Here is a 55,993-nt window from a genome sequence, read left to right as displayed (position 1 = left end):
TCGTCGCGCCGCAACTGGCCGCCCGCGCCGCCATCCGCTGCACGCCGGAAAAGGGCCAGGCCCTGCAGACCCTGACGACCCGGCTCGGCCGCGCCCTCGTCAACCGCGACGGCGCCCTGACGGCGCAGATCTTCCTGTCCTTCTCCGGCATTCTCGCCGACCTCGCCGGCAATCCCTATTTCGTCCTGCTGATCCGCGAGATCGCCGCCAGCGACCAGTTGCCGACCACCCTCGGCGAGCTCGACCAGCCCCATATCGATGCGTTCTTTCCGCTACATGTCGGGCTCCTGCAGGCCGTCCAGAGCCATGACGCAGAGCGCGCCCGCGTGCTCGCCGCCCATTGCCTGGAAGCCTTTGCGGACCTGCTCGGCTTTCCGGCGAAGGACGCCGTCCCGGCAAGGAGCCAGGACCAATGAACCGCCGTGAATTCCTGTTCGGCCTCAATCGCCTCAACGCCGGTCACGCAGCCGCGCCGGAGCCGATGCGGATCGCCGCGCCCGTCGATGCGGCGCGCGACCGCCTGTTCCGGGCGGCGATGGCCGCGGGCCTCGACCCGGCAACGATCGACCCCGCGCAGCTTGAGACGCTGCTCGGCGAGGAGGAAAGGGAGAGTTTTTAAAACCGGAGAGAGAGGGTGCGGGGGCCGTACCGGCAAGTCGTCCCCCCACACCTGACTGTCCACATCGAAGGAGGGTTGATCCATGCAAGTGGACAATCAAGCGGTAAGTTACCTTGAAAGCCGCAAACTCGTCAAACGGTGGAGCGGGCCCTGGCCGGCCATCGTCAACACCCTGCTGATTGCTGGGTTCTTCTACGCCACCTGGTGGATCTTCCAGGATCCCCGCGGCATCATGCGCATGTACACCCCCTATGTGGGCTACATGGTCTGCCGCTGGCTGCTGATCCTGTTCATCTGGCTGGCCTACATCTTCGATTTCTGGCCGTTCAAGCGCACCTGGCTCAACAGCGCCCATCCGCTGCTGAAGGGCGTCGTTCTGACCGCGGTCAGCGTCGCCGCGATGCTTCTGCTGATCAAGGGCTTCTTCATCGAGATCCTTGGCAATTTCGGCATCGCCTACTTCAACCCCGACCGCCTGATGGCCATGGGGCTGACCGACTTCTACTCGATCGAATACGCCGCCGAAGCGGTCATGATGTTCGCAGCGATCGCCTCCTGGCTGTCGCCGAGCTGGGTCGTCGCGTGCGAAAACGCGCCCTGGCAGAAGCTGACCCAGCCGACCCGCGGCATCACCATCGTCATCGTCACCTTCTTCCTGTCGATGATCGTCTACCTTTTGACCATGCATTCGCACATGGCGATCCTGTTCTACCCGTGGCAGCAGTACACCGCGATCACGCCGCCGTACTGGGAAGGCTTCGCCAACACCGTTTCCGGCAACTTCCACATCGCCTGGATCATGTGCTGCACGGTCGTTGTCTGGGTCTATGAGAGCATCTGGCAGCGCTATCCGTTCAACCTGATCCAGACCGACTGGCTGCGTCGCACCTCGTCGTTCTTCGGCATCATCCTCGTCGCCCTTTGCATGTGCTTCTTCCTGTACTACGCGCAGGACCTGGTCTGGGGCGAGGCGATCCGCGGCACGCGTCGTGAGATGGCTCCCGACTGGCGCTGGCTGCATGTGGGCGAGACCGCGATCTTCTGGCTCGTCGGCGTCCTCTACCTGTCGTTCTACGGCGGCAACTGGCCGACCAAGTTCTCCCGTCCGGTCAACGTGCTCCTGCGCACCCTGATCAGCCTGGCGATCGGTGCGGCCGTCTACATCATCTACTACAAGACCGCCCACCTCTTCCTCGGCACCCAGAAGGGCTTCTCGCATCCCCAGCAGTTCCCGATGATCCCGACGATCTGGCTGATCAACATCTTCCTGATCAACATGTGGTTCATGGACGGCTGGCCGGGCTGGAAGGCCGTGCCGAAGACCGCCGAAGAACTTGAAGAAACCCGCAATGAAGTGGTCGCAAGCGACGTCCGCTGGACGCCGAGCCTCGGCAAGGGCCTGCTCGCAGGCGCAGCCGCCGGTGCCGCCGTCTACTTCGCCGTCATTACCGTCCTGCCGTGGATCGGCGAGACCGTGACGATCGTCAAATAGGGCGAGGAAGGAGAACCGTTATGTCCGAACAGAAAACCCCCACCCGGCGCGATTTCGTCAAAGGCGCCGCCACCGGTGCGATCGGCGGAACACTCCTTGGAATGGGTGCCTATTCCTACTCGCCGCTGGCCTACAGCCGGATGTCCAAGGTGAACCGCGAGCAGGCGGACTTCGGAGCCTGCCGCAGCGTCAAGGTGACCTCGATCTCCGAGACGAGCTGGTTCAACAACGCCCACCTCGTCGGCGACATCCACGCCGCCGGTGGCCTCCTGGTCGACCAGTACTCCATCAACTGGCCGCCCTTCGGCAACGGCAAGGGCGTTGCGCAAGGCTCCTACAAGGACGGCATCGACTCCATCAAGAAGATGATCCCCGGCGACCTGGAGGAAGCCTGGGCGACCCAGCAGAAGCTGTCGCTGCACCCGGACAATCCGGGCGGCTACTCCTGCCTCATCGAGGTCGAGGATCTCGACGGCTCGAAACACAAATACCTGCTCGACGCCGGCTGGTCCTACGACTGGATGGACCAGAGCTTCAAGCGCGAGGCCATCGACCAGATGCTGGCGGCGGGCGAGATCGAGGCGCTGATCCTCAGCCACGAGCATTTCGACCATTTCTGGGGCTTCCCGGTGGTCATGAAATACAACAACAAGATCCCCACCTACGCCCATGACGGCTTCTACGAGGAGGGGATGCAATACATCAAGGACAGCGGCTATGAGGGCGACCTCAAGGTCATCGACAAGGAACTGACCCAGATCCGTCCGGGCATGATGGCGATCAAGTTCAACGTGCCGATCATCACCCGGGTCTACGGCGAGGTGTCGCTGGCCTTCAACATCAAGGACAAGGGCCTCGTCCTCATCTCCGGCTGCAACCACCAGGGCATCCTGCAGATGACCTCCACGGCGCACCAGAAGCTGAAATACGACAATGACCGCTTCTACGGCGTCTATGGCGGCCTGCACATCTCGCCCTTCGAGGACTGGGATCCGAAATACGACGATCTCGTCATCTCCCTCGGCAAGTGGGACTTCGAGCGCGTCGGCTGCAACCACTGCACCGGCCACCTGACGGCCAAGAAGTTCATCGAGGCCGGTTATCCGGTGGTCCAGGGCACGGCCCGCTTCCGGACCTCCTCGCCGGACTATCTCGGCAACGGCGACACCATCACTTTCTGATCGCCTTCCTCCGCCAACCGGGGTCGCGCCTTTTTCGGCGCGGCCCCACCTCCCACCTCCCGGGAGCCAAGAAGAAAATGACTGCTTCCCTGTTTCCCCGCCTGTTCGGCCCCGCCGGCCCGAAGGGCCTTTCCAAAGACGCCCTTGCCGGCCTGCCGCGAAGCTGGATGACCGCCGCCTGCATGGACGCCCGCTTCCGCCGCGCCGAAGGCTGGCTTGGCCTGTCCCAATGCGACAGCGACCCGCGCGCCTTCACCTGCCGCATCGACAGGCGTCCCGGCGTCTACGGCCTCATCCCCGCGACCGTCGCCACTGACGGCGATCCCGCCACCGTCGACTACACCCTTTGCTATTTCCCCGATGCGGACGAGCCGCTCCTCGACAGCTTCGCGATTTCCGCCGCCATCCTCGCGTCCGACGCCGGCACGCCGGAGCGGCTGCGCGACTTTCCCGCCCATCCGGACCTGATCGCCGCCTTCTCCATCGCATCGCTCCGCCTTGCCGTCTCCGCCGACGGCGCCGCCATCGGCCTGGCGCTGACCGCCGAGCGTCGCCGGCGCGTGCTGTCGGAGGCCGGCATTGCTGCGCCCGGCGGCGGCTTCGTCGTCGAACCCGGCGCTGCCGACGAGGACCTTCCGGCGTTCGAGATCGCCCGCGACCTCGCCGCGGTGCTCGCCGCCGGCCTCACCGTCTCCTCCGGCGCCGCGCCGTCGCGGATCGTCGCCTATGAGGCCCCGTCTTCGATCACCCTTTGCCGCGCGGACGGAACCCTCACCCCGGTCGCTGCCGCCGTCGCCTGCCGCGACACCGACCGCCTGGTCTGGGGCGAGGCGTCCGCCCTCGGCCGCTGCCTGGAACCCCTCGGCGCCCACACCCGGGCGGATGCAGGTCTCGACCGCTACCGCCGCGACCCGATCCCGCTGGTGCCGGCGACGGAGCGCCCCGAGAGTTACGGTGACCGGCCGCGCCTCATCGTCCTGTCCGGCTTCCTCGGTTCCGGCAAGACCTCGTTCCTCAACCAGTTCATCGAGTACCATGTCGGCCGCAACGAGCTCGTCACCGTGATCCAGAACGAACTCGGCGAGACCGGCGTCGACGCCATGCTGCTGGAAGGCGACGAGTCGGTGATGGCCGTCGATGCCGGCTGCGTCTGCTGCACGCTTGCGGGCGCGCTCGGCCCGGCGATCCGCACCCTGAAGGAGCGGTTCGCGCCCGACATGATCGTCCTTGAGACCACCGGCCTCGCCAATCCGCTCAACATGGTGGAGGAGCTGCGCGACCTCGACGACCTCGTCCGCCTGGAGGCCGTCGTCACGGTCGTCGATGCCGCGCGCTATTTCGAGACCATCGACACATCGGAGATCGCTAGCGGCCAGATCGCCGCCGCCGACACCCTCGTCCTCAACAAATGCGACCTCGTCGATGACGAAACGCTCGTCGCCATCCACGCCGACCTTGCGCGCCGCAACGCCGGCTCCAGCGTCATCGAGGCGCGCCAGGGCCGGGTCAACCCGAAGCTCCTGGGCGCAGGCTTCGCGCAACTGCTCGCGGAAGAGGAAGAGGCCGAGGTCTCCTGCTGCTGCGGCCACGCGCATGGTGAGGGCCACGGCCACGGCGATTGCGGCGGCGGGGGCCACGGCCACGAGCATGGCGAATGCGACGGTCACCACGGCGACGACCACGGCCAGTGCTGCGCCGGCCATCACGACCACGGCCACGGCGGCGGGCACTGCCAGGAACATGGGCGCGGCCATCATCACGCCCACGCCCACGACCACGCCCACGACCACGCCTCCCATCTCGGCGAAGGCTTTTCGTACCTCAAGCTTATCCTGCCCGACGAGGTCGACATCGACGTCCTCTCACGCCTCCTCGTCGACTGCCCGGACGCCGTCGACCGGGTGAAGGGCGTGGTCAAGCTGAAGGGCGTCGACGAGCCGCAGATCCTGCAGTTCGTCCCCGGCCATGCCGAGTTCGTGGCGCCGGAGCGCCCCGTCACCGAGCCACCCTTCCTGATCGTCATCGGCAGGGGCGTCGACAGCCCGGACCTCAGCGCCCATTGGGCTCCCCTGACAGAAGAGGCCCCCGAACTGGAGTCACAAGACCTGGAGTCCCCCCATGTGGTTCATTGAAGACGGCGGCCTCGTCATGTGGCCGCTGATCGCGCTTTCCGTCCTCGTCGTCGCGATCATCCTCGACCGGCTCCTGGTGTTCACCACCCTGCCGCTGTTCGATGCCGACATGGAACGGCGCCTGGAAGCGGCCGCCCGCGGCGAGAACACGGACGAGACGCTTGTCGCTGCCGCGGAAAAGAGCCCGCCACTGCGCCCGCTGGTCGAAGCCCTCCTCGGTCGCGGCGCGGCGAGCGTCCGGGAAGGCCGGGCGACGATCGCCATCGAGGAAATCGTGCGCGGCCTCGACCGCCGCATCGGCTTCCTCGGCATGGCCGCCCGGGTGGCGCCGCTGCTCGGCCTTCTCGGCACCGTCATCGGCATGATCCAGACCTTCTCGCGCCTCGCCTCGGCAAGCGGCGCCATCGACATGACGCTGCTTGCCGACGGCATCTGGCAGGCCCTGCTGACGACCGCTGCTGGCCTCGTCATCGCCATTCCCGCGGTGATCGCCCAGAGCGGGTTCCTGCGCCGCGAGGAGCAGGTGGCCTTCGCCCTGTCGCGGCTCTCCAACCGCGTGCTGATGACCGAGGCGGCGCCTGCGGCGAGGGCGATATGATCCCGCTGCGGCAAAAGCCGCGCGACGGCAATCTGCCGGACGTCACGCCGATCCTCGACGTGGTCTTCATCCTCCTGATCTTCTTCGTCATCGCCGCCGCCTTCACCACCCATGGCGTCGACATGAACCTGCCGAAGTCGGAGATTGCCCGCACCTATGCCGGCCGCACGCTGGAGATCGTGCTCGGTGCCGACGGCAGCCTCCTGGCCGACACCGAGCCGATCGATTTGCGCGAGCTCGGCTTCAAGGTGAAGGACGCAAGGGAAGTGCCCGGCGGCATGCAGATCGTCCTGAAGGCCGACCGCGACGCCTCCGTCGGCCGGTTCCTCGCCGCCGTCAGCACCATCCGCGAGAATGGCGGCGACCGCCTCGTCATCGCCACCAAGCCGGCGCGCCACGCCGCGGCCGGCACCCCGCCGGAGACACTGCCGTGACTGACGGCGAGCGCATCGCCGCGGCGATCGCCATCTCGCTCGCCGCCCACTGGCTCATCCTCGGCGGCTTTCCCGCGACCGAGACTGAGATGGCCGGCGACGACATGATCGTCGTCGATTTTTCCGCCCCCGACGTCGCCATGAGCCTTGCCGCGCCGATCACCCTGGAAGAACAGGCCCCGGCGCGCGAGAGCAGCGCCGCCCGCGCCGACCGCCGCCGCCGCGCCCTCAACGATTACCTGGAAGACGTCTCCGACGCCGTCCACGCCCGCCGCATGGCGGCCGGTGCCGCGGGCGCCCTTGCCGGCAACGCCCGCTTCGCCCTGACCATCGACGCGGCCGGCGCCTTCAGCAACGTCCACATGCTGCAAAGCTCGGGCGACGCCACCCTCGACGCCGACGCCCGCCAGGCGGTGCTGGCCGCCAGCGGCGTCGTCCCCCGCCCGCCGATCCTCGGCTCGCGCCCGCTCGCCCTCGACCTTCGCGTGAAGTACCAGTACGGCTTGTGAGGTCTTATCCTGCGTCCTTCACGGCCCTGACGATGTAGTCGGCCGTCATCAGGTCGAGATGGGCGCCGCCGCCGTTCTTGAAGACGGTGATCTCGTCATCGCCCGTGCGCCCCGGTGCACCGGCCGCGATGAGGTCGTAGAAGTCGGCGAGGACGGCGTCCTCCGATATCACCCCGGCGGCAATTGGCATCATCAGTTCGCCGATATGGTGGATGGTGGTCTCGCGGCTGTCGACGAAGAGGCGGCCCTCGGCGATCAGGGCGTCGTCCGCCTCGCGCATGTCCGGCTTGAAGGCGCCGATGAGGTCGATATGGGTGCCGGGACGGACCCAGTCGCGGCGCAGGATAGGCGCTGTCGCCATGGTCGCCGTTGCGATGATGTCGGCTTTTTTGGCGGCAGCGGCAAGGTCCGGCGCGGCGGCGACCTTAATGGCATGGCCGGCAAACTCGGCCGCCAGCGTCTCGGCCTGTTCGCCCCGGCGCGCCCAGATCGATATCCGCTCCAGCTTCGGAAAAATCGCCGAATAGGCATGGACGAGGCTGCGCGCCACGGTGCCGGCGCCGACGATGAGGAGTTCCTTGCTGTCCGGCCGCGCCAGCAGCCTCGCGCCAAGGACGGAATCGCCGGCGGTCTTGAACTCGGTGACGAGGCGGCTGTCGATTACCGCCTCGATGCGGCCTTCGCCCGGCTCATAGAAGAACATCGCGCCCTGCACCGTCGGCAGCCCGCGCGCCGGGTTCTCGCCGAAGACCGTCACCGCCTTGACCCCATAGCCGAGCCCCGGGACATAGGCCGCGCGGGTAAGCAACGTGCCGTCCGAGGGTCCCAAAAAGACGTCGCCGACCTCGGCCTTCGCCCGCAGATGCCCGGCCCGAAGGGCCTCCACCGCCCCCTCCCAGGAAAGCGCGTCATAGGTGTCCTCGTAGCTCAAAAAGGATGGCGTCACGAAAAAGTCTCCCGTTTTTTGAAATGAGGTCCGCACGCTATTGCATGTTCGGGCGAGAAGGAAACCGAACGCACATCCGTGACTGGCATCGCCCGCAAACGTCGCTAGAATGCCGGGCAATGAAAAAAGACGACGGGAACGCCATGGGGAGGATCGGCCGCTGTGCCCTTTTGGCCGCAGTTGCGGTGTGTCTTGCCGCCGCGGCGCGGGCCGAAGAGCCGGTGTGGATCGAAAAGGCGATGCCGGCGCATCTGGGGCTGCAGAGTGTTACCGGTGCGCTCGATGGGGATCGCCTGAAGACCGTCGTCGAGCACGGCAAGATCCTGTTCGAGGCCCGCTTTACCGTCCATGACGGGGCCGGCCGGCCTGCCGCCACCCAGGCGATCATCCCGACCAAGAAGAAGCGGCCGGTGCGCGAGACCTTCGCGCGCACCTTCGGGCCCGACGCCAATGCCTGCACCTCCTGCCACAACGTGCCTGAACCTGGCGGCGCCGGCGACTTCACCGCCAATGTCTTCGTCTCCGAGGGCTTTGAAAGCGCCGACTTCGACAGCACCGCGCCGCAATTCTCCAACGAGCGTGGCACCCCCCACCTCTTCGGCTCGGGACTGCTCGAGCTGCTCGCCCGGGAGATGACGGCAGACCTCAAGGCCCAGCGCCATGCAGCGCTGCTCGCGGCGCGACGGTCAGGTGAGCCGGTGACCGTCGCGCTTGCCACCAAGGGCGTCGATTTCGGCAGGCTGACGGCGTCGCCGGACGGCGCGGTCGACGTCTCCGAATTCGACGGCGTCGACACCGACCTCGTCATCCGCCCGTTCAGCCAGAAGGGCGTTTTTGCCTCGCTCCGCCAGTTCACCATCAACGCCCTCAACCAGCACCACGGCATCCAGCCCGACGAGCGCTTCGGCACCCGCTGGACCGGCACGGAGGATTTCGACGAGGACGGGGTTTTGAGCGAGATGAGCGCCGGCGACGTCTCGGCCTTTGTTGCCTTCCAGGCGACCCTGCCGCCGCCGGAGCAAAAGACGCCGGAGAGCGGGGCCTGGCAGGCGGCGGCGAAAAAGGGCGAGACGGTCTTTACCGACATCGGCTGCGCGGAGTGCCACCGGCCGACCCTGCCGCTGAACAGCCTGATCTTCGACGATCCCGGCCCGAACGACACGGCCGGCACCTTACGTCAAGGGGACGTCGCAGCGCCCGGCGCCATCGACCTCGCGCAATTGCCCTTCGCCAGGCACCTGAAGCGCGACGAGCGCGGCGCCTGGCTGATCCCGGTCTTCGGCGACCTGAAGCGCCACCGCATCGCCGACAACCAGGTCGATCATTTCGCCAACGAGTTGCTCGCCCAGCGCTTCGTCGAGGCCGACGTGTTCCTGACCGCCGAACTCTGGGGCATCGCCGACACGGCGCCCTACGGCCACCGCGGCGACCTGACGACCCTCGACGAGACCATCCGCGCCCATGGCGGCGCCGGCCGCGCCGCGCGCGATGCCTATGTGGCTTTGAGCGACGAAGAGCGCGGAAGCCTCATTGCGTTTCTGAAGACGCTGGGGATCGCCCGATGAGCTGGTCGCTGATCCGTCTCTGCCTTGCCGCCACCTTGGCGGTTTTTGCAGCTTCCGCGCCCCGCGCCGCCGACGAGGCAAAAATCACAGCCGACATCCCCGTCATGCACGAGGAGGCGAAGGCCGCCGGCATCGACCACAGCTATACCGGCCCCTGGGAATTCTTCGTCGGCGGCGGCGTTGCCAGCTTCGATTGCGACGGCGACAGGAAGCCCGACCTCTTCTTTGCCGGCGGCAAGGAAGCCGCGAAACTCTACCGGAACCGCTCGAAGATCGGCGGGGAATTGCAGTTCGAGCCGGTCGCCCTCGACATCGGCGAGCGGTATCTGACGAACGTCCTCGGCGCCTACCCGCTCGACATCGACGATGACGGCCATATGGACCTCGCCGTCCTGCGGCTCGGCCGCAATGTCTTGCTGAAGGGCGGCTCGGACTGCTCCTTCGCTGTTGCCAACCGCGCCTGGGCTTTTGACGGCGGCCGGGCCTGGACGACGGCCTTTTCCGCCATCTGGGAGGCGGAAAAAAAGTTTCCGACGCTCGCCTTCGGCAACTATGTGGACCGCTCCGCGCCGGGCTCGCCTTGGGGCACCTGCCACGACAACGCGCTCATGCGGTCCGGTCCGGGCGAGCGCCCCGACTATGGCGACCCGCTGACCCTCTCGCCCGGCTACTGCGCTCTCTCCATGCTTTTTACCGACTGGAACCGCTCCGGGGAGCCGTCGCTGCGCGTTTCCAACGACCGGCAATATTACCGCGGCGGCGAGGAGCAGCTCTGGCACGTGCCGCCGGGCCGCCCGCCGACGCTCTACACCCGCTCCGACGGCTGGCAGACGCTGCGCATCTGGGGCATGGGCATCACCGAGGGCGACCTCGACGCCGACGGCTATCCGGAATACGCGCTGACCTCCATGGGCGACACCAAGATCCAGACCCTCGACCGCGAGGCGGAGGAAGACCGGCCGGTCTATCGCGACATCGCCTTTGAGCGCGGCGCCACCGCCCACCGGCCCTATGCCGGCGGCGACCGGCGCCCCTCAACCGGCTGGCACTCCGAATTCGCCGACATCAACAATGACAGCCTGCTCGACCTCTTCATCGCCAAGGGCAATGTCGAGGCGATGCCCGATTTCGCCGCTACCGACCCGGACAACCTCCTGCTCGCCCGCTGGGACGACACGTTTGCCGAAGCGGGAGCAGAGGCCGGCATCGCGCTGCCGCGGAAGGGCAGGGGCGCTGCCGTCGTCGACCTTAATCTCGACGGCGCCCTCGACCTCGTCGTCGTCAATCGCAGCAAACCGGTCAGCGTCTTTCGCAATTGCGGCGCCAGGGTTGGCGACACCACCCGCCCCCTCGGCAACTGGCTGCACATCCGCCTCGCCCAGCCCGCGCCCAACCGCAACGGCATCGGCGCCATCCTCAACGTCAAGACCGGCAACCACTCCATGATCCGCAAGCTCGCCGTCGGCGGCGGCCATGCGTCCGGCAGCGCCGGCTGGGTCCATGTCGGCCTCGGCACGGCGGAACGGGCGGAGGTCCGGGTGAAATGGCCCGACGGCTTCTGGAGCCACCCCTACCGGGTGTTTGCGAACCAGTTCGTGGTCATCGCGCGCGACGCCGAAAAGGCGGCGTACTGGTACCCGCTGGATGAGGCGGAAGCTGCGGCGACGGGCAAGGCGGCGCCCGTACCGAGGTGACTTTTACGCAAGAGGAAAGGCATCTCGCGGCGGCTGGTTCTGTAGCGTGCGTCCGCGGCTCTCGCGCACGCGCCTCCCTTCACTCCGCGTCATCACCGGGCTTGACCCGGCGATCCATGAGGCCTCGCCACTCACATCGGCTTTCGTTATTGAAATCAATGCCCTATGGATTGCCGGGTCAAGCCCGGCAATGACGCGGAGAGTAGGATCGAAAGGGAGGTGCTACCCGCCGACCGTCTCCCACGCGTTGGATTTTTCCGACCGGAACAGCGCATCGAGGACGCGCATGTTGGCGATGGCGTCGTCGACGCCGTAGGGAAGCTCGGTCTCGCCCCTCACCGCCAGGGCGAAGGCGTCCGCCTCCTCGGCATACTGATCCGAGGCCGGCACGGTCTCCAAAACTCCCGCGCCGTCGCCGAGCGTCGAGCCGTCGTCGAGCCGCAGCAGCGCCTCCGCGCCTTGGGGTGCGTTATAGGGGATGAGCACTTCGGCCCGCTTTTTGGTGCCCACGACCTGCAGGCGCTGATAGGGCGTTGCCTGGGTGGAGACGGTGAAGTCGAGCCGCCGCCCGGCGCCGAAATCGATGAGCGCGCTCGACAGCCGGTCGGTGCCGAAATCGGGATCCCGCTCGACGAGCGAGACGACGCGCACCGGCTCGGCTTCGAACACGAACCGGCCGGCCGTCACCGGGTAGCAGCCGATATCGTAGAGTGCGCCGCCGCCGATCTCGGCCCTGTTGCGGATGTCGTCCGGATTGCGGTTGGAATAGGAAAAGAACGACTGCACCGCCCAGACCTCGCCGAGGGCACCGGAGCGCACAAGCTCCCTGAGCCGCAGCCATTGCGGATGGAAGCGCACCATGAAAGCCTCCATCACCAGCCGGTCCTTCGGCACGCTCTTCAGCTCCTCGGCCTCCGCCGCCGTCAGCGCAATCGGCTTTTCGCAAAGGACGTGCTTGCCGGCGCGGGCCGCGGCCAGCGTCACCGGCACATGCAGGTGGTTCGGCAGCGGGTTGTAGACGGCGTCGATGTCCGGGTCGGCGAGCAGTTCCTCGTAGGAGCCGTAGGCGGTGTCGATGCCGAGCGCCTTTGCGGCCTCCTCGGCGGGGCCGGGTGCGCGCGAGGCGATCGCGGCCACAACGCCGTGGCGCGAGCGCTTGATGGCGGGAATGACCTTCTCAAGGCCGATCTTTGCCGTCGACAGGATGCCCCAGCGGACCTTTTCCATGTGTTTTCCGGCCTCCTGGTTGCGCCCGCCGCGGTCCGGCGGGCGGCAGTGCTGCATTTCGTTAAGTCCTGCCCGCTACACTTGCATCTCGTTTGCCGGGCGAAGACTGGTCCGGCTCCGTGAGTGCGTAGCGAGCTTGAACCGGCAGCCATGGACTTGGGCGTTCTTTCATCCGCTGCTTTTACATCCGCCAGCTTCCCACAGCAAAGCGGCGGTGAGCAATCGGACACGGCCCGGGAAATCGCCCGCATCACCGCGGAGATCACGTCTGCGCAGACCGAGGCGCAATGCGCCACCTGCGAGGGCGACAAGGAAGACGCGGAGGACCGGGTCAAGGAGCTGCAGGCCGAATTGCGCGCGCTCCAGGCCTCCGAAGGCCCCGCCGAGGCGGAACGGCCGTCGGCCTCCCGGCAGGAGGCGGCGACCCAAAGCGACGAACGGCCCGCTGAGGTCCGGCAAAAACCCTTCGATCCCGAGGAAGCGCCGCTCGCAAGGCTGCAGGAGCTGAACGCCCTTGCCCGCTCGACGCCGGCAAATGAACGCGGCACCGAAGAGGCGTTTGCGCCGGGCCGGTTCGTCGACATCACCATTTGAACGACTGCGGATGAAAAAAGACGGGCGGGGTTGGCCCCCGCCCGCCGGCAACCGCATGGCCTCGTCTCCCTTGAGGGGGAGCCGCGGTTACATGGAGAGCCGCATTTTCTTGGTCTCCGCGGCGATCTTGTTGAAGGCCGCAATCAGCTCCGAGCCACTGTTGGCATCGAAGAAGTAGGAGGTCTTGGTGGCGCACTGCTTCAGCATCTGCAGCGCCGAACTCGGCGCCTGGAAGCCGACCGTGTAGACCAGCACGTCCTTCGCCTTGATGGAGTCGCACAGATCAAGCGCCTGATTACGGGAGGAATCGCCGAGATACTGAGTGTTGAACTCGCCGTCGGTCATCAGCACCAGGACCTTCAGCGTCTTTTCGTCTTGCGACGCATCGGCCTCGTAGGGCGCCGGCGAATATTGATTGGATGGCCAGAAGGTATCGGCAAGGGTCGGCGAGATCGTGTACCAGCCCCAGGCGAGGCCGATATGGCCGGCCGTGCCGCCATTGGCGTTGAGGGTATTGATCTTGGTCTTCAGCTTTGACGGGTTGGTCGTCAGCGGCACGACCTCGGTGTTTGGGCAGTTCCGGGTCATGTCGAGGATCGGACTGCCGACCAGATCATCGTCGTCCTTCAGCTTCTCTGCGCCGCCGCGCTCCGTCACGCACGAATAGGTGTCGCGGAAGGCTTTTTTGTCGACGACGTCGTCGTAATAGATCTCTTCCTCGGTCCTGTAGTCCCAGCCGCCGCCCCAACTCCAACGGCCGCCCCAGCCATTGTCGTGCCCGTCGTCATCCGGGTCGACGCCAAGAACGTCGGCGAGGTTTTCCAGAAAGCCTTCCCAGTCGTCTCCGGCGGGGTCGACTACTTTTGACTTGGCGTCCTTGCCGATATTGACCGAGTAGGCGTAGGGCACCATGGAGACCTTGATGCCCTTGTCCTCGCCGTCGGCTTCCAGCAGCGTGTCGACCAGATCCTTGGCCGCGGTTTTCAGGTTCGAGATCTTCGATCCGCCCATGGAGCCGGTGACGTCGAGCACCATCGCCACCTCGGCATTGGCGCCGGCGGCGACCGCCTCGGCTTCGACCTGGATGTCGAGCGTGTCGAAATGGGCGAGCTTCATGAAGGCGGTATTGGTTTTCGTGTTCGCCACGACCTTCACCGCGCCGGTGTCCGGATCGAAGGTGACGACGATTTCAATGTCGTCGGCGGTGCCGTCCGTGAAGTTGGCATGAAGGGACTCGTTGGCGACCCGCTTCAACTCGGCAAGGTCGGTCTCGCCGGCGCTCGCCGCCTTGGTCGCGGCAAGGGTCGCCGCGTCGACCGCGACCTGCAGGTCGTTGCGAATGCGGCTGGAGTAGGTGTAGTCCGTCGCCATGCCGATCATCAGGAGGAGGGGCAGCAGGCAGGCGGCGAAGATGACCGCAAAGTTGCCCTCGGTATCGCGGACGAACCGCCGTGCATGGCGGACCAGAGCGTCTTTGTGATGATGCCACAACATTGTCTTTTCCTATCGCCGCGGGCTCCTCGCCCATTGCGGCCGTGTTGCGGAAAAGACTGCATCGGGCGTGTCAAATAATTCGATAACGCAAAAGGTTAACGAACGCTGGCTGGAATGCTTTCAATTTGTAGGGAAAACAAAAGGTGTAATCGAACGAATAGCGAACGCGGAGCTGCGGCCGGTCGTCGGTCCGCCGCGCGCGCTTTGCCGGCCGAAAAGCGGTCCGTTGCCGCGCGGCAACACTCGGCCGGCCTGTTCTTAATGTGAATTGCCCCGGCGCGCCGGTGGCGATAAGTACTCCAATCCATGTCGGTTTGGGCAAGGCCCCGCCGATCTTCCCCCAGACGGAGACCGCTCAGGTGACGAAATCGTTCCACTTCCGCAGCCTTGGAGCGGTGCCCTCGTGGCTCCGGACGGGGATTGTCGCCCTGTCGTTCGCCGGCGTCCTCGCCGGCTGCCAGACCGTCGGCACCTATCATCCCGCGCTCGTCGCCGGGCTCGATTTCGGTCCCGACATGTACACCGCCCGGCTCGACGAGGACTTTGAGCTGCCGGCGATCCGCACCGGCGGCACGCCGCGAAAGTTCCAGCGCCAGGTCGTCGCTTACGAGACCGAAGAAAAGCCGGGCACGCTGATCGTCGACACACCGAACAAGTTCCTCTACCTGGTGCTGCCCCGCGGCAAGGCGATCCGCTATGGCATCGGCGTCGGCAAGGCGGGCTTTTCCTGGTCCGGCTCGGCCAAGGTCGCCTGGAAGCAGAAATGGCCGAAATGGACGCCGCCCAAGGAGATGATCCAGCGCCAGCCGCGGCTGAAGAAATATGAGGACGGCATGGACCCGGGCCTCGACAACCCGCTCGGCGCCCGCGCCCTCTACATCTTCGAGGACGGCAAGGACACGCTCTACCGCATCCATGGCACCAACCAGCAGAATTCCATCGGACGCGCCGTCTCGTCGGGCTGCATCCGGCTGTGGAACCAGGACGTGATCGATCTCTACAACCGGGTCCAGCCGGGCGCCAAGATCGTCGTCATTCCCGATCCGCGGACCCATCTGGCGCAGAGCTGACGCCGGCGCATGCGGGGGCAGCGGCGTCCGCCGCGCCGCCGCGTTCCCCGGATCGGCCGGGTTGGGGGTCGTCTTGATGTCGGGCGGGAAACGGGCGAAGCTGCCGGAAAGACGCGCAACAGCCTTCCTAGTCGGCTTTCAGGTTGTGAAACACCTGCTCCAGCATATGGTTCACCTTCCGGATGTCCTCGCCGGCGAGCGAGGCGAACGACCGTTCGAAAATCCCGTTCGCAATGCTGCGCCCCTCGCGCCGCAGCCGGTTGCCCTTTTCCGTGATCAGCACCTCCGTCACCCGGCCGTCGGTCTTGCGCGGCCGGCAGGTGACGAGCCCCTCGGCCGCCATCCGCTGGATGATCTTGGTGGTCGTGTTCAGCTTGATGATGCAGAAATCGGCGATCTCGCTGACGCTGAGCGCATCGCCCTCGTAGAGCGACATCAGCACCCGCCATTGCGCGACGTCCAGCCCCATCGGCTTCAGCGACTTCTCGACCAACTGGTAGTAGCGGGCCGAGACCCGGGTGATCCAGTAGAACGGCCAGTCCGCCTTGCGGAAAGCCGGCTCGTCCGTTGCGGGTTTTTGCACGTCGGGAAAGGACATGGACGATGTCATCCTGGGGTTGTGCGCGGCGTGCGGAGAGAGGGAAAATTGCTGCCGCGGGCGTGGGGACGGGGCAAATCCTTCCGCCCTTTCGGAAAATCGGCCCCTTCCTTCGAAAATTGGCCGCTTGCCGGCAAAATCAACAGGCGGCCCCATCAGAAAAGCACCCTGTCCAGTAAAGGAGCATCTGGAATGCACTTTCGAGACCTTCCGCGCCTCATTGCAGGCGTCCTGGCGGCCGGTACGCTCGCGGCCGGCGCCCTGTCGGTTTCGCCGGCCGCGGCCGAGACCACGCTGACCATGGCCAACTGGCTGCCCATGGCCCATCCCTTGATGAAGAACGCGATGGTGCCCTACGCCAGGTCGATCGAGACGGCCACCGAGGGCCGGGTCAAGGTCAACATCCTGCCGGCGCCGCTCGGTCCTCCCGCCGCCCATTTCGATTTCGCCGTCAACGGCATCGCCGACATCACCTATGGCGTCCAGGGCTACAATCCGGGCCGCTTCAAGACCAAGAACATCGCCGAGATCCCGTTCCTCGGCGACCGCGCCGAACCGATCTCCGTCGCCTACTGGCGCGTCTTCGACAAAATGCTGCGCGATGCCGGCGAGTACGACCAGGTCAAGGTGCTCGGCGTCTTCACCCACGGCCCCGGCGTCATCTTCGCCAAGGACCGGAACCTCGCCACCATGGCCGGCATCGAAGGCGCCAAGATGCGCGTCGGCGGCGGCATCGTCAGCGAGATCGCCAAGGCGCTCGGCACCGTGCCGGTCGAGGGCCCGTCCTCCAAGACCTACGAGCTTTTGTCCGCCGGTGTCGCCGACGGCATCCTGTTCCCGTTCGAGTCCGTTGCCTTCTTCAAGCTGATCCCGCTGCTCGATACCGCACTGACGGTTCCCGGCGGCCTCTACAACACGTCCTTCTTCGTCGTCATGAACAAGGCCAAGTGGGAGAGCCTTTCCGAGGAGGACAAGGCGGCCATCGAAAAGGTCTCCGGCGAGGCGCTCGCCCGGCTTGCCGGCAAGATGTGGGACGATGCCGACGATGCCGGCCGCAAGGAGATGGACGACAAGATCAAGATCCTCGAAGCCAGCGATTCCCAGGTCGAGACGATCACGGACAAGCTCGATCCGGTGGTCGACGCCAAGCTCGCCGAGGCCGCCGAGACCGGCATCGACGTCGAGGCCGCCGTCGAGATGCTGATGGAAGAGATCGACAAGGAATCGGGCGGCGAATGAGCCGGAGCGATATGCCGGAGGCGGGGCGGGCGCCGGACGTCCGCCCCCTTGGGCCGGGGACGATGGCCACCTCTGCCCCGATGACGCCGGTCCACAAGGCGCTGGCGGCGATCTGCGGCGTGCTGCTGATCGCCCTGATGCTGGTCACGGTCATCGACGTCGCCGGCCGCTACCTGCTCGACAGCCCGCTGCAGGGGGCCACCGAAATCACCGGGCTCTTGCTCGCCGCGGTGATCTTCATCGGCCTGCCCGCCGTCTGCCTCGACGACCAGCACGTCACCATCGACCTTGCGGTGGAACACATGCCGGCATGGGTGCATCCGGCCCGCCTCGTCCTCGTCAATCTCGCTTCGGCCGCGGTCCTTGCCGTCGTCGCCTGGCGGCTCGCCGTCTATGGGCAGGCGATCGCCGGCTACCATGAGGTCACGGTGAGCCTGCGCCTTCCCGTCGCCCCGTTGACCTTCCTGTGCGCGGCCTGTACGGCGGTCGCGGCCCTCATCACCCTGAAGAACGCCTTCACCGCGCGCTCCGGCTAAAGCGCTTTCCCAAAAAGTCGACAGACTTTTTGGATAAGAAATCGCGTCAAAACAAAGACCTGAAGCATGTTGCGTGCTTCAGGAAAAACGCAACATGCTTTAACACCGCAGCGGACGGAAACGACCGGAAATGATGCCATGAGCTGGCCGATCGGTAGCCTTGTTCTTTTTGCGCTGATGCTCATCGGCGTGCCGATCTCCTTTGCCCTGGCCCTGGTCGGCACCGCTGGCGTCGTCTCCATCATCGGCATCGAGCCGGCCCTGACGCTGCTCGGACAGACCTTCTTCGACCACAGCCGCACCTATTCCCTGTCGATCCTGCCGCTGTTCCTGATGATGGGGAATTTCGTCGTCCAGTCGGGCATTGCGGAAAACCTCTACAACGCCGCCAACGCCTGGCTGCGCCACCGGCGCGGCGGCCTGGCCATGGCGACCGTCATCGCCTGCGGCGGCTTCTCCTCGGTCTGCGGCTCGTCGCTGGCGACGGCGGCCACCATGTCGAAGATCTCGCTGCCCTCCATGCGTCGCTACGGCTATCCGGACGGCCTGTCGACGGCCGCGATCGCCGCCGGCGGCACCCTCGGCATCCTCATTCCGCCGTCGGTGATCCTCGTCTTCTACGGCATCATGACCCAGCAGGACATCGGCAAGCTGTTCCTCGCCGGCCTCGTGCCGGGCCTCATCGGCGTTGCCGGCTACATCGTCGCGGTGATGATCTCGGTGCGGATCCGCGGCGTCACGCTGCCGACCGAGCCGAAGCTGCCGCTGATCGACCGGATCAAGGCGCTGCAGGGCACGGTCGGCGCGCTCCTGCTCTTTGCCTTCGTCATGGGCGGCATCTATTTCGGCGTTTTCACGCCGACCGAATCCGCCGGCATGGGCGCCGCCGGCGCCATGGTGCTCTCGTTCCTGCAGGGCCGGTTCCGGCTCGCCGAGACCTTCCGCACGCTCTACGAGACCGCCAAGACGACGGCGATGATGTTCTTCATCCTGTTCGGCGCGCTGACCTTCACCAACTATGTGAACCTGTCCGGCATGACCCGCGACCTGCAGGACGCGCTGACCGTTTTCGGCTCCGACCCCTACGCGATCATTTTCGTCATCCTGATGATCTACATCGTCCTCGGCTGCCTGCTGGAGGGCCTGTCGATGATCACCCTGACGGTGCCGATCTTCTATCCGGTGGTGGAGGCCGCCGGCTTCGACCTCATCTGGTTCGGCATCTTCGTCGTCATCGTCACCGAGGTCAGCTACATCACCCCGCCGGTCGGCATGAACGCCTTCGTGCTGAAATCGGTGACGCGGAATGTCAGCCTCAGGACCATCTTCTCCGGCCTTTTGCCTTTCGTCGCCGTCGATTTCGTCCGCATCGGCCTGATCCTCGCCTTCCCGATCCTGGTGCTGTTGCTGCCGTCGCAGATGTAAGAAATACCGACTTGCCAGAATTACCAAGTTAGTTGACGCATTGTATGCGAAGTTCGGAATAAAAAGCCGGCTCTGTCGCCGGCCGCAATAATCGAAAAAGTTGAAAAATCACGTTTTAGACCGGCAAAGCTTTCATTCTGCGTTGAGCGGGCGCGAAAAGTCGTTTTTTTAAAGCGCACGTACATAGATCCGGTTTATACATTTTTAAATGCACCGGCTGTAAAAGTAACCGACATATCCTGAAGCATGTGAAGACCAAGAATGTTGGAACAGCGCGGCAGCCCACGCATTCCCACATCGCCGTTTCCGGTGTCCGTCCTGGACCGCACCAATCTGTGCAGCGTCCGGGCGAAGGTCCGCAACATCTCCAAATCCGGCTGCCGGCTGGAGCTCCTGAAGGCGCTGCCGCTGTCGACGGATATCAGCCTGCAGTTCGACAATTTCGAGCAGATGCTGAACGGCCGCATCGCCTGGCGCAAGGATCGGGCGATCGGCGTCAATTTCGTCTGGGACGCCCAGCCGGCCAACGACAAGCGCAAGGAAAAGCGCGTCGACGTCAAGATCAAGGCGATCGTCTCCGACCGCGACATCACCTGGCGGCAGGATGCCCTGATCACCAATGCCAGCCAGTCCGGCTGCCGCCTGCAGATCCCCGATCCGCACACCCTGCCGGACGAGGTCTGCATCAAGATCGCCGCCCTCAACCGGCCGGTGAAGGGCGTCATCGTCTGGCGCCGCGGCCAGTCCGCCGGGGTCCGGCTGGAATGGAACTACGCCAAGCAAATGCCCGACCAGGTCTTTCTGTAGGCCGCTCCCCTGTTCGGATGAACGATTTTAGAACCGGAAGACGAGGCCGGCGACCGGGCCGTGCTGGACGACGTCGTAGATGAAGCCGCCGTCGCGGTAGTCGACGCCGTTGGCGCGGTAGCCGAGAAAGGCCGAGGTGTTCGGCGTGAAATTGTAACCGGCGCCGCCGAGCGCATCCCAGGCGAAATCGGCACCGCCGGCACCCGCATAGCCCCAGGCCGTCAGGTAGAACCGTTCACTGAGGGATATCCGGGCCCTGAGGCCGGCAAGGCCGTCGACCCAGGTCTCGCCGTCGGTCCGGGTCCGCGTGCCGAGCAGGCCGCCGGAAACCTTGATCCGCGTCTCCACCGAGGAAAGCTGCACGCCGGCCTTGGCATCGAGCCTGAAGCGCGCGTCCTCATAGACCGTGTAGCCGGCGAGCGTCGCCCATCGGAGCGACTTGCTGGTGACCCGGACGCGGCGGGCAAGGATGCCGAGCGGGGTGCGCTCGCTCTCCGAGGTCTGCACATAGCTGAGATCGGTCGAGACGCTGTAAGGCCCGTAGCGCGCCTCGCCGACGATCATGCCGGCGAATTCCAGGGAATCGAGGATGTCGCTGAACGACTGGTCGATGCGGGTGGTCGGCAGCCCGAACTGGGCGACGTCGCCGGTGATGCCGGCGCCCCAGAAATAGGGGGCGATGGTGAACTGCCAGCCGGGAAGGGCCGCGTCCCCGGGCACCGGGCCGGCGTCCCCGGCCGCGAAATCCTCCGCAAATGCCGGCGATGCAGCAAGCAGCGATGCCGCAAGGGCGATGGAAAGGATGCGGCCGGTCCGCCGGCCTTGCGTCGTCGTCATTGCGCGTTCCCCCGTCCTGATCCTGTCGTTTCCCCGTCCGGATCGATGCCATGTGCCCCCGGCCTTCCGCTGCCACAGCACGCCGGGGCGAGCCTGTGCCGGAAGGTTACCACTATTTCTGATTGAGGCAGCCCGATTTGCTGCGGCATGTGCTCCCCTCGGCCTCACGGCGATGGCGTCAGCACGGATGCCTCAAGGGCGCAATCCCGCGTCGGCGTCCGGCCGGCCTTGCGGGCCTCGGCGATCTCCTCGCGGGCGGCGTCCATGGCAGCGACGAATTCCGGTTCGGCGTGCAGCCTTGCCACCGCACCGGCCCCGACCATGCGGCCGGCGACCACGTCGGAATACCAATGGACGTTGCAGACGTTGCGGCTCTCGCCATAGGCGCGGCCGCGGGCGAGGAGTTCCTCGGCCCGGTCGGGCGCCAGCTCGGTGAGGATCAGCGCCCAGCCCCAGCCATAGGCGGTGTGGCCGGAGGGGTAGGAGCCGTCCTTGCGCATCCCCTCTTGGATCTCGGGCGTACACACCGGTGCGCCGTTCGCCATGAAGGGCCGCTCACGGGCGTAGGCGTTCTTGGCGGTGTAGGTGGCGAGGCCGATATCGCTCAGGCTGCGCCACAACAGGAGATAGAGCGCCGGCGTGGTGTCTTCGCTGATGCGGATGCCGAGGGCACAGGAGAACGTATCGGCCGCTCCGGGAAAATAGGCGGCGTCGCGTGTCGCGATTTCCCAGCGCGGACTGTCCTTCAGCTTCAGCATTGCCTCGGACCAGGCATCATCGAGAGCCTGCCGGGCCGAGCCTTCGGCGGGCGCCGGCGGCACGAAGCGCTTGCTGTCGAGGCGCTCGTCCTCGCTCAAATAGCCGGCAAGGATGCCGGGCATGATCTCCTCGACCTCCTGGCCCGAAACCGTGACCATTTTTTTCTCGGGCGCGTCGTCCGCCGCGGCGGGGAAGGCCGCGGCGAGAATGGCGGCCAGGAGAAAAGCGCCGGCAATCATGAATCGCTGCTGCATCGGGCGTCCTTTCCAATGGCAGGGCCGGCCGCCGCCGCATCCGGCGGAGGGGCGGGCACCGTTGCGCGATGGCGATAGCGTGCTCCCACCCCGGATGGCCGGGGCAGGAGCCCGGTGAAGGCGATACGCATTGCCTTCGCGGCCGCCGCATCTCCAGCAGCCAGAAGCGTTGCCGCCGGGCATCGGCACGTCCGATCGGCGCGGTGCCCGTCGGGGCAAAGCACCGGGCCGAACGCGCCCGTTTGCCGGGCGGCAAGTCTCATTCGACGGGCTCCGGCACCGGGAACACCCAGGACCCGTCGAGGATTTCCGCGCGGGGCCGGTACAGCCGGACGGTATAGTTCCATCCCTTCGTGATCGGGATGCAGTTGGCGCGCCCGTCGTCACAGCCGCCGAAATGGATCGTGTACGACCCGTCGCCGTTCGGCTTGGCGGAGAAGTTGTTGTAGCTGTTGCGGCCGAGGTCGTTGGGCTCCAGGTAGCCGCCGGCGTTGTAGACGGTGACCGACCAGAAGGCATCGACCGGCACGTCCTTGACGGTGACGGCATAGGGGGTCGTGCCGTCGTTTTCCTCGACGCTGCCGATGGCGGCGGAGGCGGTCGTCGCCGGCTGGCCGGCCCAGCCGGCCATGGCGCCGACCATGTGGTCGATGGGATCGACCTCGTCCTTGCGCCCGAAGGCGCGGGCGGCGTCGAAGCCGACGGCGCTTGCCAGATCGCTGACGGCCTTGCGCGCCGCGGCGAGACCTTCCAGGTCCCACTCCGGCGCCTCGAACGGGCCTTTGCCGCCGCCGCTTACCGTAATGCCGTCCTGGGCCGCGTGGGCCGCCGCGAAGTCGTCCGGATTGCCGACGTCGACGAAGGTGCGGAACAAGACGAAGGCAAAGCGCGTGCCCACCTTCTCCTCGGTCAGCTCATAGCTGCCCGGCGAGGATTCCACGAAGCTGTAGTGGTCCTGGTTGATCACCAGCATGGACTGAAAGCGGTCGCCGACCTCCGGCAGCGTGACCGTCGCCGGCTCGGACAGGTCCAGCACGACCACGGAATAGAGCGTGTCCTGGTTCGCCCGGATGATCGGCTGCGGTTCGTCGGCCGAAGCCAGCTTGCGTTCGTGGACCAATTCGCCCACGCCGACCTTGTTGGTCTTGAGAGTGGCCCGCAACATCGTGTCGGATTCAGCGCGCACCAACGTGTCGACGGTGACCGGCTCGGCGGCAAATGCCGACAAAGGCACCAAGAAAAGGCCGGCCGCGATCAAGGAACGCATGTCGTTTTCTCCCTCGTCCTGTCCCGGCCGCTCCCCGCAAGGGGGCGACCGTTTGTTGTCGTTGCCCGGCCGGCGCCTACTCCGCGTCCTCGCCCAGGAACGTATTGATGTCGGTGACGATCGCCTCGCACTCCGGCTCAAGATCGTCGTGGGCCGCGCCGAGGCAGGTGAGCAGCCGTCCCTTGCCGAAATTGACGCCCGAGCAGTGCTCCTCAAGGTCGGTGGCGCAGGTGGCAAGCGCCGAGCGCACGGTGAAGAAGAAGCCGTCGATGGCATCGCCGAAATCGGCAAAGGCCGCGTCGCAGTCCTCGGAAAGGACGGTTTCGTGGGCATAGAGGCAGGAGAGGATATGGCCGTTGCCGGGCTCGACCTCCCCGCAATATTCCGCGACGTCTGCCTCGCAGGCCTCCCAGACGCCCGGCGTGTCGGCGTCCTCTGCCCCGGCGGGCGCGGCGGCAAGGGCGAGCGTCAGGATCGCCGGGGCGAAGACGGCGGAAAGGGGCATTCTGATTGAAAACATGGCTTCCTCCATCGCTCCGCGATCAGGGATTGACGACGACGTAGACCGTGGTGCCGTTCTGGACCACCGGCCGGTAATAGACGCCGCCGCAATTGTAATAGGAGTTGTAGGGGTGGCAGCCGGCGATCGAGTGCCGCCGCGTGACCCGGCGCGAGGTCCGCCGTGCCGTCCGCCGCACCGAGCGCCGCGCCGCGCCCGGCGGATAGGCCTGGGCCTCGGCCGCGGTCGCGCCGAGGAGGCCGGAAAGGCCCATTGCCGGGACGGCGGTCTGCGGCGCCCCCGGCGCCAGCGCGCCGAGGACGAACATCGCCGCCGCGGCGGCGATGGCAAAAGTCCAGTTCCGTTTCATGTTTCCCACCTGTGCAGTTGGTCTTTTGCCTCGATCGCCGTCTCCGGCCGCGGCGCGACACGCAGTCCCGCCGCCTGCCCGGACGGCCTGATGGCAATTGCGTCAATTTGAAGTGGCAAAGCGGCTTGGGCGCGCGGTGCGGCCCGTCCATCCGGGCGCGCCGGCGCGCCGTTGCAACGCAGGGGAGACGGTGTCCGCACGTCCTTGATCTCCCGCTCGGGAGGCCCGACTAAGGCGTCTTGCCGACATCCGGCCGTTCCCAAGAATTATTATGACTGCATCCGGCCAATTCTTTGCCGGAAGCGTTTTGCGACTGTTTGTCGAAGGTCCGAAGTGTTGAATTCGGAGTATAAGAAGGAGCATATTTGACGGATGAAGTCACGGCTCAGGGACAGTTTGGCGCGATCGGATCACAATTCGTGAGAATGTCGCCTGACTTTCGTGGCACTGAAGCTGAACGATAGAGGCCGGTGTCCGACGGGAGGGAAGGGCGCACGTGTCGATTGCAATGCAAAACACCCGGGTCCTGAAGCCCGTCTCGCAGATCATCCGCGGGATGACGTCCGAACGCATCCACCGGCAGGTCTGGAGCGCGGTCGGCCTCAGCCCGGATATTCTTGCCGGCAGGCCGCTCTTCATTCCCTACCGCATCCAGGCCGGCCTCCTGGAAAGCGCCGCCCGCGCCACCGGCATGGAGCATTTCGGCATCCACGTCGCCCGCCAGATGCCCTATGCGGATCTCGACGCCTATGGCCGCTACGTGCTGTCGGCGCCGTGTCTCGCCGTCGCCCTTTACCGCGGCGTTCGTGCCCTTCGCCACATCCTCAGCCATGCCAACGTCTATCTGCGGGTGCAGGGCGACCGCATCGTGCTGCAGTTCGATTCCGCGCTCGACCCCGGGGTCGGCGGCGCCCGCCACCAGGAGGAGGCGATGCCGCTGCTGCTCGCCGACCTGGTGCGCAGCTATGTCGGCCCCGACTGGCGGCCGGACTGGACCGAATTGCGCGTTCCGCGGAGCGCTTCGACGGCGGCCCTTGAGGACCTGCACGAGACCAATGTCCGCACCGGCGGCCGCTTCGCCGCCATCGCCTTTCACAAATCGCTCGTCTGGAAGGAAAACCCGCGGCCCGCTTCGCCGCAGGACATCCACCTGATGCGCGACATGCGAGACCTGGTGGCGGCGCGCGCGCCGCGCAACATCACCGAGACGACCTGCAACATGATCGAGCTGCAGATCCGCCGGGCCGACCCGAGCATCGAGGCGGTGGCGGAGAGCCTGGGCATCGGCGCGCGGACCCTGCAGCGCAAGCTGATGGTCGAGGCGACCAGTTTCCAGGAATGCCTCAACCGGGTGCGCGCCTGCCGCGCCCGCGACCTGTTGCGGGAAACCCGGCTGTCGCCGGCCGAGATCGCCAACCAGCTCGGCTATCGCGAGACCAACAGCTTCCGCCGCGCCTTCCGCCGCTGGGCGGGCATGTCGCCGAGCCAGTACCGCGCCTCGATCGGCATCGCCGGGCAATCGGCCCGCGAGGCCGCCGGCTAATTCGGAGTGGCGAGCCATGGTGCTCAAGATCTTCGCCCTTGTCGTTCTGGTCGTCCTCCTCGTCGCCGGCCTTGCCGTCATCTGGCTGGTCGGGGCGCTGCCGGGCCGGATCGCCCGGTCACGCGGCCACGGCCGCGCCGAGGCGGTCACTGTTGCCGGCTGGTGCAGCCTGCTGATGCCGGTGCCGCTGTGGCCGCTGGCGATGGTCTGGGCGCACATGGACGGCGAGGCACCGGCGGCAGGGGCAGGCCGATGATCCTGTTCCTCACCCTTTGCTACATCGCCGTCGTCTTCCTCCTGGTGAAGCTCCGGGTTCTGCCGGCCAGTCGCTGGGTGAAGCTGTCGCCGCTCGGCTTCATGCTTTTGGCCTTCCTGTTCCTGTTCGTGCCCATGCAGTGGGGTGCACCGGCGGGCGGCGTCCAGGTGCTGCGCCACACGGTGCAGATCGTGCCCAACGTCGCCGGCCAGGTCATCGAGGTGCCGGTCCGGCCGAACACGCCGGTGAAAAAGGGCGACGTCCTCTTCCGCATCGATCCGGCGCAATACCAGGCAAAGGTCGACCAGCTCACCGCCCAGCTCGGCTTCGCGACGCTGCGGCTCGGCCAGTTCACCCAGCTTGAGCGCAGGCAGGCGGGCTCCAAATTCCAGGTCGAGGAGGCCGAGGCCAATGTGGAGGGCCTGAAGGCGCAGCTCGCCAACGCAAGGTGGGAGTTCGACAACACCGTCGTGACGGCGCCCGCGGACGGCTTCGTCACCAATGTGGCATTGCGGCCCGGCGCCCGCGTCGCGGCGATGCCGCTCGCCCCGGTGATGGCCTTCGTCGACACTTCCGAGACCGTCGTCGCCATGCAGGTGCAGCAGATTCATTTGCGCCACATCGCACCCGGCCAGCCGGCGGAGGTCACCTTCAAGGCGATCCCCGGCGAGGTCTATGCCGCCACCGTGGAGCAGATCGTGCCGGCAACCGTGATGGGCCAGGTGGCGCCGTCGGGTGCGGCCGCAACCACCACACAGCTTGGCGCCGCGCCCTTTGCGGTGCGGCTGAAGCTGGACGATCCGTCCGTCGCCGACGCGCTGCCCGCCGGCACCAATGGCGGGGCGGCGATCTACACCTCGTCGGTCCGCCCCGCCCATATCATCCGCCGGGTGATGCTGCGCATGGACGCCTGGCTCAACTACGTCGTGCCGATCTGACAGCATCGGCCGATCGCAACGGCACGGAAGATGCCCGGACAAACCTTTGGGAGAAATGTCCATGACCCGTCGACACTGGAACACGTTCGCCGCCGGCCTTGCCCTCGGGCTCTTTTCGGTGCTGCCCGAGGCGGGCGCCCAGACTTATGCCGCCGACGTGCCGGCCTCAGTCGAGACGCCCGACGTTGTGGAGACCGAACGGCTCGGCACGCTCAAATTCTTCGACGGCATGCCGGACGAGGAGACGGTCAGGAAGGTCTACGACAACATCGACTTCTCACGCGGCGTCGAGGCGTTCCTCACGGGCATTCCTGCCGCATCGATCTATGGGCTCTGCCACGGCATGGAGCAGGCCGGCATCCCGGCCCACACCGTCGGCATCAGCGAGGACCTGCTCGACGCCCGATCGCTGTGGCTGACCGCGCAGTCGACGACCGTCTACGTCGTGACCTGCCTCGACCTGAAGCAAGGCCCGGTCGTCATGGAGGTGGCGCCAGGCCTGCTCGGCGGCGTCGACGATGCCTTCTTCCGTTGGGACACCGATATCGGCATCACCGGCCCGGACCAGGGCCGCGGCGGGCGCTACCTGTTCCTGCCGCCGCACTATGACGGCCCGGTGCCGAAGATGGGCTTCCACATCGTGCGCACCCGAACGAACATGCACTGGCTGTTCGCCCGCGCCTTCGTGACCGAAGCCGGCATCGAAGCGACGGTCGCCGGCGTCAAGGCGCAGATGAAGGTCTATCCGCTCTCGCAAGCGAAATCGCCGCCGGAGCAGGCCTTCGTCAACTATTCCGGCAAGCAGATGAACACCATCCACGCCAACGACGTGACCTTTTTCGACGAGTTGAACGCGGTCGTCCAGAACGAACCGGCCGATGCCTTCGACCCGGAGATCGCGGGCCTGTTCGCGGCGATCGGCATCAGGAAGGGCGTGCCGTTCGAGCCCGATGCGCGGATGGCGAAGATCCTTTCCGATGCCGCTGCCGTCGGCAACGCAACCGTCCGCGCAATCACGTTCCGCCCGCGCGAGCGGGACCGCTTCTATTTCTACCCGGACCGCAACTGGTACACGAGCTTTACTGGCGGCAGCCACGAATTCCTGGACAACGGCGCGCGCGGTCTCGACGACCGGGCGATGTTCCACTACTCCGCCACCGGCATCACCCCGGCAATGGCCTCGCCGCAGGTCGGCATGGGCTCGGTCTATGCCTTCACGCCGCACGACGCGACCGGCGCCTATCTTGACGGCGGCAAGACCTACAAGGTGACGCTGCCCAGCCCGGTGCCGATCAACAATTTCTGGTCCTTCGTCGTCTACTCGACCCAGCATCGCTCCATGCTGGAGACCGACCAGCGGCTCGCCGGCCTCGACAGCACGCTGGAGGACGTCAAGCCGAACGAGGACGGCTCCTACACCGTCTGGTTCGGCCCGAAGGCGCCGAAGGGCAAGGAAGGCAACTGGGTGCAGACCATGCCGGGCAAGGGGTTCATGGTCATCCTGCGGCTCTACGGACCGCTCGAGCCCTGGTTCGACAAGACCTGGAAGCCCGGCGATCTGGAACGGGTGGACTGAACCGGAAGACGGAATCGGGTTGCTATCGCTCCGTCGCCGTTGCTGCAACACCATCCGTGACATCGACGCATCGGACGGGCGCCTTGCGGCCGGAAGATTGTGCGTCCGGGCGCGGCTCTGATGCTGCTGCTGGCCTAAGAAGTTGGGTGGGTTCCAACGCTCCGGCGGTTGCTCCGGCCGGGGGCTTTATGTTTCGCACGCATCATATGGTCATGTAAAAATGCATTGGACAGCATAAGAACTCCTTGTTTTCATCGTGCCTACAAAATTGGCACGACAGCGAATTGCTGCGACAGAGAGGAGCCTAAAATGAAACGTTCGTTCCGGAACCTTGCATGCTTCGGACTAGCGCTGGCGGTCATGACCGGGCCGGCCCTTGCCGAATTCCCCGAAAAGGAAGTCACCATCACCGTCGGCTTCGGCCCCGGCGGCGGCGTCGACACCATCACCCGCGCGGCCTCCGATGCGCTGTCGGAATCCCTCGGCCAGCCGATCGTCGTCGAAAACCAGCCCGGCGCCGGCGGCGGCCTGGCGCTGACGGCCCTGAAGGCCAAGCCCGCCGACGGCTATCACCTGGCCGCGGCGATCTCCACCACCGTCTCCTTCGATCCCCATTCGGCCAATGTCAGCTACGGCATCGACGACTTCACCTATATCGGCGCCTTCGGCGTCTTCCCCGAGGCGCTCGTCGCCCTGCCGTCGCGCGGCTGGAAGAGCTTCTCCGATGTCATCGCCGCCGCCAAGAAGGCGGAGAACGGCCTCACCTACGCCTCCACGACCTCGCTCGACCGGGTGGTGATGAAGACGATCTCGGCCAAGGAAGGCGTCACGCTGAAGCCGGTGCCGACCAAGGGTGGCGCGGAAGCCGTCGCCGAAGTGCTCGGCGGCCATGTCGACTACGCCTACAGCTCCGGCGCCTACTACGCCCAGGCCAAGGCCGGCGAACTGATGGTGCTGGCCGGGCTCGGCACGGACCCAGTCCCCGGCTTTGAAAGCGCGCCGACCCTGAAGAGCCTCGGCTACGACATTTCCAGCGTCAACATGGTCATCTACGTCGCCCCGGCCGGCATTCCCGACGAGGCCAAGGCCGAGCTGGTCAAGGCCTTCGAGGCCGCGGCGAAGTCGAAGACCGTCCTCGACATCCTCGCCAAGCGCAATATGGGCAGCTACATTCTGACCGGAGACGACTTCGACAAGCAGATCCGGGCCCAGAGCGCCCAGTTCAAGGCGGCGATGGAGTAGCATGACGATACCGTCCACAGGACATCAGGACGGGCCGCATCCCTGGGTGCGGCCCGTTGCCGAATTCGCCGTCGTCTTCGGCCTCTGCCTCCTCGTCCTCTTCGTCGTCATCCCGGCGGGCACCGCCGAGAGCGACAATTTCGGCCTCTCCCCACGCATGCTGCCGATCGCGACCACCGTCGCCATCGCGCTTTTCTCCGTGATCACGCTGGTCTCCGGCCTGCTCCCGCTGCGCGGCAGGAAAGGCCATCAACCCGTCCAGACGCGCGGCCTCCTGGGCGTCGTCCTTCTGACCCTTGCAACCCTCATCGGCGTCGTGGCGATCGACCAGGCCGGGCTTCTGATCGGCGGCACGGCGCTCGTGCTGCTCGCCTCGCTGGCGATCGGCGAGCGCCGTCCGGTCGCCCTTTGTGGCATGGGGCTCGGCGCCGTCGTCGTCCTCCTGCTCGTGGACTGGTCCGGCCTTTGAGGACTCTCGCTGCCGGCATCGCGGCGCGACAACATGGGGACCGGGCCGGGTCGCGGCTTGGCAAATGAGTTCCGTCCATGGACGTTTTCCTTCAGGGCGCGCGTGACGCCCTTACCTTCTCGGCCATTCTCTCCGTCATCGGCGGCATCCTGCTCGGCTACATGGTCGGCGTGCTGCCGGGGCTCAGCCGGCCGGCGGCGCTCTCCGTCGCCGTGCCGCTCACCTATGCCATGTCGCCGATCGGGGCGATCGCGTTCCTTGTCGGCGTGACAAAGGCGAGCGCGGCCGGCGGTGCAACGGGCGCGATCCTCCTCAACACGCCCGGCGAGCCGAGTTCGGCGGCGACCACCTTCGACGGCTATCCGCTGGCCAAGAAGGGCGAGGCGACGCGGGCCCTCAAGGTCGCGCTCTACGCTTCGGTGTTCGGCGACCTGGTGGCGACGATGATCCTGATCCTGCTCGCCGCATCGCTCGCGCAATTCGCGCTGAAGATGGGCCCGGTCGAAATGACGGCCGTGATGATCTTCGCCCTCAGCTTCATCGCCGCCCTGTCGGGCACCTCGCTGACGCGCGGCATCATTGCCGGCGTCCTCGGCCTGTTGCTCGCCACCATCGGGCTCGACCCGGAAAGCGCGACGCCCCGCATGACCTTCGGCTTCATCGAGCTGTTCGACGGCATTCCGCTGATCGCCGCCACCGTCGGCATGCTCGCCTTCACCGAGATGCTGCTCCAGGTCCAGGCGCTGTTCGCCAATCGGGGCGATGCCTCCGAGGCCGCCGGCTTTGAACGCGAGACGGACAAGTCCCTCCACGCTGCCGATGTGAAGCGGGTGTTTCCGGTGACGCTCCGGGCGACCGGCATCGGCATCGCCGCCGGCATCATCCCCGGCCTCGGGCCGACCATCGGCGCCTTTCTCTCCTATGCGATCAACAAGCGGCTTGCCCGACCCGGTGACCAATATGGCGAGGGCGACCTGAAGGGCGTCGCCGCGACCGAGGCGGCCGACAACGCCGTGCTGCCGGCGAGCCTCATCCCGCTCTTTGCCATCGGCCTGCCGGGCAGCGTCTCGGCCGCGATCCTCGTTTCCGCCTTCATGCTGCACGGCGTCCAGCCCGGCCCGCTGGTCTTCGAGCAGCACCCGCGGCTGATCTACGGCATCTATGTCTCGATGATCATCGCCAGCCTGGTCATGCTGGTGGTCGGCCGGCTCGGCCTCACGCTCTTTGCCCGCGTCACCATGGTGCCGGCGCGGTTCATCATCCCGTTCGTGGTGCTCTTTTGCGTCGTCGGCACCTATCTGGAGCGCGACACGGTGTTCTCCGTCTTCGCCATGCTGGCGCTCGGGCTCCTCGGCTTCATCATGCAGCGCTTCGGCTATTCGGTCGTCACCTTCCTGATCGGCTTCGTCATCGGGCCGCTGTTCGAACTCTCCCTGCGCCAGGCCCTCATCGTCACCAACCACTCGCCCCTTGCCGTGATCGACCACCCGATCGCGCTGGCGTTCCTGGTCGCGGCGGTCGGCTCACTTTTCCTGTTTCTCCGCACCAACCGTTAGCCCCCGTTCGCGGGCGACGTCGACGAGCGCCTCGAAGAAGCGCTGGACATAGGCCGGTCGGTAGCGCCGCGGGTTCCAGAGCGCGGAGACCTCCGCCGAGGTCTGGCAGATGCCGGAGCTGAGCTGCACGGCATTGGCGATGTCGGTGATGTTCTGCGCCGAGGAGGAGACGATCGCCACCCCGTGGCCGTCATGGGCGAGGGCCGCAAGGGTCTGCGTGCTGTCGCTTTCCAGGACGATCCGCGGCCGCACGCCGTGGGCGGCCGCCGTCTGCTCGAACAGGTGGCGGGTCAGGAACCCCCGCCGCATCACCATCATCGGCTCGGTCGCGATGTCGTCGATGGTGATGGAGGTCATGGTGGCGCAGCGATGGGCCGGCGGCAGGACGGCGAAGAGCTGGGCGGTGAACAGCGGCTGGCCGACGAGGATGTTGCTGATGCCGAGATTGGCCACCACCATGTGCACAGCACCGTGCTCGACCATTTCCACCAGTTCGTCGTTATTGCCCTCGTTGACCATCAGGTCGACCTTGGGGTGGATTTTTCGGAACCGGGCCATCGCCGGCGACAGCAGCCAGGCCGTCGTCTGCGGCGAGGCGCCGATCCTGAGGGCGCCGCTCTGCTCCGGCTCGCTCTGGCGGGCCCGGTGCATGAGATCCTGGGCGCGCTCCAGGAGTTCCGACGCCTGGGCCGCGAAGTCCGCGCCCTCCGCCGTCAGCACCAGCCGCTTGCCGACCCGCTCGAACAGCGCGACGCCGAGCTTCTTCTCCAGCGCCTGGATCTGCCGCGACAGCGCCGGCTGGCTGAGATTCACCGCATTGGCGGCGCTCGTGATGTTCAGGCACTCCGCGACGGCGACGAAATTCCTCAGTTCCCGTAGTTCGAGCACAGGGCGCTCCGCCTATGTTTCAGATGCATAAGGAAATCTTCCATAAATGCATTGGACACACAAGGGAGCCCTTTGCAGGATTGCCCGATAACGGCATGTGTGTGCATGAAAATCTCTTTGAACGCAGATATGGGCGAGAGCTTCGGGCCCTACCGGATGGGCGACGACCGGGCGCTCATGCCCTATGTCTCCTCGGCGAATATTGCCTGCGGAATGCATGCCGGCGATCCGAACGTGATGGCGGCGACGATCGACCTTGCGCGCGAGCACGGCGTCACGATCGGCGCCCATCCCGGCTTCGGCGATCTGAACGGCTTCGGCCGCCGCCGCATCCCGATGACCTCCCCAGAGATCGAGCATCTGGTGACCTACCAGATCGGCGCATTGCAGGCGCTCGCCGCCGGGCGCGGCGTTCGGGTGGAGTTCGTCAAGCCGCACGGCGCCCTCAACAACATGGCCCATGAGGAAAGCGACGTCGCCGATGCGGTCGCCCGCGGCATCCGCGCTGCAAGCCGCGATCTGTTGTTCGTCGCCAACTGCCTGTCGGAAATGACCCGGGCCGCGGAGAGGGCCGGCCTTGAGGTCGTGCACGAGGCCTATGCCGACCGGCGCTACGCGCCCGATGGTCGGCTGCTGCCGCGCAGCGCGCCGGAGGCGGTCATCCATGATCCGGCCGACGCTGCCCGCCAGGTCCTTGCCATGCTCGATGCCGGGTGTCTGATCGCCGCCGACGGAACGCGGCTTTCGACCCCAATCGATACCTTCTGCCTGCACGCGGACGAGGCGTCGGCGCTTGAGGTGGCCAAAGGCGTGCGCGGCGCACTCGACGGCGCCGGCATCGCCGTCGTCGCCATCGCTGGCACCCCCGCCGGGCTTACCTGAGGCCCGCCACCTTCGCTTCCAACTGGCCGGGCTTGATCTCGCCGACGATCCGCTCGCGGACGATGCCGTTGCGATCGATGAGAAAGGTCGTCGGGAAGAAATTGATCTTGTAGCGGGTCGAGGCGACGAACACCTCGTCGAAGGCGACATCGAAGGTCACACCAGTCTCGGCGACGGTATCGCGGATGATCGCCGGCCCGCCGCCGATATTGACCGACAGCACATGCACCCCGTCGCCGCGGTGCTTTTCATGGAAGGCCTGGATCTTCGGCATTTCGGTGAGGCACGGCGCGCAACCGCCCTGCCAGAAATTGAGCACGGTGACGTCGCCGCGGAAATCGGCGAGCCGGACGGTGTTGCCGTCAAGGTCGATGACGCCGAGCTCCGGTGCCGCCTCGCCGACCTTTGCCGTTTTCTCGCCGTCGCAGGCGGTAAGTATCAGGCCGAGACATAACACCGCTGCGGCCGCGGCCATGTTGCGGATGCCAATCAATCTCGGCATTGTGCGGCCTTTCCGGTTGCCGTAAGTCCCGTTGAACGAGTTTTGACCATGCCCCGCCCCCTTGCCGTCGCCCTCGCATTTCTGGTGCTTCTGCCGGGCATCGCCGCCGCCCCTGCAGCCGCAAATGCCGCCGACGACGCGGCGCTCATCGAGCACGGCAAGTCCCTTTATGCGGAGCGCTGCAAGGCCTGCCATGGCGGCGACGGCCGCATGAAGGCGCTCGGCCGCTCCAAGCGCCTTGCCGAGGTGCCGATGGACGAGGTCGTCGCCAAGCTGCGCGACTATCAGGCGCCGGGCGAGCACAAGGCCATGCAGGACAAGATGAAGAGCGGGCTCAGCGACGAGGACATCGCCGCGCTCGCCGCCTATGTCGAGACCTTCCCGAAGCCCTGAGGTCTTTTCGCGGCTAGCCATCTGTCCGCCCGTCCATCCCAGCCGTCTTTCAAAGAATGCCGGCAACCTTTTGCGTCAGCGTCTCCTGCGTAACCGGTCCGTTGATCCGCTCGCGCACGACGCCCTTTCGGTCGATCAGGAACGAGGTCGGGGCGAAGGCCACGCCATAGTGCTTGGTGGAGATCTTCAGCTCGTCCGAGACCAGCGGATAGGCAACGCCGAGCCGGCGGTTGGTGTTGCGGATGGTCTCGGCGTCCTGGCCGATATTGACGGCAAGCACTTCCAGGCCCTCGTCTCGGTAACGCCGGTAGACCCGGTCGATCTCGGGCATCTCGGCAAGGCACGGGCCGCAGCCCGACCACCAGAAATTCACGAAGACGACCTTGCCGCGCATCTCAGACAGCTTCACCGGCTGGCCGTCGAGGTCCATCACCGTGAGGTCCGGCGCCGCCTTGCCGACCTCGACCGTCGCCTCCGGCTCGCAGGCGATGAGGAATGCGGACGCAAGGATGACCGCACAAAACCGCAAGAGTGTCATAGCGTTGCCCTCATCCGTCCAACTTGCCGTGGCGGAGGCGAATGGTGCGGTCGGCAAGCGCGCCCATCTCCGGATTGTGGGTGACGAGGGCGATCGTGCGCCCGTCCCCGTGCAGCCGCTGCAACAGCTCGATGATCAGCTTTTCGTTCTCCTCGTCGAGATTGCCGGTGGGCTCGTCGGCAAGGATGATCGCCGGCTCGTTGACGAGGGCCCGGGCGATGCAGACCCGCTGCTGCTCGCCGCCGGAAAGCTGCGAGGGCAGGTGGCTGGCGCGGGCGCCAAGGCCGACGCTCTGGAGGATCTCCATCGCCTCGTCGGCGTCGGCGACGCTGTGGTAGTGCTGGGCCAGCATGACGTTTTCCAGCGCCGTGAGGTAGGGGATGAGGTGGAACTGCTGGAATACGAGGCCGATCTTTTCGCGCCGGATCACCGCCCGCTCCGGCTCCGTCAGCGTCGAGACGTCCAGCCCGTCGAGCCGGTAGGCACCGGCGCTCGGCGTGTCGAGGCAGGACAGGATGTTTAGGAGCGTCGTCTTGCCCGAGCCGGACGGGCCCATGATGGCGACGAACTCGCCCTCGCGGATGCAGATGTCGACGTCGTCGAGCGCGGCGACGTCGCCGAACCGCTTGGTCAGGCCGTCCGTCTCGATGACGGGCTTTGCGTCCCTCGAATAATCGGTCGCGAACATCGCGTCGGTTTCGAAATCGATCCTTTTATCCATGAAATTACTCTCCTTTCAGAACGCGGGCGGGAACGACGCCGATCGCGCTCCGGATCGGGATGACGGCGGCGGCAATGGCCGCAACGAGCGAGATGCCGACGGTCAGCGGCACGACGAGCGGGCGCAGGGACACCCAGGCGCTGAACACCGTCTGGCCGAGGACCTGGGCCAGCGCAAAGCCGACGAGAAGGCCGAGGCCGACGCCGACGAGGCAGATCAGCACGGTTTCGGCGAGGAACTGGAAGACGATCGCCCGATCGTCGGCGCCGAGCGCCTTCATCAGGCCGATCTCGGGCGTGCGCTCCACCACCATCGCCGACAGGATGGCGTTCACGCAGAGCGTGGTGATGACGAGGATGATCGCCGCGACGAGCGCCATGAAACCCTCGATCTTGTCGAGGATGCGCCCGTCGGACTGGGAGATCTTGCGGATCGGCTTGGCCTCGACCCCGGGGAACTGGCCGTTGATGCGCGCGGCGAGGGCATCGGCCTCGGTCCCTTCGGCGACGACGCTCAGCATGGCGAGGTCGATGCGCTCGCCGGTGCCGAAGATCTTCTTGGCCAGGGACATGTTGACGAACATCTGCTCGTCGGCGGCCTCGCCGGTCTCCACGATGCCCTTGACCCTGAGCTCGGTCCGAAACGTCTTGTCGCGGTTGAAGACGGTGACGGTCTTGCCGACGGTCAGCTCCATCTTGTCAGCGAGCCCGCGCCCGACAATGCAGTTGCGCTCGTCGAAATCGACGGTGATCCAGCCGCCCTCCGGCTGCCAGTAGGGCGAGATCGCCTTCAGGCCGGAAAAGTCGACGCCGGCAAGCACCGCGTTGCCGAGGTCGAGGCGCACGACGCCGTAGAGGAAGGGGCTGGCGCCGGCGAGCTTTTCCTCCGGGATCGAGGCGACGATCTTGCGATAGGCGGCCAGGTCGAAGCGCCGGTCGGGGCTGGAGGCGGCGGGGCCGACGAAGAAGTTCGCCCCGTAGGCGCGCAGCTCCTCGCTCATCTTGCGCGAGATGTCGAGATAGAGGCTGGTGAGCGCAAAGACCACCGCCGCGCCGACCATGATCGAGGCGACTGCGATGGCGGCACGGCCTTTCCGGACGGTCAGCGCCTTGACGAGCATCCGCCACAGGAAGGCGGAGCGAAGCTTGGAATTAACGGCCATAGAGCACCTCGACCGGCATCAGCCGGGTGATGGAACGCGCCGGCAGGATCGAGCCGGCAAGGGCGGTGGCGACGGAGACGGCGATGACGACGGGAACGGCGATCCAGTGGAAGGCGAGCGTCGAGCCGAACACCGCCCAGCCGACGGCCTGGGAAAGGCCCGAGCCGGCGATGAAGCCGAGCACGCCGCCGACGACGCCGATGATGACGGCCTCGGTCAGGAACAGGAGGTGGATCTGCCACTCCGCGGCGCCGAGCGCCTTCATCAGGCCGATCTCTTTCGCGCGCTCCATCACGGCCGTGTTCATCAGCGAGGAAACGCCCATCGCCGCCGAGGCGAAGGCGGCGAGCGTCACCACCAGCATCAAGACCTGCAGCTTGCCGATGACGACGCCCTCGCCGGCCGCGACCTGCCAGACCGGCCGCGCCGAGGCGTTGATCACCGCCTCCTCGATCTGGTGGGCGATGGAGCTGACGAAGGCACTGCAGTACCAGACGTCATATTCGGAGGTGCTGAGGGAGTCCTGATCGCGGATCGCCTTCCGCGACAGCTCGTTTTCCGGAATGGTCAGCGCGCTGACGCTGACCGACTGCACCTTGCCGGCAAGGCCTGCAAGCCCCTGCACGGCCCCGAGCGGGGCGACGATCGCGTTGTCCTCGGCCTCGCCGGTGGCAAGGATGCCCGTGATCCGGTAGCTTGCCTGACCCGATCCCCCCGTCCCATCCGTCGGCCGGGTGACGTGGATCGTCTCGCCGGCCGCAACGCCGAGGCGCTGCGCCAGCGACCGGCCGACCAGGACCTCGGAGGCCGATTCGTCGTCCGGCCAGGCCCCGGTCACCTGCCAGTAGGGATGGGTGATGCGCACCCCGGTGCGGTAGTCCTCGTCGCTCGGCAGCGGCATCGATTTCCTGAAATAGGTGCCGATCAGGGAGACGCGGCCCGCGTCCTTGCCGGCGATTTCCACGGGCACGTCCAGGAAAGGCGCCATGCCGACGATGTTGTTGCTCCAGAAGATGTCCTTGATCTTCGTGAGCTCGGTTTCGTCGAGATAGTCGCGGCCCTTCAGCGGATTGAAGTCGACGCCGCCGATCTTCAGCGGAATGTTCTCGCTCTTCGGCACCACGCGGATGTTGGAGCCATAGGCCTTCATCTCCCGGGCCATCTTGTCGCCGACGTCGACGGAGAGGTTGAGGAGCGTCGTGATCAGGGCGGCGGCGAGCGCCACGGTGATCGCCGCCAGCGCCTTTCGCTTGCGCCCCTCGAAGAACGACTGCCGGATCATGCGCAGATACATCGCCTATCCTTTCGTCTGGTGGCCCTGGACCCGATAGAGGCGGCCCTCGACCTCGCCGGCATATTTTTCCGGCTCGGCCTTGAACGCGTCGTAGGAGTCCTGGGATTCGAAAAAGAAGGTGTTGCCCTTGAAGTCGTAGCGATAGGGCGCGTCGAGGTTGATCAGCTCCTTGCCGGTCACCGGGTCGGTGACGGTGATCGCGACCACCTCGGAGAAGTATTTCGCGCCGCGCTCCAGCTCGCGCGCGGCAATGACGATGTCGCCGCCGTCCTCGGAGTGCTCCAGCGGAATCGGATTGCAGCCGCCGGCCTTGCCGATGGAGGGCACGAAGACCCGCACATTGCAGGCGATGCAGATGACGTCGTTGCCGTCCTGGATGTAGCCGTCGTCGCCGCAGATCATGCAGGCGTCATAGACGACGCCGATCTTCACGTGGTCCTCGTCGTAGCGGTTGATCAGGAAGAAGCGGACCCGGTGGCCGTCGGAGGCGATATAGGCGAAGCGGTAGAGCTTGCCGTCTTTGACGCTGTCGATGGGGACGCGCACGACGCCGTCGTCATTGGGCACTGCGGCCTCGGCCTTGGAGAGGGTCGGCGGCAGCGAGGCATAGAGGTCATAATAGAGCAGGGTGGCGGTGAGGAAGGTGCCGACCGCGAGCGTCGCCCGCAGCCAGCGCGCCTCTCCGAGGGCGAAGGCGCGGCGCTTGCGCCGCTCGGCGCGCCCGTCGTTCGCCGCATTTATGCCGTCGTCGCCGGACGGGCGGGCGAGGAAGAAGGCGGCGGCGAGGAGCGCCAGAAGGATCAGCGCGCCGTAGCCCGTCGCGCCGCCATACTGGGTCGCCTTGGCAACGAAGCTGACGCGGCCCGACGTCACCTCAAGGAGGCCCATCTGCAGGGCGCCGAGCATGACCTCCGCACCCCAGGTCGCGGCGAGGCCGAGGACGGCGACGACGAGAATCCCGGCCGCCGTGCGGATGACCCGGCGGCCCATATGGGCGACGAACACCGTCAGCGCGGCGATCAGCACGGCGCCGAGGGCGACGGCCGCCGAATTGGCGATGAGCTCGGTGTTGAGGACGGCGGTGGCGGTAAAGCTGCGGTCGGCGGTGCCGGCAAGGACGTCGAACATTCCCTGGAACGCCAGAACGGCGGCAACGCCCGCCACCGCGGCGACGAACCAGGCGCGGCGCCGGCCGGTCAGGCGGAAGCTGAGGGCCGCCAGAAGGAGCGCGAGGACCAGCGCCGCGATGGCGACGATCCGGATGACGGTCTTCGCCCGGACCTCGACGCCGTTTGACGCGGCAAGGCTGTAGGCCAGCCAGCCGGCGGCGAGCGCCGCGGCGACCGTCCAGGCTGCGACGACGACGTCGCGCCGCTTCGTCTCTCCCGGCGCCAGCGCGACGAGGATGCCGGTGAGAAGGGCCGCCGGCAGGAACGCCCCGGCGATGTTGGTGAGATAGACAATCATGAAAGGCCGCTCCGCCGCCTCCGGTCCTTGTGGTGTGGCCGGGATTCCGTCCCGGTCCTCAAGACGCCTTGGGGGACCCGCTCCGGGCGGGCCCGGAACGAATCCCCGCGAAAGGTTTTTTGTCCGGCGGCGCAGGCCAAGATGGCCCGCCGCCGTCGTGCGCGCCGACTATTCGATCGGCACGTATTTGAACGCGTAGTCCGCATCGAAGGCCTGGAACCACTTGCCAACGCCGCTCGCCTCGTCGGTGTGGCGGCCGAAGCCCTGGCGCGACGGCGGATCGACGTGGAAGGTGAGCTTGTAGTTGCCGGCGCCCGGCATCTTGATGTTGGAGCCGTAGTGCGGGCCGTCGACGGCGACCATCGGCATCAGGTTGCCGGCGATGACCTTGCCGGTGTCCTCGTTCTCCAGCCGGTAGGAAACGGTGAGGTAGGGCACCCATTCGCCGGCGCCGAAGCCGTTGGCGTTGCCCTTCATGGCGTGGATGTCGGCTTCCAGGTGGATGTCGGCCTGGGAGGCCGGCAGGTCGATGCCGCGCGGTTCCATGTCGATCGGCTTCAGATAGACGGCGGCGACCTCAAGCGTGTTCAGCTCCAGCGCCTCGCCGATTGGGAATTCCTTGAACTCCTCGGCGTTCGCGGCGAGCGGCAGCGACAGGCCGATGGCCGTCGCCATTGCGAAAAGACAATGCTTTTTCATGATGTTCTGTCCCAAATGGTGTTGCCTGTTGATGCGATGCGTGTGCGCGCATCGTGACGTGACATCGTTGCGGTCGATTCTCTCCTTTCCGGTCCGCGTGACGTTTGGAGGTGGGAATCGACGCTTCGCAATTGCTCATGAAAATCATTTGCAATTTTCTGACGGGAAGCGCCGGCGATCTTTTTCGGGCCCTTCCTGTCAGGAGGCTTTGAGTTCGGAGGCTTCTGTAGCGGGCTCCTTCTCGGGCGGTTTGCGGCGGCCGAGGGCGACGAGCGCGATCAGCGCGGCGGCGATGAGAACAGCCTGGGGCGCCAGGGTTTCCAGATAGGGATAGAGGCCGATGAACGGGACTTCCGGCATTCCGGGCACCAGCGTCGGCTCGATGATCTTGCCCTCCACGAGTTCCATCACGCCCTTGCCGGCGAAAACGAAGGCCATGTAGTAGAGGAGCGCGCTGGTCACCATGAAGAACGGCCTGATCGGCAGCCGCGCCGCGCCGAAGCGGAACGCGACATAGATGACGGCAAGGCCGACGCAGCCGACGCCAAAGCCGCCGACGATCGCCCAGATGCCGGCGGACGTCTCGGCATTGGCGGTCAGCGCCTCATAGAAGAGAACCGTTTCCGCGCCCTCGCGATAGACGGCGAGGAAGCCGACGAACCACAGCGCCTTCAGCGAGCCGGACGACAGCGAGCGGGCCATGGTGTCCTTGATATAGGCCATCCACTTCTCGGCTTCCGCCTTGGAGATCAGCCAGTAGCTCATGGAGAAGAGGACGACGGTGGCGAGCAGCATGGTGGCGCCTTCCAGCACCTCCTGGCTCGCCGCGGAGACCTGGAACACCCATTTCACCAGCACCGCCGTGGCGACGCTGAGGGCGAGCGCGACGACGACGCTGTTGACGACGACGCCGAGCTTGTCGCGGTTGCCGGTCTTGACGAGATAGGTGATGACGGCCGTGACGATCAGCATCGCCTCGAAGCCTTCGCGCAGGATGATCATCAGCGAATAGACGAACAGCGCCCACGGCGTGTCGGAGCCGCTGCCGAGCAGCGAGACGCCCTCGTCGAGATCGGCCGACATCGTTGCCAGCGCGGCATCCAGATCGCCGGCAGACGCACCGCTCTTCATCAGGCCCATGAGCTTGCTGAAATGGGCCTCGATCCGGCTCATCAGTCCCGCGTCGCGGGCGCCCAGCGTGCTCTCCATGCCGGAGCCCTCGAAGATGTCGAAATAGGCGTCCTGGACGGCGCCGACGGCCTTGCCTGTGTCGCCGGCCTCATGCAGGGCGATGGCCGACCGCATCTCGTCCTTGACGCGGGTCGCCACGGTGCGCCAGTTCTGGTCGGGGCTCTCCTCGACGGCGTCTTCCACGACCGTGGTGCCCTCGATCAGCGGCAGGCCGGGCAGGACGCTCTGCATGTCGTTGACCAGCACCTGGCCCGAGGCGCGCACCATGCGCGCCGGCTTGCCGTCGTCGACGAGCCCGGAGATGCGCCGGAATTCGGCGTTATAGGCAACGTCCTGGGCCTGGCTGACATAGCGCCGGACGACGGTCTCCAGCAGGGAGTTCTTGTAGCCGTCGAACTGTGCCTCGGTGATGAGGTCTCGGGCCTTGTCCGGATCGCCGGCCTCATAGGCATCGGCCGCGCTGTTGATGAGCGCGCCGATCCGTTCGGTGACGCTGACCCAGTGCGGCTCGACCGGCTGCGGCTCCGCGGGGGCGGCCGCGCGCTCGCTCGCCGGGCCGGCGGCGGGCTCGGCTTCCAGCACATGGCCGCCTTCCAGTTCCGGCAGCACGGCCCAGATCGCAGCGATATGGTCGGTGATTCGGGCCTCGACGGTCTCGACCGGGGCGCCGTCGATGATCAGCTTGCGGATATCGCCGAACTCGCCCTCAAGCACGATGTTCTTTTTTGCCGAGACGTTTACGCGGATCGGCCCTTCCAGGTTCTCGAAGATCTCGAAATAGGAGCGTTGCACCTTGTCCTTGGCGCTGTCGGCATCGCCGGCCCGGTAGTCCGCCGCCGCTTCGGTCAGGAGCGCCTCGATGCGCTCCATCATGCCTCGGTAGTCGGGCTCCGCCACGCTGCGTCCCGGCACGGCGGCAACGCAGATCAACAGGGCAAGGGCAATTACTCGAAAGAACACGTCTCGTCGCTCCACAGTCTCACGCATTGGTTCGGCCGCCAGGGACCTCGGCCCGACCCGCAGGGTTCCCGCGGCATGGCGTTTTGCAGAAGGCACTCCCGGGGGACGGCGCCTGCAAACGGCAATGCGTATCAGTCGCAACACACTAGACCCGGCCGATCGCCGCGGGCCTTGATCGCGATCAAATCGTCGGCAGGCATGTCAGGCCCCGGCGATCCGGCCGCGCCATCTGTATAAAGCGTATTTGCAATTCGTTCGCAATTGCATCCGGTAAATTGACTAGGGAACGGACCGTTTTTTTTCGGGGGAGGGACACGCCCGTCGCGCTCGCTCCCCAGCGGCCCGGCGGGGAAAACCGCCGTCGCCGGGCGCCCCCGAGGCGCTGAAATTTGCCGATCAGGGACATTCCCACCGCCGATCCGGGCGAGGCTGCGCGATCGCGCCCGGGGTGCGGCACCCCGCAGACACGGGGGAAAATCACCGGGCACTGTGACTTTTTCGCACGGGCCGCCATCGCAAACGGCGACGCGGGCCTCCATAATGCGCCATGGACGCCTGCGCATTTCAAACCAACGGCGTGCGTTAGCGCGCTCCGCACCACCACCGGATGGCCCTGCCAGATGTTTTCCGTTCTTGCCAATCCGATTTTCCGCCACCTGTTCCTGGCCCAGATCGTTGCGCTTCTCGGGACCGGCCTTGCCACGGTGGCGCTGGCGCTGCTGGCCTATGACCTTGCCGGCGACAGGGCGGGCACGGTGCTCGGCACGGCGCTCGCCATCCGGATGCTCGCCAATGTGGGCATCGCCCCGGTCGCCGCGGCCGTGGCCGGTCTCCTGCCGCGCCGGGGGCTGCTCGTCGGGCTCGATCTTGTGCGGGCGGCGATCGCCGCCTTCCTGCCCTTCGTCACCGAGGTCTGGCAGGTCTATCTCCTGATCTTTGCCCTGCAGTCGGCCTCGGCTTCGTTCACCCCGGCCTTCCAGGCAACGATTCCCGACATCGTCGACGACGAGGCGAGCTACACCAACGCCCTGTCGCTGTCGCGCCTCGCCTACGATCTGGAAAACCTCATCAGCCCGGTGCTCGCAGCGGCCCTGTTGACGGTGATGGGCTTCCACTTCCTGTTCGTCGGCACTGCGATCGGCTTCCTCACCTCGGCCGCGCTCGTCGTCTCCGTGGTCCTGCCCGCGGCAACGGCGCCCGCGACGCGGAGCTTCTACGACCGGACGCTTCGTGGCCTGCGCATCTATCTGGCGACGCCGCGCCTGCGCGGTCTCCTGGCCATCAACCTGGCGACCGCGGCCGCGGGCGCGATCGTCATCGTCAACACTGTCGTCTATGTGCAGGGCGCCTTCGGGCTCGGCGACCGGGAAACGGCGCTCGCCCTGGCGAGCTTCGGGACGGGGTCGATGCTGGTCGCGGTCCTGTTGCCGCGCCTGCTCGCCCGCCTGTCCGACCGCAGCGTCATGCTGGCGGGCGCGCTGCTGCTGTTCCTATCCGCGACCCTTGCCGTCTTCCTTACCGGCTACGCGATGCTGCTGGTGCTGTGGTTCGCCTTCGGCGCCGGCTTTTCCCTCGCCCAGGTGCCGTCCGGGCGGCTGCTGCGCCGCTCCGCGCACCAGGCCGACCGTCCGGCGGTCTTTGCCGCCCAGTTCGCGCTCTCCCACGCCTGTTGGTTGCTGACCTATCCGCTGGCCGGCTGGCTGGGGGCGGGGGCCGGCCTCAGCGTCGCGGCCGGGGCCCTTGCCGCCGTCGCCGCCATCGGCGGGCTCCTTGCCATCCGGGTCTGGCCGGGCCCGGACGAAGACGCCCCGGAGCACGGCCATTCCGACCTTGCGCCCGACCACCCCCACCTCCTGGAAGGCGACCCCGCCGCCCCCGGCCGCCACCGCCACCCCGTCGTGATCGACGATCTGCACGCCGAATGGCCAACGGGCCGTTAGGCCGCTTCAGGCCCTGAAGCCAATGCCGAAATGGTTCTGCACGCGGCACCCGAAAAACCCACCCGACGGTAAGATAGTCGCGGCGCTGGGCCCAATCCGAACCCACCGGGTTCGCAAGCCCGACCGGGCGCCGGCCGGTCAGGCCGCCCCCGCGGAGACGTCGAGCGCAGTGAGACCGTCGTGAGCGAGAAAGATGGCGGGGAAACGGAGAGAGCGTTCGAACCCAAGGGGTTCGCAAGGCGAACAGCCGCCCGAGCCTTTGCGAGGCCCCGACTGGAGCGAAGCCCGAAGGGCGGCAGCGCGAAGTCAGAAAATGGCGGAGGGAGTGGGATTCGAACCCACGATACGGTTACCCGTATACACGCGTTCCAGGCGTGCGCCTTCGACCACTCGGCCACCCCTCCGCGCGGCGCCGCTGGGGGCGCCGGAACAGGGCGGGACTATAGCGATGATGGCCGCGCTTTCAAGCGCTTCCGACAGCCAATGTAACGATCCGATGAAAATGAGTTGATGCGTCGCAAATCGCTTTCCTGCGGCAGGCCCATTGAGGCCGTCGGATGTCTGGACTAAATCAAAAGACACCATTCTGCGGCGCGGTACCGATGGCGCTGCGAAAATCATGTCGGCGCGATGCGCCGGGAGGGGACAAGCCCGTGTTCATGTTTCTGGCAAGGGTGCTCGGCTACTGGATGATCGCGGCCGCGATCGTCGGCATCGTCATCGACGGCACCAAGTCGATCGCCGCCAACGCGCTGGTCATCACGCCGCTCGGCGAGACCTGGTTCACGCTGAGCCCGGGCAGCCTCAACGCCCTGCAGGCCGGCATCCAGCGCCATATCAGCCCCTATCTCTGGGACCCGGTGCTGCAATGGGTCCTGATGCTGCCCAACTGGGCGGTGATCGGCGGCCTCGGCTTCCTCATCGTCTGGCTGACGACGGCAAAGACCCGCACCGCCGACAAGCTGCCGGCCTGACCCGGCAGCTCTTTGGCCGCTCCGGCCGGAAAGGAAAAGCCATGTTCCTGTTCGACGTCCTGAAGCACAAGATGCGCGTGCCGCCCGAGAGCGAGGCGCTGCGCGGCCGCGACCAGCCGATCGCGACGCCCGGCCCGCATGCGGTCAACAGCGTGCCGGTCGATGCGCCGGTGCCGGAGGACTTTGCCGAGATCGTCGTCGGCATGGGCTGCTTCTGGGGCGCGGAACGGCTGTTCTGGCAGATGGACGGGGTCTATGTGACGGCAGTCGGCTATGCCGGCGGCTACACGCCGAACCCGACCTACCAGGAGGTCTGCTCCGGCATGACCGGCCATGCCGAGGTCGTGCGCGTCGTCTTCGATCCGAAGGGGATCTCGCTCGACCAGGTGCTGAAGGCCTTCTGGGAGGGGCACGACCCGACCCAGGGCATGCGCCAGGGCAACGACACCGGCACCCAGTACCGCTCGGCGATCTATGCCAGCGACGACGCCCAGAAGGCCGCGGCCGAGGCCTCGCGCGATGCCTATAACGAAGCCTTGAAGTCCGTGGGCAAGGGCGAGATCACGACGGAAATCCGAGGGCCCCAGCCCTTCTTTTTCGCCGAGGACTACCACCAGCAATACCTCGCCAAGAACCCGAGCGGCTATTGCGGCCTCGGCGGCACGGGCGTTTCCTGCCCGGTCGGCGCTGGCGTTCCGGCGGAATAGGCTCGATAGGCCTCAGCGCGCAACGAGCACCTGGGAACAGGCGGCCGGAAGCTGGTTGACGGACATCGGCTTCCAGGTCTTGGCGCCCTTCTTGGCCGCCGCGATCCGCGCCCGCCGCTTGGCGTAGGGCGCATCCGACAGCCACCAGTTCAAGGGCTGGCCGCAGCCGTCGCCGGCCGGCGGTGCGCTCTGGTCCTTGCAGCCGGAGCTGCCGCGCGGGCAGGAAAGCCGGACGTGGAAATGGTAATGGTGGCCGTACCAGGGGCGCACCTTGCGCAGCCAGGAACGGTTTCCCGTCGCCCAGTCGCAGAGCTTCTTCTTGATCCCCGGATGGACGAAGATGCGCGCCACGCGCCGGTCGCTGGCCGCGCGCTTGATGAGCCGCGCATGGGCGTCCGTCCAGATCGAGCGGTCGACCCGGCCGCCTTCCGGGATCTCGATGCGCGCCATCCTCGGGCCGAGCATGGAGGTCGCCGCCATCTTCTCGCGCTCCTGGCGCGACAGGGTACGGCCCGGCATCGGCGTCAGCCAGATGTCGGCGTCGAGCCCGATCTGGTGGCTGGCATGGCCGGTCAGCATCGGCCCGCCGCGCGGCTGGGCGAGGTCGCCGACGAGGAGCCCGTTCCAGCCGAGCTTCGGCGCATCGCCGGCCAGGTCCTCCAGATAGTCGATGAGTTCCGGGTGGCCCCAATTGCGGTTGCGCGACAGGCGCATGACCTGCCAGGTCCGGCCGGTGACGGGAAGCGGCTGGGCGCCGGCAAGGCAGCCCTTGGAATAAAAGCCGATGGCCCGCGCCTTCAGCGGCGCCGGCGTCTGCTGGCGGCCGAATACCTGCTTTGCCGGTGCGTTCGGATCGACGGCCTGCGGCACCAGCGAGGCCGTGCGCTGCGGCCGGTTGGCGGGCGCAGGGCGGGGTACGGGCGCATCGTCATCGGCGATGGTCGCGCTCAAGGCCTCGCGGTCGAGCGCCGGCTTCGGCTGCGGCAGGGTCCGGTCGGGGCCGGCGGCAAGCGCGGCAGTGCCCAGCCCGACAAATGCCAATAGGGCCGGCAAGGCTCGGCAATAGGACAGGACGGTCCGGCTGGTCATCTCGGCTCCTCGGTCGGCTCCTCGGAAAAACGTCATCCGCCCATCCTCTTCGGTTCCGGTTTACCGGTCGTTAACCCTGCCGGCAGCCTCGGTCGGCTCGGCTGGCAGGGGGCGCAAGGCCGACTCAACGCTAGTCATCCCGCGTGGCGAGGAGAAGGCACAACCGCATCACGGCCGGGGAATGCACCGCAAAAGGCCCGCCGAACGCTTGCAGGGACTGCGAAATGTCAACCGGAAGTACCGTTTAGCGCGATGGCGGGACAGGGCGATTCGGAAAGGTTGCATTATATTATAAAATGCTTATATACATGTGCGTTGTCAAAAACCCGCATGCGCCCTAACTTTTGCCCTGCGACAACTTGTCAAACCGCAGCGAACCGGACCCGACCCGATGGATCAGATAACCCCCAGAGCCCTGTCCTCCACCGCCGGCGAACTCGGCGAGAACGGTATCGTCGACGCCCCGACCGCGCGCGAAGAAGCGCTCGCCGGACGGCTCCTCCTCGTCGACATCCGCACGCCCATGGAATGGCAGCGCACCGGCGTCGGCGACGCCGCCGAAGCGATTTCGCTCCAGGACCCGTCCTTCCTGCAGAAGGTCCTAGACCTCATCGGCGAGGACAAGTCGAAGGCGGTTGCCGTCCTTTGCGCCACCGGCAACCGTTCGTCCTGGCTTGCCGGCGAGATGCGCCGCCTCGGTTTCACCAATGTCTACGACGTCAACGAGGGCATGATGGGCTCGTTCTCCGGCCCCGGCTGGCTCGGCCGCGGCCTGCCCACCGAGCGCCCGGCGTAACGGGCTTCTCGAGCATTCACCAAAAAGCGGATGGCGCCTCGGTGACGACGGCGCCAAAGCCGCTCGTCGCCGCATCCATGAGCGGCGACGAAAGTCGGCGATCCCGCCTCAATCGTCCATCTTCAGCGCGGCAATGAAGGCTTCCTGCGGGATCTCCACCTTGCCGAACTGGCGCATCCGCTTCTTGCCTTCCTTCTGCTTTTCCAGAAGCTTGCGCTTGCGGGTGGCGTCGCCCCCGTAGCACTTGGCGGTGACGTCCTTGCGCATGGCGGAAATCGTCTCGCGGGCGATCACCTTGGCGCCGATGGCGGCCTGGATCGGGATCTTGAAGAGGTGCCGCGGGATCAGCTCTTTCAGCTTCTCGCACAACGCCCGGCCGCGCCGGTCGGCCTGGCTGCGATGCACCAGCATGGAGAGCGCGTCGACCGGTTCGCCATTGACGAGGATCGACATCTTGACGAGGTCGCCGACCTGGTAGTCGGTCAGGTGATAGTCGAAGGAGGCGTAGCCCTTCGAGATGGACTTCAGCCGGTCGTAGAAGTCGAACACCACCTCGTTGAGCGGCAGGTCGTAGGTCGCCATCGCCCGCGAGCCCACATAGGAAAGTTCCACCTGGATGCCGCGCCGCTCCTGGCAGAGCTGCAGGATCGGACCGAGATAGTCGTCCGGCGTCAGGATGGTCGCCCTCAGCCACGGCTCGGCGATCTCGTCGACCTTGACCGTGTCCGGCATGTCGGCCGGGTTGTGCAGTTCGATTTCGCTGCCGTCGGTGAGCTTGATCTTGTAGACGACCGAGGGAGCGGTGGCGATGAGGTCGAGGTCGAACTCCCGCGACAGCCGCTCCTGGATGATCTCAAGGTGCAGGAGGCCGAGGAAGCCGCAGCGGAACCCGAAGCCCAGAGCCGCCGAGGTCTCCATCTCATAAGAAAAACTGGCATCGTTGAGCCGCAGCCGGCCGAGGGCGTCGCGCAAATCCTCGAAATCGGCCGCATCGACCGGAAACAGGCCGCAGAACACCACCGGCTGGGCGGGCTTGAAGCCCTCCAGCGGCTCGGCGCATTGGCGCTTGTCCTCGGTGATGGTGTCGCCGACGCGGGTGTCGGCCACCTCCTTGATCGAGGCGATGAGAAAGCCGATCTCGCCGGGCCCGAGGCTGTCGACGGCCACCATCTTCGGCGAGAAGATGCCGACCTTGTCGATGTCGTAGACGGCGCCGGTGCCGAGCATCTTGATGCGCTGGTCCTTCTTCATCGTGCCGTCGATGATCCTGACCAGCACGACGACGCCGAGATAGGAATCGTACCAGGAATCGACCAGCAGCGCCTTCAGCGGGGCGACAAGGTCGCCCTTCGGCGCCGGCAGCCGCTCCACGATCGCCTTCAGGACGGCGTCGATGCCGAGCCCGGTCTTGGCCGAAATCTCGATGGCGTCCGAGGCGTCGAGCCCGATCACGTCCTCGATCTGCTCGCGGACCCGGGCGGGCTCGGCCGCCGGCAGGTCGATCTTGTTGAGGACGGGCACGATCTCGTGGTCGTTGTCGATCGCCTGGTAGACGTTGGCGAGCGTCTGCGCCTCCACGCCCTGGCTGGCATCGACGACGAGCAGCGAGCCCTCGCAGGCCGCCAGCGACCGGTTCACCTCATAGGCGAAGTCCACATGGCCGGGCGTGTCGATCAGGTTCAGCGTATAGGTCTTGCCGTCGCTGTGGTCGTAGCGCAGCCGCACCGTCTGCGCCTTGATGGTGATGCCGCGCTCGCGCTCGATGTCCATGGAATCGAGCACCTGCGCCTTCATCTCGCGCTCGGTGAGCCCGCCGGTGACCTGGATCAGCCGGTCGGCAAGGGTCGATTTTCCGTGGTCGATATGGGCAACGATCGAGAAATTGCGGATCGTATCGAATGTCTGTTCGCTCATGGCGCCGAAATAGCACCGCTTTCGGGCATCGCCAAGCGGATAAAAGCCTGTCGTGCCCCATGTTTCGGCGCGCAGGTCCGGGGGCAGGGGCGGGAAAAGCCATACGCCAAAGGTTGTAGTTCGGGGCCGTGCATACCCGTTGTCCGGATGCTGAATCCATGATATGCATTAGTCATGCAAAATGATGCGCTTGCGAACCGGCTGTCCGCCCTCGCCACCGCGATCGGCGACGCCACATTGGCCGAAACCGGCGATCTGTCGGAGAGCGCGATCGCGGCGATGATCGCGATCCGCGCCCGCGAACCGATTTCCATCCAGCACATCGCCGCCGTGGTCGGCCTGACCCATTCGGCAACGGTGCGCCTTGTCGACCGGCTGGAGAAGGACTGGCTGGTCCGGCGCCTGCGCCGCAAGGGCCGCGAGGTGATGGTTGAGACCACCGCCCGCGGCAAGCGCCGGGTCCGCGACCTGCAGGTCCGTCGCGGCGAAATCATCGCCGGCCTTGCCGCCGACCTTTCGCCCGACGAGGCGAAGACGCTTGCCGCCCTCATCGACCGCCTGCTCGCTGCCGCCGTCGACGCCGGCGCCAACCCGCACCGCCTCTGCCGCTTCTGCGAAACGGAGGAGGGCGCGACGATCGTCGCCGCCCTTGCGCCGGAGGAGGCGGATGAGGGCTAGCGGAACGCCCCGACCCGCTTGATCCGGAAGAGCGGCTTGCCGAGCACCAGTTCCGCCGCCCGCCCGACGATCCGCGTCGCCTGCGGATGCTGCGCCAGCGCCGCCTCGTCGACCTTTTCGATGACGAACCGATCCGCCTTGAACGTCTCCGGCTGCGCCGTCTCCGCCAGGTGCTGGAGAAAATCCTCCCGCGTCACCAGCGCGCCGTCGAGCTCGATCGCCTTCAGGCTGGCGCCGGAAAAATCGGTCTCCGCGATGATGGCGTTGCGGAACGAGGTGCCGGAAATGGACGCGTTCCGGAACGTCCCGCCGGCGACGACGGCGCCCTCGAACATCATGGCCAGACCCTCGACATTGTCGAATGTGCTGTCGATGACGAGGCTGTCGGAAAAGTCGGTGCCGGTGAGACTCGTCGGCATGATCTCCATCGACGGATCGCCCTCATAGGGCGCCGGCAGCGCGTCGTATCTGAGGCCGGAAAAGTCGCAGCGCATCAGCACCGAATTGGTGAAGCGGGCATGCTCCAACTCCGCGGCGCCGAACTTGGCCTCGTTGAGGGCGAGGAAGCGGAAGCTCGCATAGCGCAGCCGCGCGAAGGAGAACGACATCAGATTGAGCACCGGCAGCCGCACCTCGGCGTAGGAAAAGTCGGCGCCGACATAGCTCAGCCGCTCCGTGTCGTAGATGCCGGAATTGAACAGCATGGAGATCAGCATGCCGCGCTCCGGGCTGACTTCCCGGTCGATCAGGATGCTTTCCGCATTGTCCGGCCCGTCGAGGGCGAGGACGGAGGGGTCGCCGAGGATCTCCGGCCGGCGGGCGAGCGCCAGCTTGTTGAGGGCCTCCGAATCCCGCACGTCGAACCGGCTGCCCTGCAAATAACGATAGGGCCGCACCGCGAGAGAAGCCGCAACCATCCGGCCGCGCAGGCCGACGGAGATCTCGTCGAGGGTGAACGCGCGGACTTCCCGCCCGTTCGCCGCCAGCGTCTCCGTTTCCTCCGCCAGCGCGACGCCGATTTCGACAAGGCTCGGCAGGATCTCTGCGCTGCGCTGCGCCTCGCTGAGGCCGATCTGGGTGGTCAAAAGGTCGTTCTGCTGTTCCAGCCGGGTCGTCTGGATGGCGAGGAGTTCGTTCTGCTGGAAGAGGAGGGCCGTGCCGGCAAGCGCCGCCATGGCAGCAAGCAGCCCGGTCAGCGAGGCGATCAGCCAGCGACGGGTGGAGACCCAGGCCCAGCGGGCAAAGGCGAGCCGGGTCAGTTCCTCCGCCGAGGAAATGGCGTCGTCGGCCCGCCGTGCGGCGATGTGCTTGGCGGCGGCACCGAGCGGTTCGGCGAACTGCTCCAGCGTCGACGATGTGATGCGGAAGACCGCGCCGAGGATCGACCGGCGGAACAGCAGCAACAGCACACCAATAAGGCAGACCGCAAAGAGCAGCGCCAGAAGGACGGCGACGATGACGCCCACATGCTGGGTCAGAAAGACGTTGCCGATGATGGTGAGCGGAAAGCCGACGCCGATGCCGAGGGCAAAGAGGAAGAGGCCGAGGCCGATCGGGCCGAGCCCCTCCAGCATGGTGCGCGTGCGCGCCGCCCCCGGCGTCTCGCCGGGGATCTCGGTTTCCGGATCGCTCATCGCAATGCCCTCCCGTCCCGCAATACTGCCAATGATAACCATATGCAGGGCGAAGGCGGAAGCGCGCCGGCTGGCGGAAACGAAAGCCCGCGGGTGACGCCTTGCCGCCGGGCGCAATTTCCGGCGTTATAGGGATAAGCAAGAACGAGGGAGGAGCCGATGACCGAGGAAACCGCGCCGGAAACCGCAACCGAAGCGGCAAGCCGCGACGTGCTGGCGATCGCCGAGAGCTGGCGCGCGGAGGGACGGGAGATGGCGCTCGCCACCGTCGTCCAGACCTGGGGCTCGGCGCCGCGCCCGGTCGGCAGCCATCTCGTCATCGATGCCGACGGCAATTTCGAGGGCTCCGTTTCCGGCGGCTGCGTCGAAGGCGCCGTCGTTGCCGAGGCCGTCGACGTCATCGCGGAAGGAAAGCCGCGCATGCTGGACTTCGGCGTTGCCGACGAGACCGCCTGGCGCGTGGGGCTGTCCTGCGGCGGACGCATCTCCGTCTATGTGGAGCGCATCGATACGGGCGCCGGTGACGGGGCGCCCTCCTGATGGCCGGCCTGGAAACCCTTGCCGCCTTCGCCTTGGCAACGCTTCTGTTCGCCTATATGCCGGGCCCGGCGCTGCTCTATACGACGGCCCGGACCCTCGCCCATGGCCGCCGCGCGGGCCTTGCCGCCGCCTTCGGCATTCATATCGGCTGCTATGTCCATGTCCTTGCCGCGACCTTCGGGCTCTCCGCCGTCTTCCTCGTCGTACCGACGCTCTATCTGGTGCTGAAGCTTGCCGGCGCCGCCTATCTCGTCTGGCTCGGGGTGAGGCTCATCCGCGAGCGCGCGCCCGATGCGGCCATGAGTGACCTGCCGATGCCGCCGCCGCGCCATGGCCGCCGGGCCTTTGTCGACAGCGTCCTGGTCGAGATCCTGAACCCCAAGGTGGCGATCTTCTTCATCGCCTTCCTGCCGCAATTCGTCGATCCGGCCGCAAGCCTGCCCGTCTGGTCCCAGTTTCTCATCCTCGGCATGCTCGTGAACCTGACCTTCAGCTCCGCCGACCTCGTCGCCGTGGTCTTTGCCTCCAGCCTGAAGGCGCGGCTGCAGCGCTCGCCGCGCTGGACCGGCCTGATGAAGAAATTCGGCGGCGCCGTCCTCGTCGGCCTCGGCTTCCGCCTCGCCCTGGAAAGGAACTGAGATGCAGGCCGATCTCCTTGCCGCCCTCAACGAGGAACGCCGCGCCCGCCGCGCCGTCATCCGCATCGTCGATCTCGACACCGGCGCCGATCGCCTGGTACGCGAGGCCGACGACCTCGGCCACGATCCGCTGGAAGTCGATCTCGCCGCCCGCTTCCGGTCGGGAAAATCCGGCACGGTGGAGACGGAGGACGGGCAGCGCCTCTTCCTCAACGTCCATCTCCCGCCGCCGCGCATCGTCTGCATCGGCGCCGTCCACATCACCCAGGCGCTCGCGCCGATGGCCGCCATCGCCGGCTTCGACCTCATCGTCGTCGACCCGCGCACGGCCTTCGCGACCCCAGAGCGCTTCCCCGACGCGCGGCTCCTCGCCGAATGGCCGGACACGGTCATGGAGGAGCTTGCCTTCGACGCCTACACCGCGCTCGTCGCCGTCACCCACGACCCGAAGATCGACGACACCCCGCTGATCGCAGCGCTGAGGACCGGCTGCTTCTATGTCGGCGCCCTCGGCAGCCGCAAGACGCATGCGAAACGGGTGGAGCGCCTGACCGAGGCCGGGCTCGACGCGGAGATGATCGCCCGCATCAGGGCCCCGATCGGGCTCGATATCGGCGCGGCGAGCCCGGCGGAGATCGCGGTTTCGATCCTCGCCCAGATCATCGAGTCCTTACGCCGCAAGCCCGAGGCACCGGCGTGAAGTTCGGTCCGGTCCCGCTCGGCGAGGCCGCGGGCGCGATCCTCGCCCACAGCGTGACCCTTGAGGGCGGCAAGATCGCCAAGGGCACGGTCCTCGGTGTGGCCGAAATCGCCCGCCTCGGCGCCGCAGGCCACGACACCGTCATCGTCGCCCGCCTGGAAGACGGCGACATCGGCGAGGACGATGCGGCCGAGGCACTGGGCCGGGCGCTGACGGGCCATGGTGTGACGGCCGAGCCCGCCTTCACCGGCCGCGCCAACCTCTTTGCGGAGGCCGCTGGCGTCTTTGCCGTCGACCGGGCGACGATCGACGACCTCAACCGGCTCGATCCGGGTCTCACCCTTGCGACGCTCGATGCCTTTTCGCCGGTCGAGGCCCGCCGCATGGTCGCGACGGTGAAGATCATTCCTTACGCCGTGCCGAAGGCCGCGCTCGATGCGGCCCTCGCCCTCGTGGCGGCCCGCGGCCCGGTCCTCAGCCTCCATCCCTACCGGGTGAGGAAAGTCGCGGTCGTCTCCACCCTCCTGCCGGGGCTGAAGGAAAAGGTCGTCGACAAGACGCTGCGCGTTTTGACCGACCGGCTGGCGCCCGCCGGCGCGGAGATCGTCGCGGAGGAGAGGGTCGCCCATGACGCGGGTGCCGTCGCTGCTGCCATTGCCCGGTTGGCGCCCGAGGCCGAACTCTTGGTCCTCTTCGGGGCCTCGGCCGTCGCCGACCGGCACGACGTGCTGCCGGCCGCTATCGAGCAGGCGGGAGGCTCCATCGACCATTTCGGCATGCCGGTTGACCCTGGCAATCTGCTCCTCGTCGGCCGCCTCGGCGCCGTGCCCGTCCTCGGCGCCCCCGGCTGCGCCCGCAGCCCGCGGGAAAACGGCTTCGACTGGGTGCTCGCGCGGCTCCTCGCTGGCCTCGAGGTGACGCCCGACGACATCACCGGCATGGGCGTCGGCGGGCTGCTGATGGAGATTGTCTCAAGGCCGCAGCCGCGCGAGGGGCCGATCGCCGGGCCCGGCGACAAGGCGCCGGAAGTCGTCGCCCTCATCCTTGCCGCCGGCCGCGCCTCGCGCATGGGCGGCCCGAACAAGCTGCTCGCCACCGTCGACGGCACGCCGCTCGTCGCCCATGCGGCCAAGGCGGCGAGCGACAGCCGGGCCGCGTCCGTCATCGCCGTCACCGGCCACCGCGCCGACGAGATCGATGCGATCCTCAAAGAGAGCGATATACGAATCATCCACAATCCCGACTATGCGAAAGGCCTGTCATCCTCCCTCGCCGCAGGCATCAAAGCCCTGCCGGAGACGGCCGACGCCGTCCTCGTGCTCCTGGCCGACATGCCGCGCGTGACGGCCGAAACCCTCGACCGGCTGATCGCCGCATTCGACCCGGAGGCGGGCGCCCACATCGTCGTTCCGACCTCCGGCGGCAAGCGCGGCAACCCGGTGCTGTGGTCGCGCCGCTATTTCGAGGCGCTGTCGTCGATCAGCGGCGACGTCGGCGCGCGACATCTCATCGGCGAGAACCCGGACGCGGTCGTCGAAGTGGAGATCGGCGCGGAGGTGGCGCTGGACCTCGACACGCCCGAGGCGCTCGCCGCCATCGGCGGCCGGCTGCCGGAGGAGGACGCACCGGTCAACGACAACGATAAACAGAGAACGGGGAAGGGAGATTGACTGCCCATTGGCTGTAGCGATCATCGCGAGCGCCAGATCTTGGCAGTTTTTTCTTCATGAAATGAGAAAATTAGCTACCGAAATCAATATTGAGAAATGATTTCGGAGATGATTTTGTGAAAAATACTAAAAAGTTTTCATACATAATTTTCTTTATTTTGATATCACTAACCATAGCTGTGCTCTCCTATTTTCTGACCAAAGAAATAATAATCAAAAGAAACAATGAGGCGTTAACAAGAAAAATACTGAACCTCGGACCCAAGCCAACACCCTTGCAGAGTTTGTTC

At 66.5% G+C, this 55,993-nt stretch carries 56 protein-coding genes and 1 tRNA gene (2 of these 57 only partly in view); 35 read left to right on the top strand and 22 right to left on the bottom strand.

Annotation, left to right across the window (positions count from 1 at the left end):
* The 8 genes from M2319_RS19785 to M2319_RS19750 form a co-directional block, all read left to right on the top strand.
* Positions 1-416, top strand: partial view of a FadR/GntR family transcriptional regulator gene (locus tag M2319_RS19785; protein WP_264603191.1) — the 3' portion only. The gene continues 268 nt to the left of window position 1, outside the view; only the last 416 of its 684 coding nucleotides appear in the window; the start codon falls outside the window, past its left edge; its stop codon occupies positions 414-416.
* On the top strand, positions 413-619 hold the full coding sequence (locus M2319_RS19780; protein ID WP_264603190.1) for a hypothetical protein: 207 nt from the start codon (positions 413-415) through the stop codon (positions 617-619). The genes M2319_RS19785 and M2319_RS19780 overlap by 4 nt, the downstream gene beginning before the upstream one ends.
* 82 nt (positions 620-701) lie before the next feature.
* The gene (locus tag M2319_RS19775; protein ID WP_264603189.1) at positions 702-2,111 is read left to right on the top strand and encodes a hypothetical protein; all 1,410 of its coding nucleotides are present in this window, start codon (positions 702-704) and stop codon (positions 2,109-2,111) included.
* Between the two features lie 20 nt (positions 2,112-2,131).
* The gene (locus M2319_RS19770) at positions 2,132-3,292 is read left to right on the top strand and encodes an MBL fold metallo-hydrolase (protein WP_264603188.1); all 1,161 of its coding nucleotides are present in this window, start codon (positions 2,132-2,134) and stop codon (positions 3,290-3,292) included.
* 77 nt (positions 3,293-3,369) lie between these two features.
* A complete protein-coding gene (locus M2319_RS19765; RefSeq protein ID WP_264603187.1) occupies positions 3,370-5,424 on the top strand; it encodes a CobW family GTP-binding protein in 2,055 nt (684 codons plus the stop codon).
* On the top strand, positions 5,411-6,022 hold the full coding sequence (locus M2319_RS19760) for a MotA/TolQ/ExbB proton channel family protein (protein ID WP_264603186.1): 612 nt from the start codon (positions 5,411-5,413) through the stop codon (positions 6,020-6,022). Before M2319_RS19765 ends, M2319_RS19760 begins: the two co-directional genes overlap by 14 nt.
* Positions 6,019-6,456 (top strand): ExbD/TolR family protein, encoded by a 438-nt coding sequence (locus M2319_RS19755; protein WP_264603185.1) that lies wholly within the window; start codon positions 6,019-6,021, stop codon positions 6,454-6,456. The genes M2319_RS19760 and M2319_RS19755 overlap by 4 nt, the downstream gene beginning before the upstream one ends.
* Positions 6,453-6,965, top strand: coding sequence for a TonB C-terminal domain-containing protein (locus M2319_RS19750; protein WP_264603184.1), 513 nt, complete (start codon positions 6,453-6,455; stop codon positions 6,963-6,965). Before M2319_RS19755 ends, M2319_RS19750 begins: the two co-directional genes overlap by 4 nt.
* A gap of 4 nt (positions 6,966-6,969) precedes the next feature.
* Here M2319_RS19750 and M2319_RS19745 read toward each other — a convergent pair whose 3' ends face one another.
* Positions 6,970-7,911, bottom strand: coding sequence for an ornithine cyclodeaminase family protein (locus M2319_RS19745; protein ID WP_264603183.1), 942 nt, complete (start codon positions 7,909-7,911; stop codon positions 6,970-6,972).
* Positions 7,912-8,030: 119 nt separating this feature from the next.
* On the opposite strand from M2319_RS19745, the gene M2319_RS19740 reads away from it, so the two are divergent.
* Positions 8,031-9,476, top strand: coding sequence for a cytochrome c family protein (locus M2319_RS19740; protein ID WP_264603182.1), 1,446 nt, complete (start codon positions 8,031-8,033; stop codon positions 9,474-9,476).
* The gene (locus tag M2319_RS19735; RefSeq protein WP_264603181.1) at positions 9,473-11,170 is read left to right on the top strand and encodes a CRTAC1 family protein; all 1,698 of its coding nucleotides are present in this window, start codon (positions 9,473-9,475) and stop codon (positions 11,168-11,170) included. The genes M2319_RS19740 and M2319_RS19735 overlap by 4 nt, the downstream gene beginning before the upstream one ends.
* A 222-nt stretch (positions 11,171-11,392) precedes the next feature.
* Here M2319_RS19735 and M2319_RS19730 read toward each other — a convergent pair whose 3' ends face one another.
* Positions 11,393-12,397 (bottom strand): Gfo/Idh/MocA family protein, encoded by a 1,005-nt coding sequence (locus M2319_RS19730; RefSeq protein ID WP_264603253.1) that lies wholly within the window; start codon positions 12,395-12,397, stop codon positions 11,393-11,395.
* 150 nt (positions 12,398-12,547) lie between these two features.
* On the opposite strand from M2319_RS19730, the gene M2319_RS19725 reads away from it, so the two are divergent.
* Positions 12,548-12,991: a hypothetical protein gene (locus M2319_RS19725; protein ID WP_264603180.1), complete on the top strand. Its 444-nt coding sequence runs from the start codon at positions 12,548-12,550 to the stop codon at positions 12,989-12,991.
* A gap of 87 nt (positions 12,992-13,078) precedes the next feature.
* Here M2319_RS19725 and M2319_RS19720 read toward each other — a convergent pair whose 3' ends face one another.
* Positions 13,079-14,485 carry a pilus assembly protein gene (locus M2319_RS19720; RefSeq protein WP_264603179.1) on the bottom strand — a complete coding sequence of 469 codons (1,407 nt, stop codon included), beginning with the start codon at positions 14,483-14,485 and terminating at the stop codon, positions 13,079-13,081.
* 359 nt (positions 14,486-14,844) lie between these two features.
* Between M2319_RS19720 and M2319_RS19715 the strand changes: the two genes are divergently transcribed.
* On the top strand, positions 14,845-15,555 hold the full coding sequence (locus M2319_RS19715; protein ID WP_406682230.1) for a L,D-transpeptidase: 711 nt from the start codon (positions 14,845-14,847) through the stop codon (positions 15,553-15,555).
* A 127-nt stretch (positions 15,556-15,682) separates the two neighbouring features.
* Here the strand turns inward: M2319_RS19715 and M2319_RS19710 are convergent, their stop codons facing one another.
* Positions 15,683-16,153, bottom strand: coding sequence for a MarR family winged helix-turn-helix transcriptional regulator (locus M2319_RS19710; protein WP_264603178.1), 471 nt, complete (start codon positions 16,151-16,153; stop codon positions 15,683-15,685).
* A 192-nt stretch (positions 16,154-16,345) separates the two neighbouring features.
* Between M2319_RS19710 and M2319_RS19705 the strand changes: the two genes are divergently transcribed.
* The 4 genes from M2319_RS19705 to M2319_RS19690 all read left to right on the top strand — a co-directional run bounded on the left by M2319_RS19705 (position 16,346) and on the right by M2319_RS19690 (position 20,160).
* A complete protein-coding gene (locus tag M2319_RS19705) occupies positions 16,346-17,392 on the top strand; it encodes a TRAP transporter substrate-binding protein (RefSeq protein ID WP_264603177.1) in 1,047 nt (348 codons plus the stop codon).
* On the top strand, positions 17,389-17,928 hold the full coding sequence (locus M2319_RS19700; RefSeq protein WP_264603176.1) for a TRAP transporter small permease: 540 nt from the start codon (positions 17,389-17,391) through the stop codon (positions 17,926-17,928). Before M2319_RS19705 ends, M2319_RS19700 begins: the two co-directional genes overlap by 4 nt.
* 138 nt (positions 17,929-18,066) lie before the next feature.
* Complete coding sequence (locus tag M2319_RS19695) at positions 18,067-19,353, top strand: TRAP transporter large permease (protein ID WP_264603175.1); 1,287 nt, start codon at positions 18,067-18,069, stop codon at positions 19,351-19,353.
* A gap of 261 nt (positions 19,354-19,614) precedes the next feature.
* Positions 19,615-20,160 carry a PilZ domain-containing protein gene (locus M2319_RS19690; protein WP_264603174.1) on the top strand — a complete coding sequence of 182 codons (546 nt, stop codon included), beginning with the start codon at positions 19,615-19,617 and terminating at the stop codon, positions 20,158-20,160.
* A gap of 27 nt (positions 20,161-20,187) precedes the next feature.
* On the opposite strand, the gene M2319_RS19685 is transcribed toward M2319_RS19690, so the two are convergent.
* The 5 genes from M2319_RS19685 to M2319_RS19665 all read right to left on the bottom strand — a co-directional run bounded on the left by M2319_RS19685 (position 20,188) and on the right by M2319_RS19665 (position 24,146).
* Entirely contained in the window at positions 20,188-20,997 is an 810-nt protein-coding gene (locus M2319_RS19685) for a hypothetical protein (protein ID WP_264603173.1), read from the bottom strand.
* A gap of 164 nt (positions 20,998-21,161) precedes the next feature.
* The gene (locus M2319_RS19680) at positions 21,162-22,010 is read right to left on the bottom strand and encodes an acid phosphatase (RefSeq protein ID WP_264603172.1); all 849 of its coding nucleotides are present in this window, start codon (positions 22,008-22,010) and stop codon (positions 21,162-21,164) included.
* Between the two features lie 259 nt (positions 22,011-22,269).
* On the bottom strand, positions 22,270-23,277 hold the full coding sequence (locus M2319_RS19675; RefSeq protein WP_264603171.1) for a DUF1214 domain-containing protein: 1,008 nt from the start codon (positions 23,275-23,277) through the stop codon (positions 22,270-22,272).
* A 76-nt stretch (positions 23,278-23,353) separates the two neighbouring features.
* Positions 23,354-23,797 (bottom strand): cysteine rich repeat-containing protein, encoded by a 444-nt coding sequence (locus tag M2319_RS19670; RefSeq protein ID WP_264603170.1) that lies wholly within the window; start codon positions 23,795-23,797, stop codon positions 23,354-23,356.
* A gap of 22 nt (positions 23,798-23,819) precedes the next feature.
* Positions 23,820-24,146 carry a hypothetical protein gene (locus M2319_RS19665; RefSeq protein WP_264603169.1) on the bottom strand — a complete coding sequence of 109 codons (327 nt, stop codon included), beginning with the start codon at positions 24,144-24,146 and terminating at the stop codon, positions 23,820-23,822.
* 496 nt (positions 24,147-24,642) lie between these two features.
* On the opposite strand from M2319_RS19665, the gene M2319_RS19660 reads away from it, so the two are divergent.
* From M2319_RS19660 to M2319_RS19630, 7 genes are all read left to right on the top strand, one after another.
* On the top strand, positions 24,643-25,689 hold the full coding sequence (locus M2319_RS19660; protein WP_264603168.1) for a helix-turn-helix transcriptional regulator: 1,047 nt from the start codon (positions 24,643-24,645) through the stop codon (positions 25,687-25,689).
* A gap of 16 nt (positions 25,690-25,705) precedes the next feature.
* Positions 25,706-25,945, top strand: coding sequence for a DUF3302 domain-containing protein (locus M2319_RS19655; RefSeq protein WP_264603167.1), 240 nt, complete (start codon positions 25,706-25,708; stop codon positions 25,943-25,945).
* On the top strand, positions 25,942-26,883 hold the full coding sequence (locus M2319_RS19650; protein ID WP_264603166.1) for an HlyD family secretion protein: 942 nt from the start codon (positions 25,942-25,944) through the stop codon (positions 26,881-26,883). Before M2319_RS19655 ends, M2319_RS19650 begins: the two co-directional genes overlap by 4 nt.
* A gap of 61 nt (positions 26,884-26,944) precedes the next feature.
* Positions 26,945-28,459, top strand: coding sequence for a DUF1254 domain-containing protein (locus M2319_RS19645; RefSeq protein ID WP_264603165.1), 1,515 nt, complete (start codon positions 26,945-26,947; stop codon positions 28,457-28,459).
* Between the two features lie 309 nt (positions 28,460-28,768).
* Complete coding sequence (locus M2319_RS19640; RefSeq protein WP_264603164.1) at positions 28,769-29,701, top strand: tripartite tricarboxylate transporter substrate binding protein; 933 nt, start codon at positions 28,769-28,771, stop codon at positions 29,699-29,701.
* 1 nt (position 29,702) lies between these two features.
* On the top strand, positions 29,703-30,170 hold the full coding sequence (locus tag M2319_RS19635; RefSeq protein ID WP_264603163.1) for a tripartite tricarboxylate transporter TctB family protein: 468 nt from the start codon (positions 29,703-29,705) through the stop codon (positions 30,168-30,170).
* A gap of 77 nt (positions 30,171-30,247) precedes the next feature.
* Positions 30,248-31,726: a tripartite tricarboxylate transporter permease gene (locus tag M2319_RS19630; protein ID WP_264603162.1), complete on the top strand. Its 1,479-nt coding sequence runs from the start codon at positions 30,248-30,250 to the stop codon at positions 31,724-31,726.
* On the opposite strand, the gene M2319_RS19625 is transcribed toward M2319_RS19630, so the two are convergent.
* A complete protein-coding gene (locus M2319_RS19625) occupies positions 31,694-32,614 on the bottom strand; it encodes a LysR family transcriptional regulator (RefSeq protein WP_264603161.1) in 921 nt (306 codons plus the stop codon). The genes M2319_RS19630 and M2319_RS19625 overlap by 33 nt on opposite strands.
* Positions 32,615-32,719: 105 nt before the next feature.
* Between M2319_RS19625 and M2319_RS19620 the strand changes: the two genes are divergently transcribed.
* Positions 32,720-33,496 (top strand): LamB/YcsF family protein, encoded by a 777-nt coding sequence (locus M2319_RS19620; protein ID WP_264603160.1) that lies wholly within the window; start codon positions 32,720-32,722, stop codon positions 33,494-33,496.
* Here the strand turns inward: M2319_RS19620 and M2319_RS19615 are convergent.
* A complete protein-coding gene (locus tag M2319_RS19615; protein ID WP_264603159.1) occupies positions 33,489-33,998 on the bottom strand; it encodes a TlpA family protein disulfide reductase in 510 nt (169 codons plus the stop codon). The two genes, M2319_RS19620 and M2319_RS19615, sit on opposite strands and share 8 nt — an antisense overlap.
* Positions 33,999-34,046: 48 nt before the next feature.
* Between M2319_RS19615 and M2319_RS19610 the strand changes: the two genes are divergently transcribed.
* A complete protein-coding gene (locus M2319_RS19610) occupies positions 34,047-34,391 on the top strand; it encodes a c-type cytochrome (protein ID WP_264603158.1) in 345 nt (114 codons plus the stop codon).
* 49 nt (positions 34,392-34,440) lie between these two features.
* Here M2319_RS19610 and M2319_RS19605 read toward each other — a convergent pair whose 3' ends face one another.
* The 7 genes from M2319_RS19605 to M2319_RS19575 form a co-directional block, all read right to left on the bottom strand.
* The gene (locus M2319_RS19605) at positions 34,441-34,929 is read right to left on the bottom strand and encodes a TlpA family protein disulfide reductase (RefSeq protein WP_264603157.1); all 489 of its coding nucleotides are present in this window, start codon (positions 34,927-34,929) and stop codon (positions 34,441-34,443) included.
* Positions 34,930-34,939: 10 nt separating this feature from the next.
* Positions 34,940-35,650: an ABC transporter ATP-binding protein gene (locus tag M2319_RS19600; protein ID WP_264603156.1), complete on the bottom strand. Its 711-nt coding sequence runs from the start codon at positions 35,648-35,650 to the stop codon at positions 34,940-34,942.
* 4 nt (positions 35,651-35,654) lie between these two features.
* Entirely contained in the window at positions 35,655-36,812 is a 1,158-nt protein-coding gene (locus M2319_RS19595) for an ABC transporter permease (protein WP_264603155.1), read from the bottom strand.
* The gene (locus M2319_RS19590; protein ID WP_264603154.1) at positions 36,802-38,106 is read right to left on the bottom strand and encodes an ABC transporter permease; all 1,305 of its coding nucleotides are present in this window, start codon (positions 38,104-38,106) and stop codon (positions 36,802-36,804) included. Before M2319_RS19590 ends, M2319_RS19595 begins: the two co-directional genes overlap by 11 nt.
* A gap of 3 nt (positions 38,107-38,109) precedes the next feature.
* Positions 38,110-39,573 carry a Fe-S-containing protein gene (locus M2319_RS19585; protein WP_264603153.1) on the bottom strand — a complete coding sequence of 488 codons (1,464 nt, stop codon included), beginning with the start codon at positions 39,571-39,573 and terminating at the stop codon, positions 38,110-38,112.
* A 168-nt stretch (positions 39,574-39,741) separates the two neighbouring features.
* Entirely contained in the window at positions 39,742-40,272 is a 531-nt protein-coding gene (locus M2319_RS19580; RefSeq protein ID WP_319801803.1) for an iron transporter, read from the bottom strand.
* Between the two features lie 198 nt (positions 40,273-40,470).
* Positions 40,471-42,423, bottom strand: a complete 1,953-nt coding sequence (locus M2319_RS19575; RefSeq protein WP_264603152.1) for an FTR1 family iron permease — start codon at positions 42,421-42,423, stop codon at positions 40,471-40,473.
* Between the two features lie 620 nt (positions 42,424-43,043).
* On the opposite strand from M2319_RS19575, the gene M2319_RS19570 reads away from it, so the two are divergent.
* Entirely contained in the window at positions 43,044-44,363 is a 1,320-nt protein-coding gene (locus M2319_RS19570; RefSeq protein WP_264603151.1) for an MFS transporter, read from the top strand.
* Positions 44,364-44,677: 314 nt separating this feature from the next.
* Here the strand turns inward: M2319_RS19570 and M2319_RS19565 are convergent.
* Positions 44,678-44,767: transfer RNA gene (locus M2319_RS19565), tRNA-Ser, on the bottom strand.
* Between the two features lie 249 nt (positions 44,768-45,016).
* Between M2319_RS19565 and M2319_RS19560 the strand changes: the two genes are divergently transcribed.
* Together M2319_RS19560 and msrA are read left to right on the top strand one after the other, a co-directional pair.
* Positions 45,017-45,337, top strand: coding sequence for a hypothetical protein (locus M2319_RS19560; RefSeq protein WP_406682226.1), 321 nt, complete (start codon positions 45,017-45,019; stop codon positions 45,335-45,337).
* Positions 45,338-45,378: 41 nt separating this feature from the next.
* A complete protein-coding gene (gene msrA, locus M2319_RS19555; protein ID WP_264603150.1) occupies positions 45,379-46,044 on the top strand; it encodes a peptide-methionine (S)-S-oxide reductase MsrA in 666 nt (221 codons plus the stop codon).
* A 12-nt stretch (positions 46,045-46,056) separates the two neighbouring features.
* Here msrA and mepA read toward each other — a convergent pair whose 3' ends face one another.
* Positions 46,057-47,133: a penicillin-insensitive murein endopeptidase gene (mepA, locus tag M2319_RS19550; RefSeq protein ID WP_264603149.1), complete on the bottom strand. Its 1,077-nt coding sequence runs from the start codon at positions 47,131-47,133 to the stop codon at positions 46,057-46,059.
* A gap of 391 nt (positions 47,134-47,524) precedes the next feature.
* On the opposite strand from mepA, the gene M2319_RS19545 reads away from it, so the two are divergent.
* On the top strand, positions 47,525-47,929 hold the full coding sequence (locus M2319_RS19545) for a rhodanese-like domain-containing protein (protein WP_264603148.1): 405 nt from the start codon (positions 47,525-47,527) through the stop codon (positions 47,927-47,929).
* 108 nt (positions 47,930-48,037) lie between these two features.
* On the opposite strand, the gene lepA is transcribed toward M2319_RS19545, so the two are convergent.
* On the bottom strand, positions 48,038-49,843 hold the full coding sequence (gene lepA, locus M2319_RS19540; protein WP_264603147.1) for a translation elongation factor 4: 1,806 nt from the start codon (positions 49,841-49,843) through the stop codon (positions 48,038-48,040).
* Between the two features lie 174 nt (positions 49,844-50,017).
* Here lepA and M2319_RS19535 point away from each other — a divergent pair, with 174 nt between their 5' ends.
* The gene (locus M2319_RS19535) at positions 50,018-50,521 is read left to right on the top strand and encodes a MarR family winged helix-turn-helix transcriptional regulator (protein ID WP_264603146.1); all 504 of its coding nucleotides are present in this window, start codon (positions 50,018-50,020) and stop codon (positions 50,519-50,521) included.
* On the opposite strand, the gene M2319_RS19530 is transcribed toward M2319_RS19535, so the two are convergent.
* The gene (locus tag M2319_RS19530) at positions 50,518-52,155 is read right to left on the bottom strand and encodes a pentapeptide repeat-containing protein (RefSeq protein WP_264603145.1); all 1,638 of its coding nucleotides are present in this window, start codon (positions 52,153-52,155) and stop codon (positions 50,518-50,520) included. The two genes, M2319_RS19535 and M2319_RS19530, sit on opposite strands and share 4 nt — an antisense overlap.
* Before the next feature lie 159 nt (positions 52,156-52,314).
* Between M2319_RS19530 and M2319_RS19525 the strand changes: the two genes are divergently transcribed.
* The 5 genes from M2319_RS19525 to M2319_RS19505 all read left to right on the top strand — a co-directional run.
* Positions 52,315-52,695, top strand: coding sequence for an XdhC family protein (locus tag M2319_RS19525; protein ID WP_264603144.1), 381 nt, complete (start codon positions 52,315-52,317; stop codon positions 52,693-52,695).
* Entirely contained in the window at positions 52,695-53,333 is a 639-nt protein-coding gene (locus tag M2319_RS19520) for a LysE family translocator (RefSeq protein ID WP_264603143.1), read from the top strand. Before M2319_RS19525 ends, M2319_RS19520 begins: the two co-directional genes overlap by 1 nt.
* 1 nt (position 53,334) lies before the next feature.
* Complete coding sequence (locus M2319_RS19515; protein WP_264603142.1) at positions 53,335-54,033, top strand: XdhC family protein; 699 nt, start codon at positions 53,335-53,337, stop codon at positions 54,031-54,033.
* A complete protein-coding gene (locus M2319_RS19510) occupies positions 54,030-55,703 on the top strand; it encodes a molybdopterin-binding/glycosyltransferase family 2 protein (RefSeq protein WP_264603141.1) in 1,674 nt (557 codons plus the stop codon). The genes M2319_RS19515 and M2319_RS19510 overlap by 4 nt, the downstream gene beginning before the upstream one ends.
* An 89-nt stretch (positions 55,704-55,792) precedes the next feature.
* A protein-coding gene (locus M2319_RS19505; protein ID WP_264603140.1) for a hypothetical protein crosses the window boundary here: on the top strand, positions 55,793-55,993 show its beginning. It continues 327 nt past the right edge of the window; the window shows 201 of its 528 coding nt (coding positions 1-201); the start codon lies at positions 55,793-55,795; its stop codon lies beyond the right edge, outside the window.

Source organism: Rhodobium gokarnense (genome assembly GCF_025961475.1).
Taxonomy (GTDB): Bacteria; Pseudomonadota; Alphaproteobacteria; order Rhizobiales; family Rhodobiaceae; genus Rhodobium; species Rhodobium gokarnense.
This window is presented reverse-complemented; position numbering and strand designations above follow the sequence as displayed.

Coding starts and splice junctions, on each gene's coding strand:
- M2319_RS19780 (WP_264603190.1), top strand. CDS start 413: ATGAACCGCCGTGAATTCCTGTTCGGCCTCAATCGCCTCAACGCCGGT.
- M2319_RS19775 (WP_264603189.1), top strand. CDS start 702: ATGCAAGTGGACAATCAAGCGGTAAGTTACCTTGAAAGCCGCAAACTC.
- M2319_RS19770 (WP_264603188.1), top strand. CDS start 2,132: ATGTCCGAACAGAAAACCCCCACCCGGCGCGATTTCGTCAAAGGCGCC.
- M2319_RS19765 (WP_264603187.1), top strand. CDS start 3,370: ATGACTGCTTCCCTGTTTCCCCGCCTGTTCGGCCCCGCCGGCCCGAAG.
- M2319_RS19760 (WP_264603186.1), top strand. CDS start 5,411: ATGTGGTTCATTGAAGACGGCGGCCTCGTCATGTGGCCGCTGATCGCG.
- M2319_RS19755 (WP_264603185.1), top strand. CDS start 6,019: ATGATCCCGCTGCGGCAAAAGCCGCGCGACGGCAATCTGCCGGACGTC.
- M2319_RS19740 (WP_264603182.1), top strand. CDS start 8,031: ATGAAAAAAGACGACGGGAACGCCATGGGGAGGATCGGCCGCTGTGCC.
- M2319_RS19735 (WP_264603181.1), top strand. CDS start 9,473: ATGAGCTGGTCGCTGATCCGTCTCTGCCTTGCCGCCACCTTGGCGGTT.
- M2319_RS19730 (WP_264603253.1), bottom strand. CDS start 12,397: ATGGAAAAGGTCCGCTGGGGCATCCTGTCGACGGCAAAGATCGGCCTT.
- M2319_RS19725 (WP_264603180.1), top strand. CDS start 12,548: ATGGACTTGGGCGTTCTTTCATCCGCTGCTTTTACATCCGCCAGCTTC.
- M2319_RS19720 (WP_264603179.1), bottom strand. CDS start 14,485: ATGTTGTGGCATCATCACAAAGACGCTCTGGTCCGCCATGCACGGCGG.
- M2319_RS19710 (WP_264603178.1), bottom strand. CDS start 16,153: ATGTCCTTTCCCGACGTGCAAAAACCCGCAACGGACGAGCCGGCTTTC.
- M2319_RS19705 (WP_264603177.1), top strand. CDS start 16,346: ATGCACTTTCGAGACCTTCCGCGCCTCATTGCAGGCGTCCTGGCGGCC.
- M2319_RS19700 (WP_264603176.1), top strand. CDS start 17,389: ATGAGCCGGAGCGATATGCCGGAGGCGGGGCGGGCGCCGGACGTCCGC.
- M2319_RS19695 (WP_264603175.1), top strand. CDS start 18,067: ATGAGCTGGCCGATCGGTAGCCTTGTTCTTTTTGCGCTGATGCTCATC.
- M2319_RS19690 (WP_264603174.1), top strand. CDS start 19,615: ATGTTGGAACAGCGCGGCAGCCCACGCATTCCCACATCGCCGTTTCCG.
- M2319_RS19685 (WP_264603173.1), bottom strand. CDS start 20,997: ATGACGACGACGCAAGGCCGGCGGACCGGCCGCATCCTTTCCATCGCC.
- M2319_RS19680 (WP_264603172.1), bottom strand. CDS start 22,010: ATGCAGCAGCGATTCATGATTGCCGGCGCTTTTCTCCTGGCCGCCATT.
- M2319_RS19675 (WP_264603171.1), bottom strand. CDS start 23,277: ATGCGTTCCTTGATCGCGGCCGGCCTTTTCTTGGTGCCTTTGTCGGCA.
- M2319_RS19670 (WP_264603170.1), bottom strand. CDS start 23,797: ATGTTTTCAATCAGAATGCCCCTTTCCGCCGTCTTCGCCCCGGCGATC.
- M2319_RS19665 (WP_264603169.1), bottom strand. CDS start 24,146: ATGAAACGGAACTGGACTTTTGCCATCGCCGCCGCGGCGGCGATGTTC.
- M2319_RS19655 (WP_264603167.1), top strand. CDS start 25,706: ATGGTGCTCAAGATCTTCGCCCTTGTCGTTCTGGTCGTCCTCCTCGTC.
- M2319_RS19650 (WP_264603166.1), top strand. CDS start 25,942: ATGATCCTGTTCCTCACCCTTTGCTACATCGCCGTCGTCTTCCTCCTG.
- M2319_RS19645 (WP_264603165.1), top strand. CDS start 26,945: ATGACCCGTCGACACTGGAACACGTTCGCCGCCGGCCTTGCCCTCGGG.
- M2319_RS19640 (WP_264603164.1), top strand. CDS start 28,769: ATGAAACGTTCGTTCCGGAACCTTGCATGCTTCGGACTAGCGCTGGCG.
- M2319_RS19635 (WP_264603163.1), top strand. CDS start 29,703: ATGACGATACCGTCCACAGGACATCAGGACGGGCCGCATCCCTGGGTG.
- M2319_RS19630 (WP_264603162.1), top strand. CDS start 30,248: ATGGACGTTTTCCTTCAGGGCGCGCGTGACGCCCTTACCTTCTCGGCC.
- M2319_RS19620 (WP_264603160.1), top strand. CDS start 32,720: ATGAAAATCTCTTTGAACGCAGATATGGGCGAGAGCTTCGGGCCCTAC.
- M2319_RS19615 (WP_264603159.1), bottom strand. CDS start 33,998: ATGCCGAGATTGATTGGCATCCGCAACATGGCCGCGGCCGCAGCGGTG.
- M2319_RS19610 (WP_264603158.1), top strand. CDS start 34,047: ATGCCCCGCCCCCTTGCCGTCGCCCTCGCATTTCTGGTGCTTCTGCCG.
- M2319_RS19605 (WP_264603157.1), bottom strand. CDS start 34,929: ATGACACTCTTGCGGTTTTGTGCGGTCATCCTTGCGTCCGCATTCCTC.
- M2319_RS19600 (WP_264603156.1), bottom strand. CDS start 35,650: ATGGATAAAAGGATCGATTTCGAAACCGACGCGATGTTCGCGACCGAT.
- M2319_RS19595 (WP_264603155.1), bottom strand. CDS start 36,812: ATGGCCGTTAATTCCAAGCTTCGCTCCGCCTTCCTGTGGCGGATGCTC.
- M2319_RS19590 (WP_264603154.1), bottom strand. CDS start 38,106: ATGTATCTGCGCATGATCCGGCAGTCGTTCTTCGAGGGGCGCAAGCGA.
- M2319_RS19585 (WP_264603153.1), bottom strand. CDS start 39,573: ATGATTGTCTATCTCACCAACATCGCCGGGGCGTTCCTGCCGGCGGCC.
- M2319_RS19580 (WP_319801803.1), bottom strand. CDS start 40,272: ATGAAAAAGCATTGTCTTTTCGCAATGGCGACGGCCATCGGCCTGTCG.
- M2319_RS19570 (WP_264603151.1), top strand. CDS start 43,044: ATGTTTTCCGTTCTTGCCAATCCGATTTTCCGCCACCTGTTCCTGGCC.
- msrA (WP_264603150.1), top strand. CDS start 45,379: ATGTTCCTGTTCGACGTCCTGAAGCACAAGATGCGCGTGCCGCCCGAG.
- mepA (WP_264603149.1), bottom strand. CDS start 47,133: ATGACCAGCCGGACCGTCCTGTCCTATTGCCGAGCCTTGCCGGCCCTA.
- M2319_RS19545 (WP_264603148.1), top strand. CDS start 47,525: ATGGATCAGATAACCCCCAGAGCCCTGTCCTCCACCGCCGGCGAACTC.
- lepA (WP_264603147.1), bottom strand. CDS start 49,843: ATGAGCGAACAGACATTCGATACGATCCGCAATTTCTCGATCGTTGCC.
- M2319_RS19535 (WP_264603146.1), top strand. CDS start 50,018: ATGCAAAATGATGCGCTTGCGAACCGGCTGTCCGCCCTCGCCACCGCG.
- M2319_RS19530 (WP_264603145.1), bottom strand. CDS start 52,155: ATGAGCGATCCGGAAACCGAGATCCCCGGCGAGACGCCGGGGGCGGCG.
- M2319_RS19525 (WP_264603144.1), top strand. CDS start 52,315: ATGACCGAGGAAACCGCGCCGGAAACCGCAACCGAAGCGGCAAGCCGC.
- M2319_RS19520 (WP_264603143.1), top strand. CDS start 52,695: ATGGCCGGCCTGGAAACCCTTGCCGCCTTCGCCTTGGCAACGCTTCTG.
- M2319_RS19515 (WP_264603142.1), top strand. CDS start 53,335: ATGCAGGCCGATCTCCTTGCCGCCCTCAACGAGGAACGCCGCGCCCGC.